The sequence below is a fragment of the Bradyrhizobium sp. MI1.11 genome, from assembly GCF_055811255.1.
On record NZ_JBVVPM010000034.1, the window covers coordinates 1 to 55,884 of the forward strand.

A 55,884-nucleotide genomic window follows, 5' to 3' on the forward strand; every position below is an offset into this window, starting at 1 on the left:
GGCGAGCCTGCCGCGTTCGGCGAGGTAGGCGAGCCAGGTGCGCAGATCGGCGGGCGAGCTCACACCCTTGCTCGCAACATTTTCCATTCGCATACGGGTCTTTCCTCAGGTCCTCAGGGCGCGATCTTGTGCAGCGACGGCGAGCGGCGCTTGAGCGCCTCGTCCTCGCCCCAGCGGCGCACGATTCCGATATCGATGTCGAACAGGTCGAGCACGCGGCCCACGGTGTGCTCGACCATGTCATCAAGATTCTCGGGCTTGGCGTAGAAGGCGGGCACGGGCGGCGCGATGATCGCGCCCATCTCCGAAAGTGCCGTCATCGTCCTGAGATGGCCGGTGTGCAGCGGGGTCTCGCGCACCATCAGCACCAGGCGACGGCGCTCCTTCAGCACGACGTCGGCGGCGCGGGTGAGCAAGGTCGTGGTCACGCCCGAGGCGATCTCGGACATCGAGCGCATCGAGCACGGCGCCACGATCATCCCTGCGGTCCGGAACGAGCCGCTCGAAATCGCCGAGGCCATGTCGTCGATGGCGTGGTTGACATTGGCGAGCGCCCTCATCTCCGCGATCTTCAGATCGGTCTCATAGGCAAAGGTCAGCTCGGCCGTCTTCGACATCACCAGATGGGTCTCGACGCCGGCATTGCGCAGCAGCTGCAGCAGGCGCACGCCATAGGTAACGCCGGAGGCGCCGGAAATGCCGATGATCATCCGCTTGGGCGTTGCATCCTGCATATGTCTGGTTTCGCTCCCTGGGACACGCGCCCCTTGAGTGGCAAGATTAGGCAATGCGATCCATCAGAACAAATAATCATTGATTATATCATTCATCATCTGAGATGATGGCCCAAACGAGCAAGATCGGCGAACGAAGGACTCTCCCCCGTGGAACTCAGGCAGATGCAATATTTCCTGTGCCTGGCGGAGGAGAAGAACGTCACGCGCGCCGCGCGCCAGCTCAACATCGTGCAGCCGGCACTGAGCATGCAGATCGCCAAGCTCGAGGCCGAATTCGGCCAAAAGCTGTTCGACCGCAGTGTTCAGGGCATGACGCTCACCAGCGCCGGCGAAGCGCTACTGCGGCTGACGGCGCCGATCGTGCGCGATGCCGAACATGCGCGGCAGGAGATGGCGCAACTTGGCGGCCGCATCTCGGGCCGCGTCTCAGTCGGCCTTATCACGTCAGTGGCGCAGAGCACCATGGCGAGTTCGTCGGCGACCGTGGCCAGCCGCTATCCCGAGATCACGCTGTCCGCCTGCGAGGGCTATACCGAGACCCTTGTCGATTGGGTCAACACCGGCCAGCTCGATTTCGCGCTGATCAACGTGCCGCGCCGGAAGGCGCCGCTGGCCGCGCACCACATCATGGACGAGGAGATGGTGTTCGCCTGCCGCAAGGACAGCCCGATCGGGCCGCCGGCAAAGCTGCGGTTCGATCACATCGCGAATTTCGATCTCGTGCTGCCCTCCAAGCGCCACGGCCTCCGGCTGATCCTGGACGAGCATGCCGCCGCAATCGGCATCGACCTGCGGCCCCGGCTCGAGCTCGACACCCTGCCCGCCCTCTGCGACGTGATCGCCACCACCGATTTCGCCACCGTGTTGCCGACCATCGCACTCCGGCAATCGCTCGCGAGCGGCGCTATCCGGGCGCATCGCTTCGACGAGCAGCGGATCGTGCGCTCGATCGCCTGGGTGCATCACCCGCGGCGGGCGGTGTCGGTCGCAGCCAAGGCCGTGCTCGACGTCATCAGCCACGACCTTGCGCAATCCGCCGCCGTTGCGAAAGAGTATGTGGAGCCGTCCTCCCGCACGGCGCGCAGGAAGCCGCGGCGCAAAACAATCTCCTGAATGCGGGTTTCTGCTCAGACAAGATGTCGCGCCCACCTCAAAATGAGACGGTTTGGTAAGTTCTGAGACCAGCAGGCATGACGATCGCATTCACGAGATAACTAGGGTCCAGGCGCAGAAATCGCGACCTGGCGCTCATCCCGATGACTCCTGTCCCGGACGGTCCCCAGGTCTGGCAGAACAAAACACAGTCGGGAGATTCAGTCCGCGATGACACGGTTCGATCGCAGCAAGATCGCGAGCAGCACTCAGCAGCAGAGCGAGAGATTCCGTCCGGACCGGAGGTCGCTGCTCTCGCTCGCAGGTGGCGCCCTCATCGCAGCGGGAATGCGCGCAGCGAACGCGCAAGATTATCCCGCCCGGCCGGTCCAGGTGCTCGTACCCTTTGCCGGCGGCAGCGCCAGCGACGTCATCACGCGCATCTTGCTCAACCGCATGTCAACGTCGCTCGGCCAGGCCTTCGTCGTCGACAATCGCCCTGGCGCCGGCGGCAATATCGGCACCGCCGCCGCAGCACATGCGGCCCCTGACGGCTACACGTTGCTGATGAGCACCTCCGGTCCGCTGGCTGCAAACAAGTCGCTCTACAAGGACCTCCCCTACGATCCGCTGAAGGACCTCGCCCCCATCGGGCTGTTCGCCACCTTGCCGAATGTCATCGTGATCAATTCGAAGCTACCGCCGAAATCGCTGGCCGAGCTGATCGACTATGCCAAGGCGCACCCTCGCGAGCTGAATTACGGGACGGTCGGCGTCGGCTCCTCGCAGCATCTGGCGGCGGCCTATTTCGAGCAGCTGACGGGCACCGAGCTCACGCACGTTCCCTACCGCAACATCGCCGCCTACACGCCGGACTTCATCGCAGGGCAAGTTCCGCTCGGCTTCCAGCTCCTGCCGAACGTCATCGGCCTGATCAGGAGCGGCGATGCGCGTCCGCTAGCGGTTGCCAGCGACAAGCGGATGACGGCGCTGCCTGAGGTGCCGACCGCGGCCGACGCTGGCCTGAAGGATTACGAGAGTGCCGCCTGGCTGGCCATGCTCGCGCCGGCGAATACGGACAAGGCTGTCATCGACAAGCTCTACCAAGCCATGGTTGAAGCCGTGAACGATCCGAAGGTGCGCGCCCTCTTCGTCGAGCAGGGCGCCGAGCCGCTGGTGACAGACCCCAAAGGCCTGACACACTTCATGACCTCCGAGACTACGAAATGGGCGAGGATCATAAAGAAGATCGGGATCGAGCCGATGTGACTGCGAGCTTTTGTCCAATTGCCAATATCTTCAGAAGGCGACAGGTCTCCAGCAACCCTACATACTGCGATAGCACCCAACATATGAAAGATCAGGCACTATTCCGAGCCCTGGGGCCTGGTTCAATTCAACCGTCCCTTCCCTCACATTGATGATGGGACCACAAAGCAGATCGCGCAACGGGTTGTCATTGACGTCGACCTCCAGCCAGCCGTCACCACCGACACCGGCGAGAAGATGTGCGGACGCAAGCAAGCCAAGGCCTCCGCCGAGATAGTGCGGACAGAATGTCTTGCCCGCACTCAGAATCCCGCGAGCCAGTCCGGCACAGGCGCTGAGCCCGCCCCATTTCGCGATGTCGGGTTGAACCACGCCAAGCACGTCCTCGGCCAGGGCTTTCTCGAAGCCTTCGACGCTTGAAATGTTTTCGCCGGCGGCTATCGGCATCTTCGCCAGGGCGTGCAGCCTGCGCCATTCCTCGCGCGGGCGATCGGCACGGATCGGCTCCTCCAGCCAGCGCAGATCGAATTCGGCGAGCCGCGGCAACATCTCCATCGCCTGCGCAACTGACCAGCCCTGATTGGCATCGCTGGCAAGCATGCCGGCGCCGACGATCCCGCGGAGCGCGGCCACATTGGCGAGATCGGTCTCGGTGCCGAAGCCGACCTTCAGCTTCAGCGCACGATGGCCGCGCATGAGCGCAGCTTCCGCCGTCCGCGCGGCCGCGCCGGGATTGATGCCGCTCGCATAGACCTTGATCTTGTTCGATTGGCCGCCGAGGAGTTGCCACAGCGGCACCCTCTGGCGGCGCGCGCAGATGTCCCACAAAGCGAGATCGATGCCCGCAATCGCCTGCGCGAACGGACCCGGTTCACCGCATTGAAGCGCCAGCACTTCGGTGCCCTTGGTCAACACCTCGAACGCTTGGACGGGATCATCGAATTTGCGCCCGACAAGAGCCGGCGCCAGCACCTCGTTGACGAGCCGGGCGCGATGCTCCGCGCCTGGAGCCGGAAAGTTCGACCAGGCTTCACCCCAGCCCTCGACGCCGTCTTCGTCGACCACGCGAACGAAGACTGCGGGACGGTTGAGCATCTTGCCAAACGAGGTCACCACCGGTATCGCCAGCGGATAGCGATAGCAGAACGCCTCGATCGAGCGGATGGTGAAGCCGTCAGTCATGTCTACGGATCCTGCGGTCGGGATGAAGACGCAGAGCCACTCTCTCAGTAGGCGCGCGCGAAGTCACCTTCCTGCTTGATATCGGTGAATACCGGAAAGCGTGCCTTCCACGGCGAGCCCTTGGCCGTGGTCAGCTTGTTGAGCCGTTCCAGCACGCCGAGACCATCCTTGCGCAGGCTGGCCGACACCGCCGCACGGTCCGGGAAATTCTTCAGAACGGCGTCGAGCCAGATGGTGCGACCGGCGAGGAAGCCGCTCGCGCCCGCCGCGTAGGAGTAATCGAGAACGCGCTCGAATTTTTCGGGGGCGGCGCCGCCCGACAGCAGCACCCAGGGGATGCTCCGTTCGCGGCAGATGTCGCCGATCGCATCGAACTCCTTCTGCGCCGCGTTCGCCTCCGCGCTGCCGTCGCGGGCCGGCAGGCTGCCCGCCGCAAGCGGGCTCTCCAGCTTGAGGAGATCGACGTTGTACTCCGGCTTGGCAAACTCGCGCACACTATCGATGACGAGACCTGGCAGCTTGCCCGGCGATTCCACGTAGTCGGCGGTGTGATTGGCGCTGCCGAGGAACGGATAGACCAGCAGCTCGAGGACATAGGGAATGTCGTGGCGGGCGCAGTCCTCGCCGATTTCGCGGACGAACCGCTTCTGGTGCTCGTTGACCGCGGCATCGGCATCCGGCCGGTACCAGGCCAGCACCTTGACGGCGTCGCCGCCCATCGCGCGGATCTTCTCCACGCTCCAATTGGTGATTGCGCGCGACTTGCGGCCGCCCGCGGTTTCCTCGACGCGGTGCTCCTCCAGCGTCATGATCAGGCCGCAGCGCGGCGGCAACAGATCGATCGCCGCGGGCACCGCAAAATTCGGGTCGAACAGCATCGAGCTGCAATGCGGCGCGAGGTTCTCGACAAGCAGACGCTTCGCCGCCGTGACGTCGGAATATTCGACCTGCTCCCGCGTGATGCTCTTTGCTTTGGCGATGGCGTCGAACAGTGGCGGCCGCTGGTCCAGTGCGACCATGCGAAAATGGCCATCCGCGTCGGCAAGCCGTGCCAGGCCGCGGTTCTTTCCAATCGTTCTCATGGCGTCGTCCTCATGAATGCAAGACACTCGTTGATATCAGGGATTCCGTTGCGACCGCCGGCGTGGCGGCATTTCATGGCGGCTGTCGCCGCCGAAAACGCCATGGTGGCGTCAACATCGAGACCGACGCCGATCGCAAGCGCATAGGCGCCGTGGAAGACGTCGCCTGCGCCCGTGGTGTCGACGACATCGACGGCATAGGCCGGCTGCCGGTGCAGCCCGCCGTTCTCGTACCAGCTCACGCCCCCCTCGCCGCGGGTGACGGCGATGACGCGGCAGCCGAAGCGTGAGAGCGCTGCGAGAGCTTCGTCCATGGCCGAGCCGGCGAAGGATGTGAGCGCGGGCTCGGAGAAGATCGCATGGTCCGTCAGCGGCAGCAGCCGCTCGAACACCTCGGCGTCGGCCACGTCGCCGTCGAGCACCGTCGGAATGCCGCGCGCGCGAGCTTCGCGGAACAGCGTCGCAGCGCCCTCGACCCAGCGCGGATCGGCCAGCACTGAGGATGCACGAGCAACCGCTTCGAGCGGAAGCCAGTCCGCGGCTTCGGGAAACAGTCCGCGGAAGTTCACGATCTGTCGCTCACCCGAGCTATCGACGATGATCCCGGAAACGGACGAGCGGCCGTCGGGAAACAGGCGGAAATTCTCGACATCGATGCCTTCGGCCATGAACGCCGATCTCATCTCCTGGCCCGCGGCGTCATTCCCTGCCCGCCCCCAGAACGCGACGGACGCACCGAGCTTTGCCACCGCGACGCTCCCATTGGCGGCCATGCCGCCGCCAAGCGTGCCATAGCCGGTCGCCTTGATCTTCTCGCTGTGGCCCGCGAACAGGCGATCGACGCGCCAGACCTGGTCGAGCGCGGACAGCCCCAGACAGATCACGTGCGCGGGCCTGGCTTTGGACGCCACGTCCGCCAGCGCCGACAAATCACCGATGTTGGTTGCCGAGCTCACCGCAAGACCTGCCCGTTGGTAGCATCGAACAAATGCGTCTTGCCCGGCTGCGGCCGCAGGCTGATGCGATCGCCGACCTTCGGCCGCAGCGACGGATCGACCCTGGCGATCGCCGAGACGCCAGCCAGATCAAAATGGATCAGCGTATCCGAACCGAGCGGCTCGACCAGCCTGACATTGATGGCGATGGCGCCGTCAGCATCAGCCGCCACGGCAAAATGCTCCGGGCGAATGCCGAGCACGGCATTGCCGGCCTGACGCAAGCGGCCTGCGGCTTCGCCGTCGAGAGCTAACGCCGTTCCGCCTTGTGAGAGGATCGCACGCTCTTGCCGCCACTCGATCGGGAAGAAGTTCATCGCGGGTGAGCCGATGAAGCCGGCGACGAACTGGTTGGCCGGCCGCTCGTAGACGGTCTCGGGCGTGTCGTATTGCTGGATCGTGCCGCTCTGGAGCACGACGATCCGATCGGCCATGGTCATGGCCTCAATCTGGTCGTGCGTGACGAAGACCATCGTGGTCTTCAGTTCCTGCGACAGTGCCTTGATCTCGGCCCTCACCTGCGCGCGCAGTTTTGCGTCGAGGTTGGACAGCGGCTCGTCGAACAGGAATGCCTTGGGATTGCGCACGATGGCCCGGCCCATCGCGACGCGCTGGCGCTGGCCGCCGGAGAGCTCCTTCGGCTTGCGGTCGAGATAAGGCTCGATGTGCAGAAGCGCAGCGGCGCGCCTCACGCGCGCGTCGATTTCCGCCTTCGGGACGCCACGCAGCTCCAGCGCAAACGACATGTTGTCGTAGACCTTCATATGCGGATAGAGCGCGTAGTCCTGGAACACCATCGCGATGTCGCGTTGCGCGGCCTGCACACCGTTGACGCGCTTGTCGCCTATGTAGAGATCGCCCGACGAAATCGGCTCAAGGCCCGCAATGATGCGCAGCAAGGTCGACTTGCCGCAGCCGGACGGGCCGACGAACACGACGAATTCGTGGTCCGCGATCTCCAGATCGAGATCGGGGATGACGGTGAAATTGCCGTAGCGCTTGACGAGCTTGCGGATCGAGATCGAGGCCATGATCGCTCAGTCCAGCGCCAGCACAGGCTTGATCAGCTCGCCCCTGGCGAAGCGGGCGAAATTCTCGGGCAGAACCGCCAGGCCGAACTCGCCGTCGACGAGGACGCGGTATTCGTCCTTGTACTTGCGCAGCAGCTCGACATTCGGCTCGAAATCCGAGACCGGGAAGTAGAAGGTCCGGATCATGTAGAAGTCCTTGCGGCGGAAGACCTTGCCTTCCTCGATGGTCCAGGGCGCGGCGTTCTCGCCGACCAGCACCAGCGCGCCGCGCGGCAGAACCAGCTCGATGCCGAGATTGCGCGCCGCATGCGTGCCGGAGCATTCCATGATGAGGGCGAAACGCATCGAGGCATCGCCGACGGGGTGCGCCTTCGCGCCGAACGACTGCGCGATCCTCAGCCGCGCCGGGTTGGGATCGGAGACATGGATGTGGTCATAGCCGAGCGCGCGGAGTGCCAGCACGACACCGAGGCCGACGGGCCCCGCCCCCATCACAAGAACCGGTCCGGCGTCGCTTGGCGGCACCACGCGGCTGACGAAGCGCACGGCATGGCCTGACGTGCCGATGGTGTCGAGCAGCAGCGGCGCGAGGCTGTCCTCGATGTCGTCGGGCACCGGCAGAAGGCAGTTTTCCGGCACCGGCACGTATTCGGCATAGCCGCCCGGCCTGTTCCAGCCGATCAGGCTGGAGACTTCCAGGCACATCTGCGTGTCGCCGCGCTTGCAGGCCCCGCAGTGGCCGCAGTGCAGAGGAATATAGACGGCGCAACGGCGGCCGTGCAGGCGGTGACCGGGCTGCTCGACGACGCCAAAGATCTCGTGACCGGCGGTGAACTCGGCGCCCTTGTGCCAGAGCTTGAAGTCGGAGCCGCACAGCGCTGTGCGTGAGACGCGCACGAGCACCTCGCCGGGGCCGATTTCGGGCATCGCCACGCGCTCGATGGTGATGCGGTCCTCACCGTGGAAGACGGCGGCCTGCATGATCGAGTTCGGACGGGATGATGCATTCATCAGATACCTAGCCTTTCACCGCGCCGAGCGTCAGTCCGGACACCAGCCAGCGTTGAACCAGGGCGGCCAGCACCAGCGGCGGCAACGCGATCAGCGTCGCCGCGGCCATGAGGGCGCCCCATTGCGTCGAGCCTTCGCCGATGAAGTTGAAGGCTGCCGCGATCAGCGTCTTGGTGTCGCCGTTGGAGAGCACCAGCGCAAACAGGAAGTAGTTCCACGAGAAGACAAAGGCGAGGATCGCCGACACGGCGACGCCGGACGCCACCAGCGGCAGCGCGATGCGCCAGAGGATGCGCGTGACGCTGCATCCGTCGACTTGCGCGGCCTCGAAGACACTGCGCGGAATACCGTCGAAGGACGGCAGCAGAACCCAGATCACGATCGGCAGCGTGATCACCGCGTGGCTGAGGATCAACGCAGTGTAGGAGCCGATCATGCCGATTTGCCGGAACATGACGTACCAAGGCAGCAGGAACAGCGTACCGGGTGCCATGCGAGCCGCAAGCGTCAGGATCGCCGGCCAGGAGATGCGCGTCCAGGAGACGGCGAACGCGGCGGGAATCCCGAACAGCAATCCGAGCGCGGTCGAGCCGACGGTGACGATCAGGCTGTTGAGCGCATAACCCAGGAATGGCGTGGTCCTGGTTAGCTCGACATAGTTCTCCAGCCTCGGCGAGAAGATCAGCGTCGGGGGATAGGCGGTGACCTCGAAGGACGGCTTGAACGAGGACAGCACCATCCACACCGTCGGCACCATGATGATGATTCCAGCGAGGACGAGCTGCACCGTGTTGAGCCAGCGGATCCAGCGGTCGGTGTTGGCTGCATCGTTCATGACATCACCACGCCACCGCGCCGCGCAGGCGGTTGAAGGCGAGCACGGCGCCGAACACGATCGCCGTCAGCGTCAGCATCAGCGCGCTGGCGTAGCCGATGTTGAAGAATTCGAAGCCGACCCGGAACCCGTAGATGTTGAGGGTATTCGAAGCGTTGCCCGGGCCGCCCTGGGTGGTGATGTAGATGATGTCGAAGAAGCGCAGCAGATCGACGCTGCGCAGGATCGCCGCGGTGACGATGGTCGGCAGCAGCAGCGGCAGCGTGATGCGCTGGAAGGTTTTGAACGGGGATGCGCCATCGATCTGCGCGGCCTCATAGACGCTCGGCGGTAAGGACTGCAGGCCGCCCAGCACGATCAAGGCGACGTAAGGTGTCCACTGCCAGCTGTCGATCAGCGCCACCGTCGGAATGACCCAGGTCGGCGAGGCCAGCCAGTCCGACGGCGGCAGGCCGAACGACTGGAGGATATAGTTGGCCGCGCCCAGTGACGGATCGAGGATCACGAGCCACATCATGCCGGCCACCACCGGCGGCATCATGAAGGGGGAGATGAAGAGAGAGCGCACGATCCCCGGCAACCGCTTGGCATGAAACAGCACAAGGGCCAGCCAGACGCCAAAGACGAGTTGAAGCACCAGCGACAGCACGAACAGCGCAATGGTAATCCACAGCCCGTGCCAGAACTCGTAGTCGGAGACCAGCTTGGAATAATTGGCGAGACCCGCAAAGGATTGCTTGCCGGTCGAGGAGAACGTCTGGAAACCCAGCCAGATCGTATAGACGACCGGAAACGCGATCATCGCGACTGTGAAGATCACGGCCGGCGCCGCAAGCGCCGCCATTTCCAGCTTCTGCCGGTCCCGCGTCAATGTCGCAGCCGTGTCCGACATGCGTCCGCTTCCTCAGATCATGGGGGATGCCGGCTCGCACGAGGCCAGCCGGCACTGAGCCGCTACTTCTGCGCAATCAACGCATCGAGCGCCTTGTCGGCATCGGCGCAAGCCTGATCGAGCGGCTTCTGCTTCAGGATCAGGTCTTGCACCGCCTGGCCGATGAACTCGCGCGATTCCGGATTGGCGACGATGGGATAGCCGACCTCGGAGGAGCCCTTCGTCGCAAGAATGTCGAGCGCGGCCTGCCACTCCTTGCGGACCGGCTCCTCGTCGATCCACTTCCGATACTCGGGATCCTTGGCGACCGACGGGCGCGGCGGGGCAATGCCCTGGAGCGCCATCTTCTTCTGCACCTCCGGGCTGGTCGCCCATTGCACGAAGTACCAGGCCATATCCGGCTGCTTGCTGTGCGAGGACACCGCCATGCCCCAGCCAATCGTGGTCGGCACCTGGCCGGCTTCGCCCGCCGGGAACGGCAGCAGGCCGGTGTCCTTGAGGCGGGCGCCGCCTTCCATCACCGTACGCAATTCATTGGAGGACTCGAACGCCATCGCGGCGCGGCCGCTGCGATAGAGCGCGGAAATCTGCTGGAAGCTGTAGTTGACAACGCCGGGCGGACCGAAATCGCGCAGCAGCCGGCTATAGGTATCTAGCGCCTCCTTGCCCTTGGCCGAGCAGAGGTTCGATTTTCCGCCTGCGATGTAGCTGCCGCCGATATTGTGCAACATATTGGAGAAGGTGTAGGCGACGGCGGGCTTGAGGCCGCGCGAGACGAACGGCGTGACCGCGCTGTCGCACGCTTTGATTTTCTCGGCGGCGGCCTCGACGTCCTTGATGGTCTTCGGCGCCTCGAGGCCGCATTTCTTGAAGATGTCGGTGCGGTAGTAGAAAATCGGCCCTTCGATGTTCATGGGCATGCTGGTCAGCTTGCCATTGAAGGTCGCAGCCTTGAGCAAGGCCTGGCTCAGCCCGTTGGGGTCGTAGTCCTTAGCCACCTCGTTCTTGGCCATCGCGGTGAGATCGCCGTACCAGCCGGCGGCGGCGAACTGCTCCCCCTCGCGCGAGGGCAGCGTCATGAACACGTCCACTTCGTCGCTGTTCGCGTTCATGACGGTCACCAGACGCTGACGCATCTGCTGTTCTTGGTAGCCGTCGACCTTCAGGGTCATCCCGGTCAACTTCTCGAAATCGGCCTTGTAGGTCAGGAGCGCCTGCGCGACCGGATTGTTGTTGGCGAGAAAGGTGACGGTCTTGCCCTTGAACTTCATCCAGTCGAAATCGGCCGCATGAGCCTGCGCGCTGGCGGCGGCAATCGCGAGAACGGGCAACGCGACATGCGTCGCGAGTATCCTGGCCTTCATGAACTCTCCTCCCGGCTGGCCGCCTTAAGCTGACGGACCATTTTGAAGTCGTTTAGCAGCCTTTGAAAACGGTTACAATCTAGACCTCGCATCCACGGTGTCAAGCGATGGACGGGCGTCACAATCTGCTGCAAGCTAGCCACGTCTTCCTTACTTCACTGTGCGCCGCGCATGATGTAACGTTACATTCATGAGACTGAGCAACGCCAAGTTCGTGAAACAGGGCATCCGCGCCGTGGCGGCCCGCGCCGGCGTTTCGACGGCGTCGGTCTCGCGCGCTCTCAACAATCCCGATGCGGTGAGCCCATCCCTGCGCGCGCGTATCGAACAGGCCATCGACGTGCTCGGCTACATCCCGCATGCGCCGGCACGCATCCTGTCGTCGCGGCGTTCGCGCACCCTGGGCGCGATCGTACCGACGATCGACAACACGATGTTCGCGCGCGGCATTGCCTCGCTTCAGCAGTACCTCTCCTCGGTCGGATATATGCTGTTTCTCACCACGAGCGGCTATGATCTTGACGTCGAATTGCAGCAAGCCCGTAACCTGATCAGCCGCGGCGTCGACGGCCTCGTACTGCGGGGCGATTGCCATCACGATGGATTGCGCAAGCTGCTGGCAGACAATGCGGTGCCCTTCATCAATGTCGGCATCTACCAGCCCGATCGGCCCTACCCTTGCGTCGGCACGGACAATGAGGCGGCCGCTTATCGCGCCGCCGCACATATCATCGAGCTCGGTCATCGTCGCGTCGGGATCGTCTCGGCACTCCAGCGAAATAACGATCGCGCCAGCGCCCGCGTCGCCGGCTTTCGCCGCGCGCTAAACGAGAACGGCATCGAGTTTCCGCCACAATGGCACGTCGAGGTGCCCTATACGTTGGACGATGCACGGGAGGCGGCCCGCTATCTTCTTAATCTCAAGGACCGTCCGACGGCCGTTGTGTGCGGGAACGACGTCATCGCCTATGGCGTGTTGCTCGAGGCGGAGCGCGACGGGTTCTCCGTGCCCCGCGATCTGTCGGTGGTCGGCTTCGACGATCTCGACTGGAGCCGCCATTTGCGGCCCAGCCTGACCACGATCCACGTTCCAACCGGTGAGACTTGGCAGCGCGCGGGAGAATATCTGGTGCGGCGCCTCGCCGGCGAGCAGACCATAATGCATCGCGAGATAGACTTCTCGCTGGTGGTTCGTGAATCGACCGCCCCGCCTCCAAAATCCCTGAAGTGAGACCTTCCGATGAGTTCGCCTTTTTCCCTCAAACCGGGCTTTCATGCCGTCGTGATCGGCGGCGCTGGCGACATTGGCGCCGCGATCAGCAATCAATTTTGCGATCTCGGTGCAACGGTGACGGCGACAGGCGCCAATGACGCCGATCTCGCCCGCACTCTCCTTAAGCCACGTGCCGGGCTCTCGCTCGCCGCGCTCGATGTCACCGACGACAACGCCGTCACGTCCTGTGCCCGGCAGCACAAGCGCGTGGACGCGCTGGTCAACTGCGCCGGAATTCTCGCGCGCGACAAGGAATTCGAGATCGAAACCTTCATGAAGGTGCTCGACGTCAATCTCGCCGGCACGTTCCGGACCTGCATGGCGTTCCATCCCCTGCTCGCGGAGACGAAGGGCTCGATTGTCAACATCGCCTCGATGAACGCCACGCTGGCGCTGCCGCGGATCCCCGCCTATTGCGCCAGCAAAGGTGGCGTCGTGATGCTGACCAAGGCGCTGGCATTGAAGTGGGCCGAAGAAGGCATCCGCGTCAATGCGGTGGCGCCCGGCTATATCGAAACGGCCATCAACGCCGCGGGCCGCACCGATGGTGCACACTATCAGCGCATTGCTGATCGCATTGCGTTCAAGCGGTGGGGAAAGCCGGAAGACATTGCAGGTGCGGTCGCCTTCCTCTGCATGCCGGCCTCCCAATACGCCACCGGCACTGTTCTTGCCGTAGATGGCGGCTTCCTTGCGGGATGACCTAATAAGGTCGGCTTCGCAGTCATTCCAACTTGCCGTGTGGATTTCTCTTGACCTCCCGGTGCACACGTCATGCACACGCCACGATCTAACCGACTGAAAGGCCTGAGGTCTCGCTCCAGTCCATCATGGGTAAGTTTGGAGCTAGGTCTACCAATGAAAGCCCGCGAAATCTAAATCGCAGATCCAACGACCACTTCGCGCCAACAGCTCCCGCTTCTCCCATGCAAGGATCCCAAGCAGACCGAGCCTTTCTGCACGCTGCAACTCGCTGCTCGCCATCAGCGAAAACGCTATGGACTGCCGACTTTCATCGAGGTTAAGTCGAGGCCCATAGGTCCCTGCCGGCATGTCGAAGCAAATGAGACTTCCTAAAGGCTACGCCAAGACGCGCAACACCACCCGATAGCACTACTCCCACTCAATCGTCCCCGGCGGCTTGCTCGTCACGTCGTACACCACCCTATTCACGCCCTTCACCTCGTTGATGATGCGCGTGGCGGTCTCGCCCAAGAACTTCATATCGAACTGGTAGAAATCCGCGGTCATGCCGTCGGTTGAGGTGACGGCGCGCAGGCCCACGACGAAGTCGTAGGTGCGGCCGTCGCCCATGACGCCGACTGTCTTGACCGGGAGCAGCACCGCAAAAGCCTGCCAGATGTCGTCGTAGAGGCCGTGCTTCCGGATCTGGTCGATGTAGACGGCGTCGGCCTTGCGCAGGATATCGAGTTTTTCGCGCGTGATGTCGCCGGGGCAGCGGATGGCGAGGCCGGGGCCTGGGAACGGGTGGCGGCCGACGAAGATTTCGGGCAGGCCGAGCTCGCGACCGAGCTTGCGCACCTCGTCCTTGAACAGCTCGCGCAGGGGCTCGACGAGCTTCATGTTCATGCGTTCGGGGAGACCGCCGACATTGTGGTGCGACTTGATCGTCACCGAGGGGCCGCCGGTGAAGGAGACGCTCTCGATCACATCAGGATAGAGCGTGCCTTGCGCGAGGAAGTCGGCGCCGCCGATCTTCTTGGCCTCCGCCTCGAATACCTCGATGAAGAGGCGGCCGATGGTCTTGCGCTTCACTTCCGGGTCGGTGACGCCTTCGAGCTCGCCCAAAAACTGCTTCGAGGCATCCACGTGCACGAGCGGGATGTTGTAGTGGTGGCGGAACAGATCGACCACGGTCTTGGCTTCGTCGAGGCGCAGCATGCCGTGGTCGACAAACACGCAAGTGAGCTGCTCGCCGATCGCTTCGTGGATCAGCACGGCCGCGACCGCGGAATCGACGCCCCCGGAGAGGCCGCAGAGCACCCTGCCCTTGCCGACCTGGGCGCGGATCTTGGCGATCTCCTCCTCGCGGAAGGCGCGCATCGTCCAGTCGCCGGAAAGGCCGGCGATCTTGCGGACAAAATTGCGGATCAGCTTGGCGCCGTCGGGCGTGTGCACCACTTCGGGGTGGAACATCAGGCCGTAATATTTGCGCGTCTCGTCCTGGATGATCGCGAACGGCGCGTTCGGCGAGGTGCCGGCCACCGAGAAGCCCGGCGGCATCTTGGTGATGCGGTCGCCGTGGCTCATCCAGACCTGGTTCTTGCCGCCTGGTGACCAGACGTCCTCGAACAGCTTGCTCGGCGCCTTCACCTCGACATCGGCGCGGCCGAATTCGCGGTGATGGCCGCCCTCGACGGTGCCCCCGAGCTGCTCCGCCATGGCCATCTGGCCGTAGCAGATGCCCATCACGGGCACGCCGGAATCGAAGATCGCTTGCGGCGCGCGGGGCGAGCCGGCCTCATGCACCGATTCAGGGCCGCCGGAGAGAATCACCGCCTTCGGCTTCATCTCGTTGAAGGCCTGTTCGGCCTTGTTGAACGGGACGATCTCGCAATAGACGCCGTCCTCGCGCACGCGACGCGCGATCAGCTGCGTCACCTGGCTGCCGAAGTCGACGATGAGAATCTTGTCGTGCGCCGAGGCCACCGAGGGCGTCGACGCGGAGCGGTCGGTCTGTGCTGCTGTCATGGCAAGCAGATACGCGACGGGGGCTTTTCCCGCAACCGCGCGGGCCGCGCGCCCACATTCTTCTTTGGGCATGGACAAATCGATATAGGTAAGTATTATTGACCTAATATGGCCCGCCACTCACCAAGGGCCGATCAGGGAGAACGTCATGCCACACCATCATCAGCCGTCGAATCTCGCCGCGCTCGGCCGCACCTGGGTCGAGGCCTGGAACGCACGCGATCTCGAGCGCGTGCTCACGCTCTATGCCGAGGACGTCGTGATGACCTCGGACCGCATCCCCGCGATGGGATTCGATGAAAGCGGCACCGTCCGCGGCAAGGATTCGTTGCGGGCCTATTGGAGCAAGGCGCTCGCCCTGTTGCCGGAGCTGCATTTCTCGCTCATCGAATTGTTCGTCAGCCCAGATAGCGTGGTGGTGTTCTACGAGAACGAGCGGGGAAAGCGGATCTGCGAATATCTGCGGGTGAATGCGGGCGGAAAGATCGTGCAGGGATCGGCGAATCATTTGGTGGGCTGACGCTCACCCACCGCTGTCATTCCCCGCGAAGGCGGGGAATCCAGTACGCTACGGCCTCTCGATTCAATTAGTGCGGCCTCTGGAATACTGGATCGCCCGCCTTCGCGGGCGATGACAGCGCGTGTCAGGCGTGAGCATGCCCCAAGCGCGATAGTGCGGGCGCCGCAATGACGGAGACTGTGGCGAGCGCATACGCTAACAACACCGGCGCCGGCACCGAGACAGGACCCTCCCCATGAAGCTCCCCACCTCCCCCTTCACCGTCACCGACTGGAGCAAGGTCGAGCCGACCATCCATCCCGGCGAGACCGGGCAAGCCCAGTGGCGCACGCTCAACATCGGCGATCTCCGGGTGCGGATGGTCGAATATACGCCGGGCTATCTCGCCGACCATTGGTGCCACCGCGGCCACGTGCTCTACGTGCTGCAGGGCGAGCTCGACAGCGAGCTGCGCGACGGCCGCAAGTTCAAGCTCACGGCGGGGATGAGCTATCAGGTCTCGGATTTCGGCGACGCAGCGCACCGGTCCTCGACCGCGACGGGGGCGACGCTGTTTATCGTCGATTGAGCGCCCGGGAAGGGTTAATTTGCACCGCAAAATAGCAAAATGCGGCGACATTCCGAGCGACGGGTGGTGCCTTGAAGTGGCCCCAAAATCTCGCTATATTGTGATCATCGATACTTGGCCGAACGACTGGGCCGCTTCGCTTCGTTGCTGACGGGCGCGCACGCTTCAGATGATTTCTCCAACATCGACTGATCAGGATTATGGGCGCAATAGTGCGTACCGGTCCGCGTGTTAACTTCTTAAGCAAAGGAAATTCCCATGGCTATGGGCACCGTGAAGTGGTTCAACAATCAAAAGGGTTTTGGTTTCATTCAGCCGGATGACGGCGACAAGGACGTGTTCGTGCACATCAGCGCCGTCGAGCGCGCCGGCCTGTCGACCCTCAATGAGGGCCAGAAGGTCTCGTTCGACATCGTCGCCGATCGTCGCAGCGGCAAGTCCTCGGCTGACAATCTCCGCGTCGGCTAACGCCAGCGCACCTTTCTGACCACGGACGTACCGGCAGAACGTCAAGTTAGAAAACCCCGCGACCGGGTTCCGGTTTGCGGGGTTTTTGTTTTGGGGGCCGCCGCAACCCGCGGTGACGGGGAGGGCTATGCCTTCTTGAAGACCGAGACGAAGAACCCGTCCGTCCCGGTCCGCCGCGGCGTCATCAGCCAGCCTTCCGGCGATTGCAGCGCGGCTTGCGCAAACTCCTCCGCCTTGTCCCAGAGCACGCTCGCGGTCTGCTCTGGCGGCACCACCGCGAACTCAGGATGGCGGCCAGTGAACGCCCTCACCTGCTCGCCGTTCTCCTCCGAAAGCACCGAGCAGGTGATGTAGGCGATGCGGCCGCCGGCCTTGACCAGCGGAACCGCGCGATCGAGCACCTCGGTCTGGTCCCGCAGGCGAATCTCCAGGGCGCCCGGGCGCATGCGCCATTTGGCATCGGGGTTGCGGCGCCAGGTTCCAGTTCCCGTGCAGGGCGCGTCGATCACGACGAGGTCGGCGGTGGCGCTGATCTCGGCCAGCGGATCGGCGTCGCCCTTGGGCGTGCGCACATCGGCATTGTGGACGCCGGCGCGCGACAGGCGGTCGTGGATCGGCGCAAGCTGCCGCTTGTCGCTGTCGGTCGCGATCAGGCGGCCCTTGCCCTGCATCATCGCGGCGAGCGCCAACGTCTTGCCGCCGGCCCCCGCACAGAGATCGATCACCTGCTCGCCGGGTTTTGCCGCGGTCAAGGCAGCCGCAAGCTGCGACCCCTCATCCTGCACTTCGATGGCGCCCTTGATGAAATCCTCTTCGGCCTGGATGCCGGGGTTGCGCGCATCGGCCGAAAGCTCGATGCGCAGGCCGGTTGCGGACCACTGCGTCGGTTTCGCATGAAGATGAGCAAGCGCCCCCAGCACCTTGTCGCGATTGGATTTTAGCGTGTTGACGCGCAGGTCGAGCGGCGCCCGGCTCGCCATCGCGGCCGCCTCCGCGACGCGCTCGTCGCCGAAGGCTTTTGCCAAATACGGATCCAGCCATTCCGGATAGTCGCCGGCGATCGCGGCCGGGGCACCTTCCAGCGACCGCGAGGCGAGCGCGGCCTGCTCGGCCTCAGTCAACGGCGCCGGGGCAAAGCGGTTGCCGTCGAACAGCGCAGCCATCGTGGCCGTATCCATGTTGCGCTCGAGGCGAAGCATGCCGATCAGCCGCGACCGCGCGGTGTCCGAATCCATCAGGTAGGCGCTCGAGGCGTAGCGGCGCAGCACGTCCCAGACGAGGCCGGCAATGGCGGCGCGGTCGCCGGAGCCGGCGAAGCGGTGCGCGGTGCCCCACTCCTTCAGCGCCTTGGCCGCAGGCACGCGGTCTTTCTCGATGGTGTCGATCAGTTCGATGGCTGCGGACAGCCGGGCAGCGGGAGTCATTTGAATCTTTCAGATCAGGATCGGCGAGTAGCGCCTAGATCAGCAACAGCATTTTCAACGCGAAGTAGATCCACATCGCGAGCAGGACAAGCACGCCGGCGAGCCAGATCGTGGAGCGGCGGCCGAGATTGTTGGAGGAGACGAAGATTCCGGCATGGACGAAGCGCGTCACCACGAACACCCAGGACATCAGCACGATGAACAGATCGGCATGGCGCAACGGGAGCGCCAGCGCGATCAGGGCGTAGAACAGCACCGGCAGCTCGAACTGGTTGCGGTAGCAATTGGCGATTTGTGTGGCGCCCTTGGGCCAGTTGGGCTCGCCGAGCGCAATGTCGCGGCTCTTGGTCTCGCCGGAGACGAGCGCGCGCCGGCGTCCCATCGCCATGGCGATCAGGAGCGCGAAGGTGAGACCGACCTGCACGAAGACCGGCAGCAAAACCATTTGAATGGACATCGGAATTTCCCGGGATTTTCCCATCCGGCGGAAGGCATAGCTAGCGTCCCTTAGCGGTCACCGCTGGTCCTGACAATCAACGAGTTGAACCGGCGTTCCCGATGAGGCGACCAACGGTCGACAGTTAAAGCGATTTTGCCCCTCGGGGCGCGCAAGGCGAGAGACCGCCATGAACACCCTCTTCAGCCTGATCGCCAGCCTGACCGGCGCTTTGACCGAGTCCGCCGACGGGCAGTTCGGCATCCTGATGTCGGCGCTGGCCGGCATCGCGACGGCGCTTGCGGTGGCGCTGGCGATGACGGTCTACTTCCGAATGAGCTATCGGACCTGGCGAGATGTCCTCAGGCACGGCGTCGCTGCGCTCGCCGCCCTCGCGCTGTTCGCGTTTGCCGCCTACGACATGCGCCATGCCGCGCTGGCCTATCTCGGCCTCAATCCATCGAAACCCGCGGTCGAGTTCGAGATCAGCATGCCCAGGGAGACCTTGGCGGCGGCGACCGACACCCAGATCGAGCTGCATACCGACCGCAACCAGACGCTGGCGCTGGTCGAGGGCGTGCAGGAGCTCGGTGATGGCCGCTCCGTGCTGCGCGGCGCGGTGGCGCTCAACCACCGCACCGCGGACCGCGTGCTGGTCGTGAACCTGCCCGGCAAGGGCACCTTCGAATTCCGCCTTCGCCTGCCGGTCGAGCCGCATCGCTCCGAGCAGTTCGGCCCTCAGTTCGGTCCTCAGTTCGGTCCTTGGCACCTCGCCGACCGCATCGCCTCGCCGCTGGCAAGCCCGGTCGCGCCGCAGGACGCCTACACGATCCGCTATCGCGTGCTTTAAACTTTGTTCGATCGCTGACCGCGGACCCGCCGTCATCGTTCCGACGTCGGGCGTGGCCTATGATCGATACATGTCCGAATTTCGCCTGACGCAGATCTCCGACACCCATCTTGGCCGGCGCTTCCCCGGCCTGATCGCAAACTTCCAGGCGCTCAGTGAGCATATCGACACCGATAGGCCCGATCTCGTCGTCAACACCGGCGATGTCTCGTTCGACGGGCCGACCAGCCGCGACGATGTCGAATTCGCCAAGGCCCTGCACGATGCCCTGCCCGTCGCCTGCCGCTACATCCCCGGCAATCACGACATCGGCGACAATCCGACCGCGATCGGCCCTGCGCCGAAGCCGCCGGTCGCGGAAGCGCATCGCCAGCAATTCCGCGAGATCATCGGCGAGGACCATTGGTCGTTCGAGGCCGCGGGCTGGTGCTTCATCGGCGTCAATTCGCTGGTGATGAACTCAGGGCTCGCCTTCGAGGCCGAGCAGTTCGACTGGCTCGCCTCGGAAGTTTCGCGCACGAACGGCAGGCCGGTCGCGCTGTTCGTACACAAGCCGCTGTTTCTCAACCTGCCCGACGACCCCGAGACGCCGGAGACCTCGATCCGCTACGTGCCGCAGCCGGCACGCGCGCGGCTGATCGAGATGTTTGCGCATGTCGACCTGCGCCTCATCGCCAGCGGTCACGTGCACCAGCGGCGCGACTTCACCTGGCGCCACACCCGCCACGTCTGGGCGCCCTCGGCCGGCTTCAAGATCAACGACAAGCGCCAGGACCGGATCGCGATCAAGGAGGTCGGGCTCGTGGAGTACCGCTTCCAGCCCGACAGCTTTGAGGTACGCCACGTCAGGGCCGCGGGCCAGGTCGACGTCGACATCGAGGAGCTGTTGGCCCAGATGGGTGGCGAGCACTAGCCCAATTGGCGGGCACGATTCCTTATCCTGATACCTCATTGCACCGAATTCGATCCAAAATGGCTAGAAGATACTAATGACAACGTTGTCATTCCGAAATATCGTTCTCCAAGCGGGCAAGGGCCGCGGGCGGAGTGACGATGCATTTCTTGTCCCGGTGGGATAGCCAACGTCTTTCAACGACCACGCGGGGTATTCCCCTGGTCGCCGGTCTGTCGATCGATGAGATCGCCGATCAGCATTGGCGGCCCTCTCGTGGCGACCTCGCCCTCCCCGCGCTCACGTTCGATGAGACCGCCTTCGCCGCCAATCGCGACCTTTTCCTGCGCTGGTGCAAGGGCGCCGGCGTCACTGTCGCGCCGCACGCCAAGACACCGATGTCGCCGGAGCTGGCCCGCTCGCTGCGCGAGGCCGGCGCCTGGGGCACGACGGTCGCCAACATCCAGCAGGCCGCGGTGCTGCTTGCGCATGGCGAGCGGCGGTTGTTGCTGGCCAACGAAATCGGCGGGCTCGCAGCCGGCCGGCGGCTCGGCGCTGTCCTCGGCGCGTATCCCGAGACGGAGTTTTACGCCTTCGCGGATTCACCGGCCGCGGTCGCGGCACTGGCGGAGGCTGCGCTGATCGCGGACCGGCGCGAGTTGTCCGTGCTGGTGGAACTCGGCGCCGGCCGCGCCGGCGCGCGCGATCGCGCCGCGGTCGAAGCAACAATTGCCGCGGTGCTCGCGGCCGACCGGCTCGTGCTGGGCGGCGTCGCGACTTACGAAGGCGCGGTCGCAACGTCCGATTCCAATGAGACGATGCGCGCGATCGCAGCGCTGATGGAGCGCACCATCGAGACCTTCGCGCTGGTGCGCGCTGCGGCCCCGCGCCTGCCGCTGATCATCAGCGCGGGCGGCTCCGCCTATTTCGACATCGTGGCACGCGCGCTCGCACCCGTCGCCCATGGCGACGGCAACGCCATCGTTCTCCTGCGCTCGGGCGCGCTGTTCTTCGCCGATCACGGCATCTATGCCCGCGCCCTCGCCGAGCTCGACCGGCGCGGCGGTCTACTCGTCGACGGCGCGCAACGCTCCGCCGCCGAAGGTTTTCGCCCGGCGCTCACGCTGTGGGCCGAGGTGCTGTCGCGGCCGGAAGCAGGCCTTGCCATCGGGGGCTTCGGCATGCGCGATGCCTCGTTCGACCAGGGACTGCCGGTGCCGCTGCGCGTCTTCCGCGACGGCGTCGCCCAGCAAGGGCTCGCCGCGACCTTGTCGGTCACACGTCTCAACGACCAGCATGCGTTCCTGTCGCTCGCGCCCGATAGCACGCTTGCGGTCGGCGACGTCATCGCCTTCGGCATCTCGCATCCCTGCACCTGTCTCGACCGCTGGCGTGTCATCTTCGCCCTCGATGCCGATGGCGTGGTGACGCGCGCCCTCCCCACCCAGTTCGGCTGAGAGCGGGCACGATGAATTTCCTGCCGCTCTGGCGCTATCAGAACCAGCTCATCGACGGGGCCATCGTCACGCTGGAGCTGACCGTGATCGCAGCGGTGGCAGGGCTTCTGATCGGCGTCGCCGGCGCGGTCGCGCTGAAGGGCCGCGTCACGCCGCTGCGCTGGCTCGTGCGCGCCTATATCGAGCTGTTCCGCAACACGCCGTCGCTGATCCAGATCTTCATCGTCTTCTTCGTGCTGCCGAATTTCGGCCTGAAGCTGCCGGCGTTCGAAGCCGCCTGTGTGGCACTGTCGCTCTATTTCGGCGCCTATTCGGTCGAGATCATCCGCGCGGGCCTCGACTCCGTGCCGAAGAACCAGATCGAGGCCGGCCAGTGCCTCGGTCTCTCCACCTGGCAGGTCTTCCGTCACATCCTGCTGCCACCGGCTCTGCGCAATGCCTATCCTGCCGTGACCAGCCAGTTCGTGCTCCTGCTGCTCGGCACCTCGCTTGCCTCGCAGGTTGCCACCGACGAGCTCTTCCACGTCGCAGGCTTCATCGAAAGCCGTACCTATCGCAGCTTCGAAGTCTACGCGGTGATCTGCGCGGTCTATTTCGCCATGGCGATGTCGTTCAAGGCGCTGTTTGCCGTCATTGGCGCGGCGGCCTTCCGCTGGCCGCGACGGCGCTGAGGGATCGGGCGATGCGTTCCTTCTCCCTCATCGATCTCGTCTCGCTCGTCGAAGCCCTGCGCTGGACTGTCGCGCTCGTCGTGCTCGCGCTCGCCGTCGGTACGCCGCTGGCGCTCGGGCTCGCCGTCGGCCGCATCAGCCGGTCCGCCGCCCTGCGCTGGACGATGGCGGCGTCCATCCAAATCATCCAAAGCGTGCCGCTGCTCGGCCTGCTGTTCTTCTTCTATTTCGGCATGCCGGTGTTCCTGGGCATCCAGGTGCCCGCGACCGTCGCGGTGACGGTGGCCTACACGCTCTACACGGCCGCCTTTCTCGGCGAGATCTGGCGCGGCGGCCTGGAGGCCGTGAAGCAGGCGCAGTGGGAGGCTGGCGCCTGCCTCGGCCTCTCCGCCTGGCAGCAGTTTTGCCACATCATCGCGCCGCAGGCGCTGCGGCTGTCGCTGCCGCCGACCGTCGGCTTCCTGGTGCAGCTCATCAAGGGCACCTCGCTCGCCTCGATCCTCGGCTTCGTCGAGCTCGCGCGCGCCGGCCAGGTGGTGAGCGCGGCGACATTCCAGCCGCTGCTCACCTACGCACTGGTCGCCGCGATCTATTTCGCGCTGTGCCTGCCGCTCACGCTCTGGTCCCGCTCCCTGGAGGCCCGCCTCGATGGCTCTCGTTGAAATCCGCGACGTGCACAAGACATTCGGCCGGGTCGAGGTCCTCAAGGGCGTCTCGCTCGACGTCGAGGAAGGCGAGATCGTCACGATCATCGGCCGCTCCGGCTCGGGCAAGTCGACGCTGCTCCGCTGCATCAATGCGCTCGAGAGCGTCGATTCCGGCGATATCCGCGTCGAGGGCTTGAAGGTCCATGCCGAAATGCGCGACCTCAAGAAATTCCGTCAGCGCGTCGGCATCGTGTTCCAGGCCTTCAACCTGTTTCCGCATCTGAAGGTCGAGCGCAATATCACGCTCGCCCCGCTCCTCACCGGCCGCATCGACAAGGCCCGCGCGCGGGCGCTGGCCGAGGATGTGCTGACCCGCGTCGGTCTCGCCGACAAGATCGACGCCTGGCCGGAGCAGCTCTCCGGCGGCCAGCAGCAGCGCGTCGCGATCGCGCGGTGCCTGGCCATGGCGCCTCAGCTCATGCTGTTCGACGAGGTGACCTCCGCGCTCGACCCCGAACTCGTCGGCGAAGTGCTGAAGGTGATGGAAGCGATGGCAAAACAGGGCATGACGATGATCCTGGTCACCCACGAGATGGGCTTTGCCCGCAATGTCGCGGACCGCATCGTCTTCATGCACCAGGGCCGAGTCTGGGAACAGGGGCCGCCGGCAAAGCTGTTCGCCAGTCCTGACACGCCCGAGCTCGCAAGCTTCATCGCGTCGTCGAGATGACCATCGTTCACCAAATCCGCCACCAGGAGAGAGCCATGAGAAAACTGAAGTCACTCTTCACCATCGCAGCCGCGGCGCTTGCCGTTCTCGCAGCGCCGAACCTCGCGAACGCCGACAAGCTCCAGGACGTGCTCGGCTCAGGCAAGCTGCGCATCGGAATCCTCACCGATGCGGCGCCATGGGGCTTCAAGGACGACAAGGGCGAGATCGCAGGTCTCGACGCCGATCTCGCCAGGCTGATTGCTGCCGACATGGGCGTGAAGCTCGAACTCGTCCCGGTAACCGGCGCCGCGCGCATCCCGAGCCTGCTGTCGGACAAGATCGACATGCTGATCGCGGGCCTCGGCGCAACGCCCGAGCGCGCCCAGCAGGTGATGTTCTCGCAGCCTTATGCGGTGGTGAATCTCGGCGTCTACGGCGCCAAATCGTTTCCCGCCGCGACCGGCAAGAAGCCGGACAATCTCGACGGCCGCAGCGTTGCAGTGGCCAAGGGCTCGACGCTGGATGTCTGGCTCACCGACAATGCACCGAAGGTGAAGCTTGTGCGCTTCGAGGACACGCCCGCCGCACTCGCCGCGTTTCTCGCCGGCCAGGCCGAGACCTTCGCCGAGAACAGCGCGATCGCACTCAAGGTGCAGGAGCAGAACCCCGCCAAGGAAGTCGAGCTCAAATTCCTGATCCGCCAGTCGCCGGCCCATGTCGGCGTGCGCCAGGGCGAGCAGAACCTGCTCAACTGGATCAACACCGACATCTTCACCAACAAGCTCAACGGCAAGCTCGGCGCGCTGCAGTTGAAGTGGTTCAAGGAAGAGCAGTCGCTGCCGACGCTGTGAGCCAGCACGCGCTCCCGCGACCCCGCGGGAGCCACTGTCACGAGGAGGTATTTCAGATGATCAAACGTTACGTCGTGGGCTCGCGCATGAGCCAGGCCGTCGCCGCCGGCGGCATGGTGCATATCGCCGGCCAGGTCGCGGACGACCGCAAGGCCGGAATCGTATCCCAGACCCAGCAGGTGCTCGCCAAGATCGACGCGCTGTTGAAGGAAGCCGGCTCCGATTGCTCCAGGTTGATCGCGGTCAACGTCTTCCTGCCGCACATCATCGACTTCGACACCATGAACTCGGTCTACGATTCCTGGATCGATCCGGTCAATCCGCCGGCGCGCGCCTGCGTCGAAGCCCGCCTCGCCGATCCCGACCTGCGGGTCGAGATGACCGCGGTTGCCCTGCTGTAGCGGCGCCGCCCTTTCATTCAACCTTCGGCCGGCGTCGGCGACGACGCGGCCCCGAGGCAAGCCATGCATACCGGACTTTTCCACGACATCGATTTCGAGAAGGACCAGAAATGGTCCGGACATCTCGGCATTCCCTTCTCGATCGACCGCTCTCCTTACTACCAGCTCAAGATCCCGATCTTCCGGATCAAGAACGGTGCCGGCCCAAAACTCCTTTTGATGGCCGGCAATCACGGCGACGAATATGAGGGCGAGATCACGCTGACGCGGCTGTATCGCCGGCTCGATGACGCCGCCGTGAAGGGCGAGATCACCATCCTGCCCTTCGCCAACCTGCCGGCGGTGATGGCAGCACGGCGCCGCTCGCCGCTCGACGAGGGCAATCTCAACCGCGCCTTTCCGGGCGATTCCGGAGGCACGCCGACGTTCCGCCTCGCGCACTTCCTCGAGCACGAGCTATTTCCGCGGCACGATGTCGTCTTCGACATCCACTCCGGCGGCACCTCGATGGCGCATGTGCCTTGCGCGCTGATCGAGCGCCAGGGACCGCCCGAGATGTTCGGCCGCGCGCTGCGCCTGATGGAAGGGCTGGGGATGCCCTTCGCCTTCGTCGCCGAGAACGGCGCCACTGCGCCGACCTCGATGGCGGCCGCCGCACGTGCCGGCGCGATCGGACTCTCCGGCGAGTTCGGCGGCGGCGGCACCGTCACGCCGCAGACGATGGCCCTGACCGCGCGCGCCGTCGATCGCCTGTTGCTCGCGCTCGGCCTGGTCCAGGCCCCGGTGCTGGGGCCACATGCGCCGGTCGAGCGCGCCACCGAGCTGTTGGCATTGCAAAGCCATGCGCAAGCGGTGTTCGCCACGCGGCGCGGCTGGTTCGAGCCTGCCGTCACGGTCGGCGCGCGGGTTGCGGCCGGCGACGTCGCGGGCTGGTATCATGATTTCGAGCGCCCGGAGCTGGCCGAAGAGATACTGCGCTTTCCAGCCGACGGCATCGTTATCTCGCAAAGGCTGCACACCGACAGCCAGAGCGGCGACTGCCTCGTCCAGGTCGGCCGCGCGCTGGCACGCGATGAGGTGGGGACGCACTGAGCTTTGGAGACGGTACCGACTTCGATTAAAGCGCGATGAGATTGGGATGAATCGTCATCGCGCTTTAGGTTGTTATTTGAGCATGATCTTTTCGGAAAACCGCTTCACACTTTTCCGGATCATGCTCTAGCCTCGGGATTCGATGACCGATCCGGCAAAGCCGACCTATGACGACGTGGTGCGCATTCCGGCGCCGCCCGGCCGCAGCAGCGCGACCGGACGGCCGCCGCGCATCGCGGAGGTGGCGGAGCGCGCGGGCGTTGCGCCGATCACGGTGTCGCGGGTGCTGCGCCATCCCGAGAAGGTCAATCGCGAGACCCGCGAGCGTATCCTCGAAGTGATCGAGGCGACCGGCTATGCGTCCAACCCGCACGCGCGCGCGCTGCGCTCGGGCCGATCAAACGTGGTCATGGCTTTCGTCTCCAACATCCTCAGCCAGCAGTTTGGGCTGGCGGTGCGCAGCTTCGCCGCGACGCTGGAGCCGGAAGGCTTTGAAGTGCTGATCGGCCAGACCTCCTACTCCTATGCCAAGGAGGTCGCGATGATCCAGTCGCTGCGCGGCATCCGGCCTGCGGCCGTGATGTTCACCGGCGTGATCGAACTCGAGGAGAATCGCGCCGCGCTCGAAGAGCTCGGCATTCCCGTGATCGAGACCTGGGCGTTTCCGCGCGATCCCATCGACATGCTGGTCGGCCTTCCCAACGCCGATGCCGGTGCGATGGCGGCGCGAAGGCTGGCTGAGGCCGGGCATCGCCGCGTCGGTTTCATCGGACGCAGCGTTGGGCGCGGTGCGCTGCGCCGCGACGGTTTTCGCGCGGCCGCGGCACAGCTCGGGCTCGAGATCATCCATGAGATCGGTGTCGGCGAAATCACGGGGCTCGTCGACGGCCGCGCCGCCTTCACCGCCCTGCTCGACCGCGGCGACCGCATCGATGCCGTGTTCTGCGCCAACGATCTGCTCGCGACCGGCGCACTGATCGAGGCGCGCGGCCGGGGCCTGTCGGTGCCGCGCGATCTGGCTGTGCTCGGCTTCGGCGACAACGACGTCGCCGATCAGATCACGCCCGGCCTCACCACGATCTCGTTCGATGCCGCGGCTGTGGGGCGTATCGCAGGCGAACTGCTTCTGGCGCGCCTGACCGGCGCGCCACGGCCCGAGCAGCGACTTGCGGTCGAGCTGTTCATGGTCGAGCGCGGCAGCGTCTGAACGCGCGGATCAAGCGACGCTCTTGAGATCCTGCTGGATCGCGGCAAGCAGGGACTGCAGCGCCTCGCTACTCACCGGCTTGGCCCCGGTATTGGCAGGCTGAACATTGGCAGGCCGCGCGGCTTTGACGGGACGCCGGGGGAATGGCGGCGTGGGTGTCGGCATCGCGGATTGCGCGAACGCGTCGGCGTCCTCGGTGTGAACGAACTTGCCATGGATGACGTCGTCGCGACGGCCCATGACAAACATGGTCGCCCAATAACCGGCAGCCAGCAGGATTACGCAGAAAACAACAAGCTCTAACATCATCGCACCTGAAATATGCGCAATGATTCAATGCCTTCGCGGGCCCGTCAATGAACCGACGGTCACACCTGCGGCTTTTGCGGGCGGGTGTGGCCGATCGGTCACTGTTTGTTAACCATACCCGGCCCCCGAGGGGGGCCGAGGCGGCCGATCAAGCTTTGTCCGGCCCGACCCGCACCAGCTGCTTGCCGAAATTGGCCCCCTTCAGAAGGCCCATGAAGGCCTCAGGCGCGCTCTCCAGGCCCTCGGTGACGAACTCCTTGTACTTGACCTTGCCCTCGCGGACCCATCCGGACATGTCGCGCAGGAAGTCGCCATGGCGGGAGGCGAAGTCGGAGACGATGAAGCCGCGGAAGGTCAGCCGCTTGGTCAGGGTCGCGCGCATCATGCTGGCGGCCCATTTCGGCGGCTTCGCTTCAGTGTCGTTGTAATGGGCGATGAGGCCGCAGACCGGCACGCGCGCGAACGCATTGAGCAGCGGGAAGACCGCCTCGAACACGGCGCCGCCGACATTCTCGAAATAGACGTCGATGCCTTTCGGGCAGGCCTCCTTCAGCTTCGCCGCCAGATCAGGATCGCGGTGATCGAGGCAGGCATCGAAGCCGAGCTCCTTCACGACGTAATCGCATTTGTCCTTGCCGCCGGCGATTCCAACCGCGCGTGCGCCCTTGATCTTCGCGATCTGTCCCACGGCCGAACCGACCGCACCGGAGGCACCGGCGACGACGACGGTCTCGCCCGCTTGCGGCTTGCCGATATCGAGCAGGCCCGTGTAGGCGGTCATGCCGGGCATGCCCAGCACGCCGACGGCCGTCGAGATCGGCGCGAGCTTCGGGTCGATCTTGTTCAGCCCCTTGCCGTCGGAGATTGCGTGCGTCTGCCAGCCCGCGCGCGAGAGTACGATGTCGCCCTTGGCGAAGTTCGGATTGTTGGAGGCTGCGACCTCGCAGACCGTACCGGCTTCCATCACGCCGCCGACCGGCACCGGGGTCGCGTAGGACGGACCGTCGCTCATGCGCCCGCGCATATAGGGATCGAGCGAGAGCCAGATCGTGCGCAGCAGGACTTCGCCTGCGGCGGGCGTCGGTACAGCGAATTCCTCGATGCGGAAATCGGACGGCTTTGGCTCGCCGACGGGACGCGCCGCGAGAACGATGCGTTTGCCTTGGGACATGTTGGCTTCCTCCTGATTATGCTTCGGCGCGAACGGAAGCGGAGGGAGCGGAGCACGTCAATACAAAAGCGACGGAGCGTAGTTGCAGGACAGCGCCGCAAATGGAGTTTGGTACACACCAACCGCGCCCTCGCTGTCATCGCCCGACTTGATCGGGCGATCCAGTATTCCAGAGGCGGTCGTGGTTGAGCCGAGAGGCCGCGGCGTACTGGATGCCCCGGTCAAGCCGGGGCATGACAGCGGAATGTGGAGCGCCTAACCCCCGCCCGGATAGTTCGGCGCCTCGCGCGTAATGGTGACGTCGTGGACGTGGCTCTCGCGCAGGCCCGCGCCGGTGATACGCACGAACTGCGCCTTCTTGTGCAAGTCCTGGAGCGTGCCTGCACCGACATAGCCCATCGCGGCGCGCAGGCCGCCGGCGAGCTGGTGCATGACGTTGCCGACCGGGCCCTTGTAAGGCACCTGGCCTTCTATGCCTTCGGGCACGAGCTTGAGCGTGTCCTTGATGTCCTGCTGGAAGTAGCGGTCGGCCGAGCCGCGCGCCATCGCGCCGACCGAACCCATGCCGCGATAGGCCTTATAGGAGCGGCCCTGCCACAAGAACACCTCACCGGGCGTCTCATCGGTGCCGGCGAGCAACGAGCCGACCATCGCGATGTCGGCACCGGCAGCAAGCGCCTTGGCAAGGTCGCCGGAGAACTTGATGCCGCCGTCGGCGATCACGGGGATGTCGGACTTCTTCGCCGCTTCCACCGCATCCATGATCGCGGTGAGCTGGGGCACACCGACGCCGGCGACGATGCGCGTGGTGCAGATCGAGCCCGGGCCGATGCCGACCTTGATGCAGTCCGCGCCAGCATCGATCAGCGCCTGCGCACCCTCCGAGGTCGCGACGTTGCCGGCAACGACCTGCACGAAATTGGACAGGCGCTTGATGCGGTTGACCGCATGGAGCACGTGACGGGAATGACCGTGCGCGGTGTCGACCACGACGAGATCGACGCCCGCATCGATCAGCCGCTCGGTGCGCTCGAAGCCGCTATCACCGACCGTGGTGGCGGCGGCGACGCGCAGGCGGCCCTGCGCGTCCTTGCAGGCCAGCGGATGGGCGACCGCCTTCTCCATGTCCTTCACGGTGACAAGACCGACGCAGCGATACTGCTCGTCGACCACGAGCAGCTTCTCGATGCGGTGCTGATGCAGCATCCGCCGTGCCTCGTCCTGGCTGACATTCTCGCGCACCGTGACGAGACCTTCATGCGTCATCAGCTCGGAGATTTTTTGCTGGCGGTCGGTGGCGAAGCGGACGTCGCGGTTGGTGAGGATGCCGACCAGCTTGCCCGGCGTGGACTTGCCGGCACCGGTGACGACGGGAATGCCGGAGATACCGTGATCGCTCATCAGCTTGAGCGCGTCGTCCAGCGTGGCGTCGGGGCTGATGGTGAGCGGGTTCACCACCATGCCCGACTCGTAGCGCTTGACCTGTCGCACCTGGGCGGCCTGCCCTTCGGGATCGAAATTGCGGTGGATGACGCCGATGCCGCCGGCCTGCGCCATGGCGATCGCCATGCGGGCTTCGGTGACCGTGTCCATGGCGGAGGCCATGATCGGGATGTTGAGCGGAATGGCGCGGGTGACGCGAGAGCGGATGTCGACCTCGCCCGGCATGACGTCCGACAGGCCCGGCTTCAGCAGCACGTCGTCGAACGTGAGGGCTTCGCGAATGCCTTGTTGCACGGTGGCCATGTGCCAACTCCTTCCGCGGCCCTGCCGCAAATAGCTATGGATGAGCGCCGCCCTCGGCGTACCTTGCGGCAACGCCGGAGAATCGGAGCCCATCGGTGGGGTTGACGCGGGTCGATAGCACGGGTGGACGACGAATCAAAGCAAATCGGACCGCCGGCCAGCCATGCACAGGCTTTTTAGGCAAATTCAGCGGGGGATAGCCTCGCGGCGCCTCGTACTGGCGAACGGCGTCCCCGTGCCGGCCGATCATCACGGTCTCCGGCGCGGGCGCACTCACCTCGGGTCACGCAGGATTTAGGTGCTATGCGTCGATCCGCAATGGTCGCGGCCCAATGCCGGTGATAAGCCGCAATTCTCGCCCTTCCTTCCGATTTCCATTACCAATCCGTTATGGTCGACAAGCAACGCGTCATTCCGCTGATCGTGGCCACTGCTCTCTTCATGGAGAACATGGACTCGACGGTGATCGCCACGTCGCTGCCCGCGATCGCAGCCGACATCGGCACCAGCCCATTGACGCTCAAGCTCGCGATCACCTCCTATCTGCTGTCGCTTGCGGTGTTCATCCCGGCGAGCGGCTGGACCGCCGACCGGTTCGGCGCGCGCATGGTGTTTGCGATTGCCGTCGGCGTGTTCATGGTCGGCTCGGTCGGCTGCGCGCTCTCGACATCGGTCACCGATTTCGTGTTCGCGCGCATCCTGCAAGGCATGGGCGGGGCGATGATGACGCCGGTCGGGCGCCTCGTGCTGTTGCGGTCGGTCGACAAGAGCGCGCTGGTCAATGCCATGGCGTGGGTGACGGTTCCTGCCCTGATCGGCCCCGTGATCGGGCCGCCGCTCGGCGGCTTCATCACGACCTATGCGTCCTGGCACTGGATCTTCCTGATCAACATCCCGATCGGGTTGCTCGGCATCTTCATGGCCTTGCGCTTCATCGATCCCATCAAAAGCGAGGAACGAGAGCCGTTCGACCTCTACGGCATGGTGCTCGCGGGCCTCGGGCTCGCCGGCATCGCCTTCGGGCTGTCGGTTGCCGGACTCAATCTGCTGCCATGGAGCACAGTTGCCGCCCTGGTCGTCGGCGGATCAATCTCGATGACACTGTATGTCCTTCACGCGCGGCGAACGGGGTCGCCGGTGCTGGACTTCACGCTGCTGAGGCTGCCGACGCTACGCGCCGCCGTTCTCGGCGGATTCATGTTCCGGCTCGGCATCGGCGCGCTGCCGTTCCTGTTGCCGCTGCTGATGCAGATCGGCTTCGGCCTCTCGCCGTTCAAGTCCGGCCTCGTCACGTTTGGCTCCTCGCTCGGCGCCATGGGCATGAAGGCGCTGGCCGCACGCATCATCCGCGCCTTCGGCTTCCGCAACCTGATGACGGTGAACGCGATCATCAGTGCCGTCTTTCTCGCCGCCTGCGCCCTCTTCACCGTGACGACGCCGCTGCTGATCATCATGATCATCCTGGTGGTCGGCGGCTTCTTCCGTTCGCTCGAGTTCACCGCGATCAACACGGTTGCCTATGCCGAGGTCGAGCAGGCGCAGATGAGCCGCGCCACCACGCTCGTCAGCGTCAACCAGCAGCTCGCGGTCTCGGCCGGCGTCGCCGTCGGCGCCGCGTCCGTGGAGACGACGATGTGGCTCAGCCACGTCAGCGAGCTCAACGCCACCGTGTTCGCGCCGGCCTTCGTCGTGGTCGCGCTCACCTCGGCGGCATCGAGCTGGTTCTTCTGGCAGATGCCCGCCGATGCCGGCCACGAAGTCTCCGGCCGCAAGGCCGTGGAGATCGCGAGCCGCAAGGGTGCCGGCAAGGGCGCGGCCAAGGCGGCCGTCAAGGCGGCGACCGAGGATACGCAGGACGTGCGGGATCAGCGGCTAGGGTAGCCTATCTCGTCATTGCGAGCGAAGCGAAGCAATCCAGAATCCCTCCGCGGAGACAGTCTAGATTGCTTCGTCGCAAGAGCTCCTCGCAATGACGGAGTTTGTTGCTATTCCGTCGCCCCGCCGCGAAATCCCGTCGCCAGCACGTAGCGCTCCGAGGAATCTGCACGGCTTGCGGCCGGCTTGACGTGACGCACTGTTGCGAAATCGCGTTTGAGCTGGGCGAGCAACTCGGCGTCGGCGCCGCTCTGGAACGCCTTCGCCAGGAAGGTCCCGCCCGGCTTCAGCACATCGCAGGCGAACGCGGCGGCGGTCTCGATCAGGCCGACGATGCGAAGCTGGTCGGTCTTGCGGTGGCCGGTGGTGTTGGCGGCCATGTCGGACATTACGATGTCGGCGCCGCCGTCGAGCATGGCCTTGAGCTTGTCCGGCGCGTCATTGTCCATGAAGTCGAGCTGCGCGAACTCGACGCCGGCGATTTCGGGGATTTCCAGCAGGTCGATTGCGATGACCTTGCCCTTGCCGTCGACCGAGCCGACGCGCTTGGCGGCGATCTGGCTCCAGCCACCCGGCGCCGCACCGAGATCGACCACCGCCATGCCGTGCTTGAGTAGCCGGTATTTGTCGTCGATCTCCAGCAGCTTGAAAGCGGCGCGCGAGCGATAACCCAGCGCCTTCGCCTTCACCACATAGGGATCGTTGAGCTGCCGCTCCAGCCAGAGCTTCGACGACAATTTTCGCTTGCCGTGGGTCTTGACCTGAACGTGCAAGCGGCCGGTGGTGTCCTTGGCCATCTCACCAGCTCCTGAGCGCGCCGTCTTCGCGCATCATCTCGACCAGCATGCCTTCGCGGAGGCCCCGGTCGGCGACGCGCAGGCGCGGCAGCGGAAAGGCGCGGCGGATCGCGTCGAGGATGGCGCAGCCGGCCAGCACGAGATCGGCGCGCTCGATACTGATGCAGCTGTTGGCGGCGCGCTCCTCGTAGCTCATGCCGAGCAGCTTGTTGATAGTCGCGGTGACGTCGGTATCGTTCATCCAGACGCTATCGATGCGGCGGCGGTCGTAGCGCGCGAGGTTGAGATGGATGCCGGCGAGCGTCGTCACAGTGCCTGACGTGCCGAGCAGATGCATGTCGGCGAGATCGCCGCCATGCTGTTCGGCGAACGGCCTGATGTGATGGGCGACCTCGCGCTCCATCGCGGCGTAGATCTCCGGCGTCACGTCGCGTCCGCCGAACTGCTCGGCAAGCGTGACCACGCCGAATGGGATCGACATCCAGGCTTTGATGCGCGGCTCCGGATTTGCGGCGTCGCGCTCGATCCGCACCAGCTCGGTCGAGCCGCCGCCGATGTCGAACAGGATCGCGCCGCGCCCCCTGGGATCGACCAGCGGCGAGCAGCCCAGCACGGCGAGCGCCGCCTCGGTCTCGCGGTCGATTACCTCGAGCTCGATTCCGGTCTCGGCAGCGACGCGGCTGCGAAAGCCTTCGGCGTTCGAGGCGGCGCGGCAGGCTTCGGTGGCGATCAGCCGCAACCGCCGCGCTTTGCGCAGGTTGATCTTGTCGCGGCAGATGCCGAGCGCCACGATGGCGCGCTCGATCGCGGCCTCGCTGATGCACCCCGTTGCCGAGACGCCCTCGCCGAGCCGGATGATGCGCGAGAAGGAATCGACCACGCGGAAGCCGTCGTGGGTCGGACAGGCGATCAGGAGCCTGCAATTGTTGGTGCCGAGGTCGAGCGCCGCGTAGACGCCGGTTCCCGGCGCTTGCGCGCCGACGGCCGGTTCAGTGGCGAACGCCGCCGCCATCGACCCCAGCTCACCGTGCGGCGCAAGGCCGTCGCGGAGCCGCGTGTGGTCATTCATACAAACTGTCTTTCCGCGGCCGGTTAGGCCGAGCTGGAATTGCTTTTTCGCCTGAAACATTAGCAGCGCGCCAATCCTGCGCAACAACGCATCACATGGGACCATGCCCATTCGTGCGTTGTCGTGAACGGGCCGGTGGGTTATTTTTGAGGGGTCCGGTCCCCCAGGCGCCCCCCAAAACCGCGCAATTGCCGGCTTTTCAGGTCAATTCCATGCAAGAACACACCAAATCCTCCACGCTCGAAAACGCTATTGCACTGCAAAAATATGGTGTCGGGCAGCCGGTCCGCCGCAAGGAGGACGATACGCTGGTGCGCGGCAAGGGCCGCTACACCGACGATTTCAACCTGCCCGGCCAGGCCTATGCCGTGATCGTCCGCTCGACCCATGCCCACGGCGTCATTCGCGGCATCAACGTCGACGCAGCCAGGGCGATACCGGGCGTGCTGGGGGTCTGGACCGGCAAAGACCTCGATGCGGCCGGCTACGGCCCCTTCACCTGCGGCCTGCCGCTGAAGAGCCGCGACGGCTCGCCCCTGCTCCAGACCAACCGCCAGCCGCTCGCAACCGACAAGGTCCGTTTCGTCGGCGATCCCGTCGCCTTCGCGGTGGCGGAGACGCTGGCCCAGGCGCGCGACGCGGCCGAGGCGGTCGAGCTCGACATCGAGCCGTTGCCGGCGGTGACCGATCCCGAGCAAGCCGCAAAACCCGGCGCGCCGCAACTCTACGACCACATCCCGAACAATGTCGCGCTCGACTACCACTATGGCGACATCGAGAAGGTCAATGCGGCCTTCGCCAGCGCCGCTCACGTGACCAAGGTCGACATCGAAAACACCCGTGTCGCCGTGGTCTCGATGGAGCCGCGCGTCGGCCTTGCCTCCTACGACAAGAAGACCGAGCGTTACACCATCCAGATGCCGACGCAGGGCGTCGCCGGCAACCGCGCCAACCTCGCCAAGAACCTGAAGGTGCCGAACGAAAAGGTGCGCATCCTCACCGCCAATGTCGGCGGGTCCTTCGGCATGAAGAACGTCAACTATCCCGAGTACATGTGCATCCTTTACGCGGCCAAGGAATTGGGGCGGCCGGTGAAATGGCTGGACGAACGCTCGACCAGCTTCTTGTCCGACAGCCACGGCCGTGCGCAGAAGATTCACGCCGAGCTCGCGCTGGACGCCGAGGGGCATTTCCTCGCCGCCAAGCTCTCGGGCTACGGCAATCTCGGAGCCTACATCACTGGCGTTGCTCCCAGTCCGCTCTCGCTCAACACCAGCAAGAACTTTTCCAGCGTTTATCGCACGCCGCTGATGGCCGTCGATATCAAGACGGTGCTGACCAACACCACGCTGATGGGCGCCTATCGCGGCGCCGGACGGCCCGAGGCCAACTACTACATGGAACGGTTGATCGACCGCGCCGCCGACGAGATGGGCATCAACCGCCTGACGATGCGCAAGCGCAACTTCATCAAGCAAAACCAGATGCCCTTCGCCGCGTCCTCCGGTGTCACCTATGACAGCGGCGACTTCCAGGCTGTCTTCAACAAGGCGCTCGAAATCTCCGACCACGAGAACTTTGCCAAGCGCAAGAAGGAGAGCAAGAAGTCCGGCAAGCTGCGTGGCATCGCTGTCGGTTCCTATCTGGAGGTGACCGCACCTCCCGGCGTCGAGCTCGGCAAGATCGTGTTCGATCCCGATGGCTCGGTGCAGCTCATCACCGGTACGCTCGATTACGGTCAGGGCCACGCCACGCCGTTCGCGCAGGTGCTGTGCGAGCAGCTCGGCGTCCCCTTCGACAGCGTCAAGCTGGTGCAGGGCGACAGCGACATCGTGCACACCGGCAATGGCACCGGCGGCTCGCGCTCGATCACCGCGACCGGCATGGCGATCGTGGGCGCCGCCAAGCTCGTGATTGAAAAGGGCAAGCGCGCCGCCGCGCACATGCTGGAGGCATCCGAAGCCGACATCGAATTCGAAGGCGGCAGTTTCACGATCGCCGGCACGGATCGCAGCATCGACATCATGGAGCTCGCCAAACGCCTGCATGACAGCAAGATGCCTGAGGGGGTGCCCGACAGCCTCGACGTCGATCACACCAGCGAACCGGTGCCGTCGGCCTTCCCGAACGGCTGCCATGTCGCCGAGGTCGAGATCGACCCCGAGACCGGCGTGGTGCAGATCGTGCGCTACAGCGCGGTCAACGATTTCGGAACGGTGATCAACCCGCTGCTGGTCGCGGGCCAGCTCCATGGCGGCGTGGTCCAGGGCATCGGCCAGGCGCTGATGGAGCACGTCCGCTACGACGAGAACGGCCAGCCGATCACGGGCTCGCTGATGGACTACGCACTGCCGCGCGCCGAGGACGTTCCGAACATGACGGTCGGCGACCACCCGGTGCCGGCCACGACCAATCCGCTCGGCAGCAAGGGCTGCGGCGAAGCCGGCTGCGCCGGCAGCCTGTCCACGGTCGTGAACGCAGTGATCGACGCGCTCTCCGACTACGGCATCAAGCACATCGACATGCCGCTGACGCCGGAGCGTGTGTGGCGCGCGATCCAGGACGCGAAGGGGAAAGCGGCGTAGCGGGCGTCGCCAGAAACACCGCTGTCATCGTCCGCCTTGTGCGCACTTGCGCACTGGGGCGGACGATCCAGTATTCCAGAGACGGTCGTGGGATACGGAGAAGCCCCGGCGTACTGGATTCCCCGCCTTCGCGGGGAATGACTGCGAGGGTGAGGACGCGCTGTGCTCCTTCCCTACGCCGCCGCCTGCTCGCGCGGCTGGTAGATCGCGGTGTGCTGGCAGTGCGCCAGCGGCGTCGTGCCGTTTGCGACCACCAGCGCGTCGAGCTCGACGAAGCGGTGGCCTTTCTTCTCGTAATTCGCGGTGACTTTTGCCCGCGCGGTGATCTCGTCGCCGGCGCGCGCGGCTGACACCAATTGCATGCGGCTGCCGACATGGATCCACGGGCCGAGAATGGTGTTGTCCACCAGCACGCGGTTCATGACGCGCTGGATCAGGCCGGGGTGGCCGAGCCCCTCGCGCGCGAAGATCGGATCGGCCTCACGGATGTCGGCGAGATAGTCGGCGGCATCCTGCCCGACCCAGCGGCGCGGCGTCGTACCGAGCCATTTGCCGGTCTCGAATGTTGCCGGGCTGACCGGCTTGCGCTCCGCGACTGCTGGGACTGCGACATAGTCGCTCAACGACACCGCAGTCGCAATCGCCGGCAGCGACGCCGTCCCCGTCGCGCAGAGCTCGGTGCGGCTGAACACCTCGATGGTGAGCAGGCCGTTGTGCTCGGTCGCATCGATTTCGGCGGTCTCGCCGTCATAGACCGGCTTGATGAAACGCGCCTCGATCAGCCCGCGCGACAGGAAATCGCGGCCCCAGCGCGCCATCGGCACATGCATCATGTAGGCGAAGACGTCGACGCCGGGGACCAGCCCACCGGAAAACCCGAAGCGGCGCGCCACATTGTCGTCATGCATCTTGTTTTCGGACTGTTTGGCCGTGTTGTAGGCCTCGACACGATAGGTCTCGAGCCGGTTCGGCATGGCTTGGCTTTCCCCAATTTCTTGTCGTTTCGGGCCGATCGTAGGCCCTGAGGAACCGGGGTCAATCCCCTCGCCTTTGCGGGCCGAATGGGGTACCACGCGGCTGCTGCGGAACCGCTTCGCAAGCCCCATCTACGGACAATGACGAACCCTCAAAACACCACCCGCATCTATGTCGACGCCGACGCCTGTCCGGTGAAGGACGAGATCTATCGCGTCGCCGGCAGACACGGCCTGCCCGTGAGCGTGGTCGCGGGCAATTTCATCCGCGTGCCCCAGGATCCGCTGATCGAGCGGGTCGCCGCGGGGTCGGGCATGGACGCCGCCGATGACTGGATCGCCGAACGCGCCGGGCCCGGCGATATCGTCATCACCTCGGATATTCCGCTCGCGAGCCGCTGCGTGAAGGCCGGCGCCGATGTGATTGCGTCCAACGGCAAGGCGTTCACCGAGGAGTCGATCGGGATGACGCTCGCCGTCCGCAACCTGATGACCGATTTGCGCTCGGCCGGCGAAGTCACCGGCGGTCCGAAGTCGTATTCACCGCGCGACCGCTCGACGTTTCTGTCGACGCTCGACCAGACCATCCGCCGCATTCAGCGCCGCCGCGCCGACCAGGCCGCAACAAGACAGGACTGAGACACCGCATGGCGCCACCGCTGATTCAACTGCGCGATATCAAGCTGACCTTCGGCGGCACGCCGCTCCTGGCGGGCGTCGAACTGTCGGTTTCGACCGGCGAGCGCGTCTGCCTGATCGGCCGCAACGGTTCCGGTAAATCGACGCTGCTCAAGATCGCCGCCGGCCTGGTCGAACCGGATGGCGGCAGCCGTTTCGTGCAGCCCGGCGCCACCATTCGCTACCTGCCGCAGGAGCCCGATTTTTCCGGTTTCTCCACCACGCTGGCCTATGTCGAGGCAGGCCTCAATGCCGGCGACGACCATTATCAGGCGCGCTATCTGGTCGAGCAGCTCGGTCTTAGCGGTGAAGAAGATCCGGCGCATGTCTCCGGCGGCGAAGCGCGCCGCGCTGCGCTGGCACGCGTACTGGCGCCCTCGCCCGATATCCTGCTGCTGGACGAGCCGACCAACCATCTGGATCTTCCGACCATCGAATGGCTGGAGAGCGAACTGGAGAGCCGCCGCTGCGCGCTGGTGATCATCAGCCATGATCGGCGCTTCCTGGGCAATCTCTCGCGCAGCACCGCCTGGCTCGACCGCGGCCAGATCCGGCAGATCGACCGCGGCTTCAGTGCTTTCGAGGCCTGGCGTGACGAGGTGCTCGCGGAGGAAGAGCGCGACCAGCACAAGCTCGACCGCAAGATCGTCAACGAGGAGCACTGGTTGCGGTACGGCGTCTCGGGCCGTCGCAAGCGCAACGTCAAGCGGCTGGGGAACCTGCACGCGCTGCGCGACCAGCGCCGCACCCATCGCGGCGCGACGGGCAACGCCAACCTCGCGGCTGCCGAAGCCGACAAATCCGGCAAGCTCGTCATCGAGGCCAAGAATATCAGCCGGTCCTATGGCGAGCGAAAGATCGTCGACGGCTTCTCGATCCGCGTCCAGCGCGGCGATCGCATCGGCATCGTCGGCCCGAACGGCGCCGGCAAGACCACGCTGATCGAGATGCTGACCGGCGGCAGCGCACCGGACAGCGGCAGCATACGGCTCGGTGCCAACATCGAGATGGCCACGCTCGACCAGCATCGGGAAAGTCTCGATCCGAAGACGACGCTGGCCGAGGCGCTGACCGGCGGCCGCGGCGACCATGTCATGGTCGGCGGCAAGCCGAAGCACGTCGTCAGCTACATGAAGGACTTCCTGTTCGCCCAGGAACAGATGCGCACGCCGCTGGAGGTGCTGTCGGGCGGTGAACGCGGCCGGCTGATGCTGGCGCGCGCCCTGGCGAAGCCCTCGAACCTCCTGGTGCTGGACGAGCCGACCAACGACCTCGACCTGGAGACCCTCGACGTTCTCGAGGAAATGCTCAGCGACTACGAGGGCACCGTGATTCTGATCAGCCACGATCGCGATTTTCTCGACCGCGTGGTGACGTCTGTGATCGTGCCCGAGGGCAACGGACGCTGGCTCGAATATGCCGGCGGCTATACCGACATGCTCGCCCAGCGCGGCGCTGACGTGAAGCGCGCGACAGCGAAGGCCGTCGAAGAGACGAGAGAGCAGCGAACCGTCGCGCCTTCCGGCGTCGCGAAGCGACGGTTGACCTTCAACGAGCAACACGCGCTGGAGACGTTGCCCAAGACCATCGCCAAGCTGCAGGCCGAGATCGCCAAGCAGCAGCGCTTCCTTGACGACCCCGATCTCTTCCGCAAGGATCGCAAGCGCTTCGATCAGGCCTCCGACGCTCTGACGAAGGCGCAAAAGGAACTGGCCGAGGCCGAGGACAAATGGCTGGAGCTCGAAGTGCGGCGCGAAGAGATTGAACAGGCCTAGCGTGCATTTCGCAAAAGTGGGCACCGCTTTTGCAAACGGGATGCGCGCCAACTCAGAGACTTCCATGACAACGACCCTTGCCGCCAAGATCGCCCGCGAATACGGCACGCCCTGCGCCGTCATCGACATGGACAAGGTCGAGCGCAACATCGCGCGGATCCAGAAGGCCTGCGACGACGCCGGAGTTGCCAACCGTCCCCACATCAAGACGCACAAGAACCCCACGATCGCGAGGATGCAGATCGCGGCCGGCGCGAAGGGCATCACCTGCCAGAAGCTCGGTGAAGCCGAGATCATGGTCAATGCCGGGATCGACGACATCCTGATCAGCTACAATTTGCTCGGCGAAGAAAAGATGGCGCGGTTAGGGGCGCTGCAGGCGAAGGCCAACATGACGGTCGCCGCGGACAATTCGACTGTCGTTGCCGGCCTGCCCAAGGCCGCTGCGGCCTCAGGCCGACCGCTGTCGGTTGTGGTCGAATGCGATACCGGCCGCAAGCGCGCCGGCGTCGAGACGCCCGCCGAGGCCATTGCCCTGGCGCAGGAGATTGCTGCATCCAAGGGACTGCAATTCGCCGGCTTCATGATGTATCCGACCGAGACAGGCTGGGCGGACGCGCAAAAATTCTATGACGAAGCTCTGGCTGGCGTGCGCGCGCATGGACTCGATGCAAAAATCGTCTCGACCGGCGGAACGCCGAACCTGAAAAATCTCGGCAAGCTCAAGGGCGGCACCGAGCATCGCTTCGGCACCTATATCTACAACGACCGCATGCAGGTCGCGGCCGGCGTCGCCACCTGGGACGACTGCGCGCTGCACATCTATTCGACCGTGGTCAGCCGCGCCGCGCCTGAGCGCGGCATCCTCGACGCCGGCTCGAAGACTCTGACGTCGGACACCGGCGGCCTCGACGGCCACGGCCTCATCCTGGAGCACCCCGAAGCCAAGATCGCACGCTTCGCCGAGGAGCACGGCTTCCTCGACCTCTCCCGCAGCAACACCCGCCCCAATGTCGGCGACGTCGTGCGGGTCGTACCCAATCATGTCTGCGTCGTCGTCAACATGATGGACGAAGTCGTGATGGTGCGCGGCGAGGAGATCATCGGCACGCTGCCGGTGGCGGCACGGGGGAAGCTGCGGTAGCTAGCCCCCGATCAGCGCCTGGAGTTCCCGGACCAGTCCATCGCGGAAGAGCTTGATCGGCCGCTCCAGCCGACCGGCGGGGGCGCGATGCACCACCCATGCGCGCACCGCGGGTTTGAAGTCGCGCGCAGCGACCGGCTTGAGCTTGTCGCGAAATGCGCTGCGTTTCAGGGCGATCGGGGTGACCAGCCCGACGCCGAGACCACGCGACACCAGCGACAGGCGAAGCTCACTATCCAGCGCCTCGACCGCGATGTTGAACGGCAGATGCGAGGCATCGAATTTTCGCTTCAGCGTATCGCGAAATCCACAGCCATCCTGGTTGATTACCCACGACAGTTGGGACAGCCGTTCCAGGTCGACGGTGCGCGGGATCTTCATCTCGCGTGCGACGACGAAGACGACGGGCTGCGCGCCGAGATCGTCGGCCGCGAGATCGGCGGGCGGCACTGCACCGTCGGGGAGACAAATCGCGGCCGCATCGAGCTCGTTGCGGCAGACGCGCTCGAGCTGGTTCGGCGACCAACCGGAGACCACCCGCACGGCCAGCGCGGGAAATTCGGCACGCACTGCATCGAGTGGTGCGGTCAAGCCCGCTTCGGAGAGAAACGGCGTCAGACCGAGCCTGAACTCGCCGCGGACCATTCCGTCGTTGGCCACGCCCGACTTGAGGTCGTCCAGCATCCTGAGCAGGCGCCTGCCCTGCTCGTAGGCTTCATGGCCCGCCGCCGTCGGCTTCAGGGGCTTCGAGAGCCGATCCAGAAGCTGCGCCCCCAGCATCTCCTCGAGATTCTGGATACGTCGGGTCACGCCAGGCTGGGTGAGATTGAGACGCGCCGAGGCTGCGACAATCGATCCGGTCTCGACGACGGCGACGAAAGCGACGAGGTCATGGGTATTCATAACAAACCCGCATATTCTTTATCGGCTTATTTGAATTGTAGCATATTGCTCGGTCCGCTTAAAGGGTCCCGCGCCACAGCTGCGAGGTCCCATGACTATCTCCGAAACCACCAGGCCCGCGCCCCGAAACCAGCTCGCCGAGCGGCCGCTGATCTGGCTCGGCGCGATCACCGCCGGTGTCGTCGTCACCAATCTGTTCGCGCCGCAGATCCTGCTCGGCCTGATCGGCCGGTCAATGTCCATGCCCGCGTGGCAGGCGGGCCTGATCAGCACGCTGACCTTGCTCGGCTACGCACTCGGCCTGCTGCTGCTCGTGCCTCTGGTCGATCTGGTCGAGAACCGGCTTGTCATCCTCCGCACGCTTGGCTGCGCGATCCTCGCCGCCGTGGCGACGGCGCTCGCGCCGACGCCCGCGCTCCTGCTGCTCGCCACCTTCATCCTCGGCGCCTGCTGCGCGGCGATCCAGATGATAGTTCCGCTTGTCGCATCGATGGTGGCGCCGGATCGCCGCGGCCAGGCCATCGGCGAGGTGATGGGCGGATTGATGATCGGCATCCTGTTGTCGCGACCTGCGGCGAGCCTGATCGCCGATCTCTGGAGCTGGCGCGCCTACTATGTCGTCTCGGCCATTCTGATGACCCTGCTTGCCTGCGCGCTCGCCCGCTACCTTCCAACCCTTCGACCGACGGGACGCGCGAGCTACGCCGACTTGCTCCTGTCCTTTCCAAGACTGCTCCGCGAAGAGCCCGTGCTCCGCGTGCGGGCCTGGACCGCATCGCTGGTCATGGCTTCCTTCACGGCGTTCTGGTCGGCGGTCGCGCTGCGGCTGCCGGAGGCGCCGTTCGACCTCGACGCCAAGGGAGTTGCCGCCTTCGCACTGATCGGCGTGGCGGGCGCCGCGGCGACACCGATGGCCGGCCGCTGGGGCGACAGGGGCCGGGCGCGGCCGATGTTCTTTGCCGCCCATCTGCTCATCATCGGGTCGCTTGCGCTCTGTGCCTGGGCGAGCGTGCTTGAATCCCAGATCACCGGTCTGCTGGTCCTGAGCCTCGGCACGATCCTGCTCGACGTCGGCATCACCACCGACCAGACGTTGGGCCGTCGCGCCATCAACCTGTTGCGCCCCGAGGCCCGCGGTCGCATGAACGGCCTGTTCGTCGCGCTGTTCTTCATTGGCGGTGGCGTCGGCGCGGCGGCGGCATCGCTGGCCTGGAGTTTTGGCGGCTGGACGATGGTCTGCGCAGTGGCGGCAAGCTTCGGCGTGCTCGGCCTCCTCACGGATCTCGCAACCCGGACCGGAACGTCATGACGGGATGGTCAGGGCGACAATTGGGCGAGCCGTCGCAACACACCCCTACCCGCCGCAGCCCCCGTCGCGAACGAGGCCTGGAGCAAATAGCCACCCGTCGGCGCCTCCCAGTCCAGCATCTCTCCGGCCGCGAACACGCCCGGCAGCTTGCGGATCATGAATTCCGAGTCGAGTTCATCGAAGGAAATCCCGCCGGCGCTGGAGATCGCGCGCGCGATTGGCGCGACGCCCGTGAGCTTGACCGGCACGGCGTTGATGAGCTCCACCAATCGCTCAGCCGACATCGCCGACAACGACTGGCCGGCACTGATGGCAGCTTCCTGCAACAGCCCGACCGCGACCGGAGACAGCTGTGCAGCCTTGCGCAGGAAATTGGAGAACGATTGCTTGCCGCGCGCGGCGGATAGGCGCTGGACGAGTTCGCCATGATGGACATCCGGCCGCAACGCGACGTGCAGGACCGCTTCGCCGTTCGCCGCAATCGCCTCGCGCAGTTCGGCCGACAACGCATAGATCGCCCCGCCTTCGATCCCGCCGGTTGTGATCATGGCCTCGCCGCGCGCGCGCTGTGGGCCGAAGGACAGCGCGATGGCCTTGAGCGGTTGGCCTTCGAAGCGCGTGCTGAAGATTTCGGACCAGGCGACGGTGAAGCCGCAGTTCGCCGGCCGCAGCGGCGAGATCGCAACGCCTTTGTCGGCGAGGATCGTCGTCCAGCCGCCATCGGAGCCTAGTCGCGGCCAGCTTGCGCCGCCGAGTGCCAGCACCGTGGCATCCGCGGCGATGGCGGCGCCGCCGCCGGGTGTGTCAAAGACCAGTTGTCCGTCTCTATCCCACCCCATCCAGCGCTGGCGAAAGGCAAAGCGGACGCCGGCCGCATCGAGGCGTCGCAGCCAGGCGCGCAGCAAGGGCGACGCCTTGAACGCTTTCGGAAACACACGCCCGCTGGAGCCGACAAAAGTCGGCTCGCCCAGCGCCTCGCTCCACGCGCGCAGCGCGTCCGGCGGAAACGCGTCGATCGCAGCCTGCAACCTCTGCGCCGCCTCGCGGTAGCGCGTGATGAACTGCGGCAGCGGTTCGCTGTGGGTGAGATTGAGCCCGCCGCGGCCGGCCATCAGGAATTTCCGGCCAGCGGACGGCATCGAATCGTAGACGGTGACGCGAGCACCACCCTGCACGAGCACTTCGGCCGCTATCAGCCCGGCAGGGCCGGCGCCGATGACGGCGACGGCTGTCAGAGTTTTACCCCGGCACGCGCAGCGGCTTGCGCCACATATTTCTGCGTCTGCTCGAAAGCCCCCTGCAGCGCCTTCGCCTTCGACATGTCGCTGATCTCGGCGAAATGCGCCGCGACCGCGTCCGGGGTCCACTCGGATTCCGGCAGGTTGATGCCTTCGCTCTCGACGATCTTGATTACCGCGAACGAGCCGGCGCCGGCGCCCATGATGGTGCGGGTCGGCGCGTCCTCGCTCAGCATGTACTCGACCGCGGGCGTGATCGCGTTCGGCTTCATCAACTGCAGCGCCTGCGGCGGCAGCAGCTCTTCCGTCATGCGGGTTGCCGCCGTCGGCGAGATGATGTTGACACGGATGTCGGTCTTGCGGCCCTCTTCCGCCAGCACGTTCATCAGGCCGACCATGCCGGACTTGGCCGCACCGTAATTGGCCTGGCCGAAATTGCCGTAGAGGCCGGAGGACGACGTCGTCAGGACGATGCGGCCATAGTTGCGATCGCGCATGCCGGCCCAGGCCGCCTTGCAGCAATAAAAGGTCCCGACGAGGTGCACGTCGAGCACCTTCTGGAAATCGGCCGCTTCCATCTTGCCGAACGACTTGTCGCGCAAAATGCCGGCATTGGCACACAAGAGGTCGACGCTGCCCCATTCCTTGGTGGCGCGCTCAACCATCGCCGTGACCTGCTCGAAATTGGAGACGTCGGCGCCGTCGGCCATGGCGATGCCGCCCGCTTTACGGATCTCCTCGACCACGGCTTCCGCCGGCGACAGCGAACCGCCGCTGCCGTCGCGCGCGCCGCCGAAATCGTTGACCACGACCTTGGCGCCGCGGCTTGCCAATCCCAGCGCATGCGCGCGCCCCAGACCATTGCCCGCGCCGGTGACGATGGCGACGCGTCCGTCGAACCTGATTGCCATGAGTGCAGTTCCTGCTTCTTCTTCCTTCTCCCCTTGTGGGAGAAGGTGGCGCGAAGCGCCGGATGAGGGGTCTCTCGCAACGGATGTGCTCGCGGAGAGAGACCCCTCACCCGCCTCGCGTTCCGCGAGGCACCCTCTCCCACAAGGGGAGAGGGTTCGAGCGCACCGATTTGGACAGCTTTTGAGCAGCGATGGGTTGCCGGGTCAAGCCCGGCAGCGTCAGGCGAAATAGATCAACCCGAGCCAGTCCGCGACCAGCGCGGGCTTGTCCTCGCCTTCGATTTCCACGGTGACGTTGGTGCGCGACTGCAATTCATTCGGCTTGCGCAGCTTGGCTTCCGCCAGCACGAAACGGCCGCGAACGCGTTTTCCTGAACGCACCGGCGAGATGAAACGCAGCTTGTCGAAACCGTAGTTGACGCCCATCGTGGTGCCCGCGATGACGGGCATCACCTCGTAGGACATGATCGACAGCAGCGACATCGTCAGGAAACCGTGCGCAATGGTGGTGCCGAACGCCGTCTCCTTCTTCGCACGCTCCGGGTCGACGTGAATGAACTGATGATCCTCGATCACGTCGGCATAGGTGTCGATGCGTGGCTGATCGACCAGGTGCCATGACGACACGCCGATCTCCTTGCCGACCATGGCTTGGTAGGCCTGAAGCGTAATCGGCGGCTTCTTCCAGACTTCGTTCACTTAGGTCTCACTCCGTGTTTTCGGCAGCTCCGGAAAATCCTCTTCGCGGAATTCCCGGCCGCGCAGGGGATCGTTGCGATCGTCGTCACGCTCGAGACGTCTGAGCTGGACGCGGCGGATCTTACCCGAGATCGTCTTCGGCAGCTCCGTGACGATCTCGAGGCGGCGGATGCGCTTGAACGGCGCCAGGCGCGTGTGCAGATGCTTGAAGATGGAGAGCGCGGTGTCCGGCGAGCGCTCCGCGCCGGATGTCAGCAGCACAAAGGCCTTGGGAATCGCGAGCCGGATCGGATCCGGGCTCGGCACGACTGCGGCTTCCGCGACGAGCTCGTGCTCGAGCAACACGCTCTCAAGTTCGAACGGGCTGATGCGATAGTCGGAGGATTTGAACACGTCGTCGGACCGGCCGACGAAAGTGAGATAGCCGTCATCGTCCTCGAACACGACGTCGCCGCTGCGATAGAGCTCGCCTTCGGCGCCGGACAGCCCGCCGTTGTCGCCCTGATAGCCCTGCATCAGGCCGGCGGGACGGTTTTCGCCGAGCACCAGAGCCACCTCGCCCTCCTTGGCCGGATGACCATCGGCGTCGCTGACCTGCACGCGATAGCCCGGCAGCGGCCGGCCCATCGAGCCGATCTTGATCTTTTGCCCCGGCGAGTTGCCGGCGAGCGCCGTCGTTTCAGTCTGGCCGTAACCGTCGCGAATGGTGAGGCCCCAGGCGGCCTGCACCTGGTCGATCACCTCAGGATTGAGCGGCTCGCCGGCGCCGCAGACCTCGCGCAAGGCCACCTTGAACGACGCCAAGTTCTCCTGGATGAACAGCCGCCACACCGTCGGCGGCGCGCACAGCGTAGTGACGCCGCAGCGGCCGATGGTGGCAAGCAGCCCCTTGGCGTCGAAGCGCGGCTGATTGGCCACAAAGACGGTTGCGCCCGCGTTCCACGGCGCGAAGAAGCAGCTCCAGGCATGCTTGGCCCAGCCGGGTGAGGAGATGTTGAGATGGACGTCGCCGGGCTTCAACCCGATCCAATACATGGTCGAGAGATGGCCGACGGGATAACTGCGCTGGCTGTGCCGAACCAGTTTTGGCTTTGCCGTGGTGCCCGAGGTGAAATAGAGCAGCATCGGGTCGTCAGCGTTGGTCGGACCGTCCGCTGCAAAGCTCTCCGACGCCTCTGCCGCGTCATCATAGGAAAGCCAGCCATCGGAGGCCTCGCCTACGACGATGCGGACGATATTCTCGGCGCCAAGACTGGCAAACTTCGCAACCTGGTCCTGCGCTGCCACCACCGCCTTCGCCTTGCCGCGATCGAGCCGGTCGCGGAGCTCGTCGGCGGTGAGCAGCGTCGTTGCGGGAATCACGACGACGCCGAGCTTCATCGCGGCCAGCATCGTCTCCCACAGCGGAACGACATTGCCGAGCAGCAGCAGGAGATGATCGCCGCGCTTCAAGCCCTGTGCTCGGAGGAAATTCGCGACCTGGTTGGAGCGGCGTGACAACGCCCCGAACGAGAGCTTGGTCTGCCGGTCCTGCGCGGCATCGACGATCCAAAGCGCAGGACGATCCTTGCTGTCCGCATTCGCCGCCAGCTCGGCGTCGAACCAGTCGAGTGCCCAGTTGAAGGGGACCGGATCAGGCCAGCGGAAGTCCTTGACCGCTGTCTCATAGTCCGTGCGGTTGTGAAGCAGAAGCGCGCGCGCTTCCTGAAATGTCGTCATCAAGCTTTCCCGGCTAGACTCCTAACGTGCTCGATAATTCCGGAAAAATCCACCCCGCCGTGGCCGGCTGCGTCGAATGACTGATAGATCTCCTGCGCATGCTTGCCGAGCGGGGTTGCGGCGCCCGCGGCCTTCGCCGCGTCCTGCGCCAGCGTCAGATCCTTCACCATCAGCGCCGAGGCAAAGCCCGGCTTGTAGCCGTTGTTGGCGGGCGAGGTCGGCACTGGACCGGGCACCGGGCAATAGGTCGTCAGCGACCAGCACTGGCCCGACGAGGTCGAGGCCACATCGAACAGCGCCTGGTGCGAGAGCCCGAGCTTCTCGGCCAGCGCGAACGCCTCGCTCACGGCGATCATGGAAATGCCAAGGATCATGTTGTTGCAGATTTTTGCCGCCTGGCCTGCGCCGGCCCCGCCGCAATGCACGATCTTCTTGCCCATGTTCTCCAGCACGGGCTTTGCCGCTGCAAACGCGTTGTCCTCGCCGCCGCACATGAAGGTGAGCGTCGCACCCTTGGCGCCGCCGGTGCCGCCGGAGACCGGCGCGTCGACCGAAAGCACGCCGCTTTTGGCCGCCAGCGCATGCGCCTGGCGCGCGCTCTCGACGTCGATGGTGGAGGAGTCGATGACCAACGCGCCCTTGGTCATGACAGGAACGACCTCGCCCCACACGCCGAGCACATGCTTGCCGGCCGGCAGCATGGTGACGACCACATCGGCGCCCTTCACGGCGCCCGCCGCGCTGTCGGCGATGCCGGCACCGTCGGCCTTGGCCTGGTTCCGGGAGGCCTCGGCGAGGTCGAAAGCGACGACCTTGTGGCCGGCCTTGACCAGATTGGCGGCCATGGGCCCGCCCATGTTGCCGAGACCGATGAATGCGATCGTGGCCATCTTGGTTTCCTCCGCTGAACGTTTCGTTGGTTAGTTGAACTTCAATTCGTCGGCGCCAATCTCGGCGAGATACGGCGCAAGCAGGTCCGGAGTGACATCCTCGATGCGGGGCGGCGACCAGGTCGGATTGCGATCCTTGTCGATCACGGCGGCGCGCACGCCTTCGCGAAAGTCGTCGCTGCGGAAAACTTCCAGCGCAGCGCGATATTCGCGCACCAGGCATTCTTCCAGGCTCGACGCGGTGCGCCCGAGCCGCAGCAGCTTGAGCGTCACCACCATGCCGCGCGGCGATTTTTCGTTGAGCCTCTTCAATGTCGCCAGCGCGAACTCGGAACCGTCGCGCTTCAGCGCGGCAAAAATGTCTTCCATGCGGTCGAAGCCGAACAGTGCGTCGATCGCCGGCTCCTTTGCGGCGACCGGCCCCGCGGTCTCCCCCGTCGCAAAACCGTTGATGAGCTTGCTGACATCGGCCGCGGTGACGCCCTGGCGAACCTTGGTCAGCGCGTCGCGCAACTCGGGCCATTTGGCCGCCGGTACCTCCGCATCGGCAAACCTGGCGTGGATCGCATCGGGGCCGTTCATGGTCTGGCCGGTCAGGCCAAAATAAGTGCCGATCTCGCCCGGCGAGCGTGACAACAGCCAGGTGCCGCCGACGTCGGGAAAGAAACCGAGCCCGACCTCGGGCATCGCAAGCCTGGTGCGGTCGGTGACGATGCGATGGCTCGCATGCGCCGAGAGTCCGACGCCGCCGCCCATCACAATGCCGTCCATGAAGGCGACATAGGGTTTCGGGAATTTCTTGATCCGGGCGTTGAGGATGTACTCTTCTCGCCACAGAATCTTGCCGAGATCGCCGTCGACCTTCGAGCTCTCCCAGAGCGCGCGAATGTCGCCGCCGGCACACAGGCCGCGCTCGCCGGCACCTTCCAGCACGATCACGGCAACGGCTGGATCGGCCTCAAAACGGTCGAGCGCCTTATCGATGTCGCGAAACATCTCCAGCGTCACGGCGTTGATCGCCTTCGGACGGTTGAGCCTGACAATGCCGGCCGAGCCCTCGACCCGTGCGACCAGATCGCCCTCCTCCACTCCACTCATCGTGCGCCCTCGATCAATTTGCGCGCCACGATCAGCCGCATGATTTCATTGGTGCCTTCGAGAATCTGGTGCACGCGCAAATCGCGCACGATCTTCTCGATGCCGTATTCGCTGAGATAGCCGTATCCGCCATGAAGCTGGAGCGCCTGGTTGGCGACCTCAAAGCCGACATCGGTGCCGAAGCGTTTGGCCATCGCGCAGAGCATGGTGGCGTCGGGGTCCTTGCGATCCAGCGCGGCGGCGGCACGCCACAGGAACGTGCGTGCGGCCTCGAGTTCGATCGCCATGTCGGCGAGCTTGAATTGCAGCGCCTGGAATTCGTCGAGACGCTTGCCGAACGCTTTGCGCTCTTTCATGTAGGCGCGCGCCTTGTCCAGCGCGGTCTGCGCGCCGCCGAGCGAGCAGGCCGTGATGTTCAGACGGCCGCCGTCGAGGCCGGCCATCGCGATCTTGAAGCCGACACCCTCCTCGCTCAAGCGATTGGCGACCGGCACGCGGGCGTTCTCGAAGATCACGGCGCGGGTCGGCTGCGCGTTCCAGCCCATCTTGCGCTCGTTGGCGCCGAACGAGACGCCCGGCGTCTTGCCGTCGATCACCAGCGTCGAGATGCCGCCGGGGCCATCGCCGCCGGTGCGCACCATCGCGACCAGCAGATCGGTGCCGCCAGCGCCGGAGATGAACTGTTTCTGGCCGTTGAGGACGTAATGATCGCCGTCGCGCACGGCGCGGGTGCGCAGCGCTGCCGCGTCCGAGCCGGCGCCAGGCTCGGTCAGGCAGTAGCTAGCAATCAGCTCCATGGTGCAGAGCTTGGGCAACCATGTGTGGCGCTGGGTGTCGCTGCCGTAGGCATCGATCATCCAGGACGCCATGTTGTGGATGGAGATGAAGGCCGAGGTGGTCGGACAGCCCGTCGCCAGCGCCTCGAAGATCAGCGCCGCGTCGAACCGCGACATGGCGGAGCCGCCGACATCGTCGCGGATATAGATGCCGCCCATGCCAAGCGCTGCTGCCTCGCGCATCACTTCGACGGGAAAATGCTTCTCCTCGTCCCAGCGCAGCGCGAACGGCGCGATCTTTTCCGCCGCAAACGCCAACGCCATGTCGCGAACCGCGATCTGATCCTCGTTCAGAGCGAACTGCATGATGGGCTGCTCACTGTTCTCGTCATTGCGAGGAGCGAAGCGACGAAGCAATCCAATGTGTCCGAGGAGAAAGTCTGGATTGCTTCGCTACGCTCGCAATGACGGGCTGGGCTACAGCCTTACTTCATCAGCGGGATCGAGAACTCCGCGCCTTCCTTGACACCGGACGGCCAGCGCGAGGTCACCGTCTTGGTCTTGGTGTAGAAGCGGACCGAATCCGGACCGTGCTGGTTGAGATCGCCGAAGCCGGACTTCTTCCAGCCGCCGAAGGTGTAATAGGCGATCGGCACCGGGATCGGCACGTTGATGCCGACCATGCCGACATTGACCTTGGCCGCGAAGTCGCGCGCGGCATCGCCGTCGCGGGTGAAGATCGCAACGCCGTTGCCGTAGTCATGCTCCGACGGCAGCGCCAGCGCTTCCTTGTAGTCATGCGCGCGCACGACCGAGAGCACGGGGCCAAAAATCTCTTCCTTGTAGATTCGCATGTCCTTGGTGACGTTGTCGAACAGCGAACCGCCGAGATAGAAGCCATTCTCGTAGCCCTGCATCTTGAAGCCCCGACCGTCGACGGCGAGCGTCGCGCCTTCCTTGATGCCGATGTCGATATAGCCCTTCACCTTCTCGACCGCCTCGCGCGTCACCAACGGACCGTAATCGGCCGACGGATCGATCGAGGTGCCGATCTTGAGCGACTCGACGCGCGGGACCAGCTTTTCCATCAAGCGGTCGGCAGTGGACTTGCCGACCGGGACCGCGACGGACACGGCCATACAGCGTTCGCCGGCCGAACCGTAACCGGCGCCGATCAGTGCGTCGACCGCCTGGTCCATGTCGGCGTCGGGCATGATGATGGCGTGGTTCTTGGCCCCGCCAAAACACTGGCAGCGCTTCCCGGTCTGGGCGGCGCGTTCGTAGATGTATTGCGCGATCGGCGTGGAGCCGACGAAGCCGACGGCCTTGATATCGGGATCGTCGAGGATGGCGTCGACCGCTTCCTTGTCGCCGTTGACGACATTGAGGATGCCGGCCGGCAGGCCCGCCTCGATCATCAGTTCCGCGAGCATCATCGGCACGCCGGGATCGCGCTCCGACGGCTTCAGGATGAAGGCGTTGCCGCAGGCAATCGCAGGCGCGAACTTCCACATCGGGATCATCGCCGGAAAATTGAATGGCGTGATGCCGGCGACGACACCGAGCGCCTGGCGCATCGAGTAGATGTCGATGCCGGGGCCGGCGCCTTCGGTGTATTCGCCCTTCATCAGATGCGGGATGCCGCAGGCGAATTCCGCCACTTCGAGGCCGCGCTGGATGTCGCCCTTGGCGTCAGGAACGGTCTTGCCATGCTCGCGGGCGAGCAGTTCGGCCAGTTTGTCGTAGTCGCGCTGCACCAGCTCAACGAACTTCATCATGACGCGGGCGCGGCGCTGCGGGTTGGTCGCAGCCCATTCCGGCTGAGCAGCGCGGGCGTTTTCCACGGCGGCGCGGACCTCGGCCTTGGACGCCAGCGCCACCTTGGCCTGGACGTCACCGGTCATCGGCTCGAAAACGTCGGCGGTGCGGCCCGAGGTGCCCTTGACCTCCTTGCCACCAATGAAATGTCCGACTGAACGCATGGAATCGTCTCCTTAAGGCGAGCTTGAACGCTTTGACAAATCCTATCGACCTGCATTTTATAGGATTCAAGTCTGAGATAATGCACCATAGATGTGCGAAAATGCTGGATCAAGGCGCTATCGACTGGGATGACTTCCGCTTCGTGCTGGCCATCGTGCGGGGCGGCTCGGTTTCGGCTGCGGCGAAGCAGCTCGGCGTGGACCATGCCACCGTGATCCGCCGCGTCGACCAGCTAGAAAAGCACCTCTCGGCCAAGCTGTTTGACCGGCGCAAGACCGGTTACCTGCTGACAGAGGCCGGCCAGCGCGTCGCCGACAGCGCGGAAGCGATGGAATCGACCATTGTCGCCAACCAGGAGCAGGTCGGTGGCTCCGTGGCGCGGCTGACCGGCACGGTGCGGATCGGCGCCCCCGACGGCTTCGGGACCGCCTTCCTGGCGCCGCGGCTCGCTCAGTTCGCCGACCGGTATCCCGATCTCGATTTGCAACTTGTGGCCACCGCGCGGCTGTTCAGCCTCTCCAAGCGCGAGGCCGATATCGCCATCAGCCTGACCATGCCGAAGGAAGGCCGCATCGTCGGCCGCAAGCTGCTCGACTACCGCCTCGGACTCTATGCCGCGCCCGCCTATCTCGACCGCTTCCCGAAAATCACCTCGCGCGAGGTCCTGCCGCAGCATCGCTTCGTCGGCTATATCGAGGAGCTGTTGTTCACGCCCGAGCTCGACTATCTGCCGCAGGTGTCGCCGAAGATCTCCGCACGCTTGCGTAGCGCCAATCTGATCGCGCAACTCAACGCCACGCTCGCCGGTTTCGGTATTGCGGTGCTGCCGCACTTCATGGCGGCCGACTATCCGAAGCTGATTGCGGTGCTGGCGGAAGAGGTCTCGATCACCCGCACCTTTTGGATGCTGATGCACGCCGACAGCAAGGACCTGGCGCGGATCCGCGCGGTGGCGGATTATATTTCCGAGATTGTGGAGCGCGAGCGGACGTTGTTTGCGGGGCGGACTTCGTAGGGTGGGTTACGCCTTCGGCTAGCCCACCCTACGCATTCAACGGCACCTCGGCCTAGCTCTGCTTCGGCTTCTTTGCAACCGCAGCCTTCGGCTCACGCCGCGCGCCGTCCAGCGCGCTGTCCCTGCCCGTCTTCAGCACCTCGTCCGACAGCTCACTCGACCCGGCGATGCGCGCGAGCAACATGGTGCCGGCCATCGTCGCCAGCGTCGCGATCGCCTGCTTGCGCGCAGCCTTGCGCGGCAGATTCGGGATGAAGTCCGTGATCATCTCGATCATCTCGTCGAGCTTGCCGGCAAAGGCCTTTCGCGTCTTCGGGCTCTCGCGGGCGATCTCCGCGCCGAGCGCGGGGATCGAGCAACCGTGACCGGGGTTGTCGCGATGCACCGTCGAGAGATAGGTCTCGACGATCTGAGTGAGCTGCTTCTCCGGCGCGACCTGATCGGACTGCTTGCGCCAGTGCTCCATCGAGCGATTCATGGCGTAGTCGAAGGCCTCGATCACCAGCGCCTCGCGGGAATCGAAATGGGCGTAGAAGCCGCCATGGGTCAGGCCCGCTTCCTTCATGAGGTCGGCGACACCGATGCCGTGGGCGCCCTTTTCGCGCAGCCGCACGGAGGCCTTCTTCACGATGCGGTCGTGGGTTTCCTGCTTGTGTTCCCGGGAATAGCGCATGCGGATCTCATTGGATGTCGGAGGTCATCTAATAACACGGATATCGGCAGGACGGCGCATTAATTCCCGGTAAAATTGTTGCCGATCATGGAAAAGGTCGCCGTTGCGTGCACAGCAAGCGCCCCCTTACCGTCGCGGACGGAGCCCTCGGTGTAGCTGGTCTGGCGTCCCAGCTTGATCACCTTGCCTTCGGCGGAGATCAGCCCGGACCGGACCGAGAGCGGACGCAGGAAGGTCATTTTCAGATCGAGGGTGACGGAGCCCTGCCCGGGCTCCAGCCGGGTCGAGATCGCACACCCCATGGCGGTGTCGATCAGCGCGGCGGCTGTGGCTCCGTGCAGGAGGCCGATGGTGTTCTCGAGATCCTCGCGCGGTTCGAGTTCCATGACGATCCGGCCCGGCTCGACCACGGCCATGACGAAGCCGATCAGCTTGGCAAAGGGTGGCGGCGGCAGCCTTCCGTCGCGGATGCCCAGCATCGCATCCATGCCTGACAGGCCCATCGCCACTTTCGCAACCGGCGCAGGCACCTGCCACTCCACCACCCGCTCGCGCCGCTGCGCGGGCGAAAACAGGTCGAGTTGATCGATGTTGGTCATTGCGGCCTCTTTGTATGATTTACATCATATTATGCCGCGGACTTCGCGCTGGCAACTCCCTCCCCGCCCGCTTGACAAGCAATGCGTTTCGGCCCGGAAGTGTGATCCGACCGGCGTATTCGCGCGTCCACGAACTCAGAGATCCCCTCATGGAAATGCTCAACCACCACTGCGGCGTGACGCGCGATGCGCGCGGCGTCGTTCATGTCGCGATCTGCAACGCCGGCTCGCTGAACATTTTGGGCTCGCCCATCACCGATGCGGTGCGCGAAGGCTT

At 64.9% G+C, this 55,884-nt stretch carries 54 protein-coding genes (1 of these 54 only partly in view); 25 read left to right on the forward strand and 29 right to left on the reverse strand.

Translation table 11 applies throughout. From position 1 onward, the window contains the following. Positions 1-113: 113 nt before the first annotated feature. The gene (locus AC0L30_RS28300; RefSeq protein ID WP_473405719.1) at positions 114-734 is read right to left on the reverse strand and encodes a UbiX family flavin prenyltransferase; all 621 of its coding nucleotides are present in this window, start codon (positions 732-734) and stop codon (positions 114-116) included. 165 nt (positions 735-899) lie between these two features. Between AC0L30_RS28300 and AC0L30_RS28305 the strand changes: the two genes are divergently transcribed. Then, the gene (locus AC0L30_RS28305) at positions 900-1,850 is read left to right on the forward strand and encodes a LysR family transcriptional regulator (RefSeq protein ID WP_473405740.1); all 951 of its coding nucleotides are present in this window, start codon (positions 900-902) and stop codon (positions 1,848-1,850) included. Between the two features lie 210 nt (positions 1,851-2,060). Beyond that, entirely contained in the window at positions 2,061-3,098 is a 1,038-nt protein-coding gene (locus AC0L30_RS28310) for a Bug family tripartite tricarboxylate transporter substrate binding protein (RefSeq protein WP_473405720.1), read from the forward strand. A gap of 57 nt (positions 3,099-3,155) precedes the next feature. Here the strand turns inward: AC0L30_RS28310 and AC0L30_RS28315 are convergent, their stop codons facing one another. The 8 genes from AC0L30_RS28315 to AC0L30_RS28350 form a co-directional block, all read right to left on the reverse strand. Continuing rightward, positions 3,156-4,280 carry a mandelate racemase/muconate lactonizing enzyme family protein gene (locus AC0L30_RS28315; protein WP_473405721.1) on the reverse strand — a complete coding sequence of 375 codons (1,125 nt, stop codon included), beginning with the start codon at positions 4,278-4,280 and terminating at the stop codon, positions 3,156-3,158. Positions 4,281-4,324: 44 nt separating this feature from the next. Beyond that, positions 4,325-5,362 (reverse strand): tagatose 1,6-diphosphate aldolase, encoded by a 1,038-nt coding sequence (locus tag AC0L30_RS28320; protein WP_473405722.1) that lies wholly within the window; start codon positions 5,360-5,362, stop codon positions 4,325-4,327. After that, entirely contained in the window at positions 5,359-6,318 is a 960-nt protein-coding gene (locus AC0L30_RS28325) for a sugar kinase (protein ID WP_473405723.1), read from the reverse strand. The genes AC0L30_RS28320 and AC0L30_RS28325 overlap by 4 nt, the downstream gene beginning before the upstream one ends. Continuing rightward, positions 6,315-7,388 (reverse strand): ABC transporter ATP-binding protein, encoded by a 1,074-nt coding sequence (locus AC0L30_RS28330; RefSeq protein ID WP_473405724.1) that lies wholly within the window; start codon positions 7,386-7,388, stop codon positions 6,315-6,317. The genes AC0L30_RS28325 and AC0L30_RS28330 overlap by 4 nt, the downstream gene beginning before the upstream one ends. A 6-nt stretch (positions 7,389-7,394) precedes the next feature. Then, entirely contained in the window at positions 7,395-8,399 is a 1,005-nt protein-coding gene (locus tag AC0L30_RS28335; protein WP_473405725.1) for a zinc-dependent alcohol dehydrogenase family protein, read from the reverse strand. A 7-nt stretch (positions 8,400-8,406) separates the two neighbouring features. Further along, entirely contained in the window at positions 8,407-9,234 is an 828-nt protein-coding gene (locus tag AC0L30_RS28340; protein ID WP_473405726.1) for a carbohydrate ABC transporter permease, read from the reverse strand. A 4-nt stretch (positions 9,235-9,238) separates the two neighbouring features. Then, positions 9,239-10,126 carry a carbohydrate ABC transporter permease gene (locus AC0L30_RS28345; RefSeq protein WP_473405727.1) on the reverse strand — a complete coding sequence of 296 codons (888 nt, stop codon included), beginning with the start codon at positions 10,124-10,126 and terminating at the stop codon, positions 9,239-9,241. Positions 10,127-10,188: 62 nt separating this feature from the next. Beyond that, complete coding sequence (locus AC0L30_RS28350; protein ID WP_473405728.1) at positions 10,189-11,490, reverse strand: ABC transporter substrate-binding protein; 1,302 nt, start codon at positions 11,488-11,490, stop codon at positions 10,189-10,191. A 190-nt stretch (positions 11,491-11,680) separates the two neighbouring features. Between AC0L30_RS28350 and AC0L30_RS28355 the strand changes: the two genes are divergently transcribed. Both AC0L30_RS28355 and AC0L30_RS28360 read left to right on the forward strand, forming a co-directional pair. After that, positions 11,681-12,721, forward strand: coding sequence for a LacI family DNA-binding transcriptional regulator (locus AC0L30_RS28355; protein WP_314946329.1), 1,041 nt, complete (start codon positions 11,681-11,683; stop codon positions 12,719-12,721). A 9-nt stretch (positions 12,722-12,730) separates the two neighbouring features. After that, entirely contained in the window at positions 12,731-13,465 is a 735-nt protein-coding gene (locus AC0L30_RS28360) for an SDR family NAD(P)-dependent oxidoreductase (RefSeq protein ID WP_314946327.1), read from the forward strand. Positions 13,466-13,876: 411 nt separating this feature from the next. Here AC0L30_RS28360 and guaA read toward each other — a convergent pair whose 3' ends face one another. Continuing rightward, positions 13,877-15,475 carry a glutamine-hydrolyzing GMP synthase gene (gene guaA, locus AC0L30_RS28365; protein WP_198288294.1) on the reverse strand — a complete coding sequence of 533 codons (1,599 nt, stop codon included), beginning with the start codon at positions 15,473-15,475 and terminating at the stop codon, positions 13,877-13,879. 148 nt (positions 15,476-15,623) lie between these two features. Between guaA and AC0L30_RS28370 the strand changes: the two genes are divergently transcribed. The 3 genes from AC0L30_RS28370 (at position 15,624) to AC0L30_RS28380 (ending at position 17,031) form a co-directional block, all read left to right on the forward strand. Beyond that, complete coding sequence (locus AC0L30_RS28370; RefSeq protein ID WP_473405729.1) at positions 15,624-15,995, forward strand: nuclear transport factor 2 family protein; 372 nt, start codon at positions 15,624-15,626, stop codon at positions 15,993-15,995. 235 nt (positions 15,996-16,230) lie between these two features. Next, positions 16,231-16,563: a DHCW motif cupin fold protein gene (locus tag AC0L30_RS28375; protein WP_473405730.1), complete on the forward strand. Its 333-nt coding sequence runs from the start codon at positions 16,231-16,233 to the stop codon at positions 16,561-16,563. 258 nt (positions 16,564-16,821) lie between these two features. Continuing rightward, on the forward strand, positions 16,822-17,031 hold the full coding sequence (locus AC0L30_RS28380) for a cold-shock protein (protein WP_007592195.1): 210 nt from the start codon (positions 16,822-16,824) through the stop codon (positions 17,029-17,031). A 125-nt stretch (positions 17,032-17,156) separates the two neighbouring features. On the opposite strand, the gene AC0L30_RS28385 is transcribed toward AC0L30_RS28380, so the two are convergent. Continuing rightward, positions 17,157-18,455: an RsmB/NOP family class I SAM-dependent RNA methyltransferase gene (locus AC0L30_RS28385; protein WP_007592197.1), complete on the reverse strand. Its 1,299-nt coding sequence runs from the start codon at positions 18,453-18,455 to the stop codon at positions 17,157-17,159. Between the two features lie 34 nt (positions 18,456-18,489). After that, on the reverse strand, positions 18,490-18,912 hold the full coding sequence (locus AC0L30_RS28390; protein WP_007592199.1) for an MAPEG family protein: 423 nt from the start codon (positions 18,910-18,912) through the stop codon (positions 18,490-18,492). A gap of 169 nt (positions 18,913-19,081) precedes the next feature. Between AC0L30_RS28390 and AC0L30_RS28395 the strand changes: the two genes are divergently transcribed. The 10 genes from AC0L30_RS28395 to AC0L30_RS28440 all read left to right on the forward strand — a co-directional run bounded on the left by AC0L30_RS28395 (position 19,082) and on the right by AC0L30_RS28440 (position 27,671). Then, entirely contained in the window at positions 19,082-19,741 is a 660-nt protein-coding gene (locus AC0L30_RS28395; protein ID WP_473405731.1) for an acriflavin resistance protein, read from the forward strand. 70 nt (positions 19,742-19,811) lie between these two features. Continuing rightward, complete coding sequence (locus AC0L30_RS28400) at positions 19,812-20,654, forward strand: metallophosphoesterase family protein (RefSeq protein ID WP_007592203.1); 843 nt, start codon at positions 19,812-19,814, stop codon at positions 20,652-20,654. 140 nt (positions 20,655-20,794) lie between these two features. Further along, complete coding sequence (locus AC0L30_RS28405; protein WP_007592206.1) at positions 20,795-22,090, forward strand: alanine racemase; 1,296 nt, start codon at positions 20,795-20,797, stop codon at positions 22,088-22,090. A gap of 11 nt (positions 22,091-22,101) precedes the next feature. Continuing rightward, positions 22,102-22,761, forward strand: coding sequence for an amino acid ABC transporter permease (locus tag AC0L30_RS28410; protein WP_007592208.1), 660 nt, complete (start codon positions 22,102-22,104; stop codon positions 22,759-22,761). 11 nt (positions 22,762-22,772) lie between these two features. Beyond that, entirely contained in the window at positions 22,773-23,423 is a 651-nt protein-coding gene (locus AC0L30_RS28415; RefSeq protein WP_007592210.1) for an amino acid ABC transporter permease, read from the forward strand. Beyond that, positions 23,410-24,138 (forward strand): amino acid ABC transporter ATP-binding protein, encoded by a 729-nt coding sequence (locus tag AC0L30_RS28420; protein ID WP_354127921.1) that lies wholly within the window; start codon positions 23,410-23,412, stop codon positions 24,136-24,138. The genes AC0L30_RS28415 and AC0L30_RS28420 overlap by 14 nt, the downstream gene beginning before the upstream one ends. Positions 24,139-24,173: 35 nt before the next feature. Then, entirely contained in the window at positions 24,174-24,971 is a 798-nt protein-coding gene (locus tag AC0L30_RS28425) for a transporter substrate-binding domain-containing protein (RefSeq protein WP_007592214.1), read from the forward strand. Between the two features lie 56 nt (positions 24,972-25,027). Beyond that, positions 25,028-25,372, forward strand: coding sequence for a RidA family protein (locus AC0L30_RS28430; protein ID WP_354127920.1), 345 nt, complete (start codon positions 25,028-25,030; stop codon positions 25,370-25,372). A gap of 63 nt (positions 25,373-25,435) precedes the next feature. Continuing rightward, positions 25,436-26,464, forward strand: a complete 1,029-nt coding sequence (locus tag AC0L30_RS28435) for a succinylglutamate desuccinylase/aspartoacylase family protein (protein ID WP_007592216.1) — start codon at positions 25,436-25,438, stop codon at positions 26,462-26,464. 142 nt (positions 26,465-26,606) lie between these two features. Further along, positions 26,607-27,671: a LacI family DNA-binding transcriptional regulator gene (locus tag AC0L30_RS28440; RefSeq protein ID WP_007592219.1), complete on the forward strand. Its 1,065-nt coding sequence runs from the start codon at positions 26,607-26,609 to the stop codon at positions 27,669-27,671. A gap of 9 nt (positions 27,672-27,680) precedes the next feature. Here the strand turns inward: AC0L30_RS28440 and AC0L30_RS28445 are convergent, their stop codons facing one another. The 3 genes from AC0L30_RS28445 to guaB form a co-directional block, all read right to left on the reverse strand. Next, the gene (locus tag AC0L30_RS28445) at positions 27,681-27,977 is read right to left on the reverse strand and encodes a hypothetical protein (protein ID WP_354127964.1); all 297 of its coding nucleotides are present in this window, start codon (positions 27,975-27,977) and stop codon (positions 27,681-27,683) included. Between the two features lie 151 nt (positions 27,978-28,128). After that, complete coding sequence (locus AC0L30_RS28450) at positions 28,129-29,151, reverse strand: NADP-dependent oxidoreductase (protein ID WP_473405732.1); 1,023 nt, start codon at positions 29,149-29,151, stop codon at positions 28,129-28,131. A gap of 255 nt (positions 29,152-29,406) precedes the next feature. Then, complete coding sequence (guaB, locus tag AC0L30_RS28455; RefSeq protein ID WP_473405733.1) at positions 29,407-30,897, reverse strand: IMP dehydrogenase; 1,491 nt, start codon at positions 30,895-30,897, stop codon at positions 29,407-29,409. 390 nt (positions 30,898-31,287) lie between these two features. On the opposite strand from guaB, the gene AC0L30_RS28460 reads away from it, so the two are divergent. Further along, positions 31,288-32,778, forward strand: a complete 1,491-nt coding sequence (locus AC0L30_RS28460; RefSeq protein ID WP_007592228.1) for an MFS transporter — start codon at positions 31,288-31,290, stop codon at positions 32,776-32,778. Positions 32,779-32,882: 104 nt separating this feature from the next. Here AC0L30_RS28460 and AC0L30_RS28465 read toward each other — a convergent pair whose 3' ends face one another. Together AC0L30_RS28465 and AC0L30_RS28470 are read right to left on the reverse strand one after the other, a co-directional pair. Beyond that, positions 32,883-33,569 carry an RlmE family RNA methyltransferase gene (locus AC0L30_RS28465; RefSeq protein ID WP_007592230.1) on the reverse strand — a complete coding sequence of 229 codons (687 nt, stop codon included), beginning with the start codon at positions 33,567-33,569 and terminating at the stop codon, positions 32,883-32,885. A gap of 1 nt (position 33,570) precedes the next feature. After that, complete coding sequence (locus AC0L30_RS28470) at positions 33,571-34,638, reverse strand: Ppx/GppA phosphatase family protein (RefSeq protein ID WP_219683305.1); 1,068 nt, start codon at positions 34,636-34,638, stop codon at positions 33,571-33,573. Between the two features lie 212 nt (positions 34,639-34,850). Here AC0L30_RS28470 and AC0L30_RS28475 point away from each other — a divergent pair, with 212 nt between their 5' ends. After that, a complete protein-coding gene (locus tag AC0L30_RS28475; protein ID WP_473405734.1) occupies positions 34,851-37,223 on the forward strand; it encodes a xanthine dehydrogenase family protein molybdopterin-binding subunit in 2,373 nt (790 codons plus the stop codon). 173 nt (positions 37,224-37,396) lie between these two features. Here the strand turns inward: AC0L30_RS28475 and AC0L30_RS28480 are convergent, their stop codons facing one another. After that, positions 37,397-38,197 (reverse strand): hypothetical protein, encoded by an 801-nt coding sequence (locus AC0L30_RS28480; protein ID WP_473405735.1) that lies wholly within the window; start codon positions 38,195-38,197, stop codon positions 37,397-37,399. A gap of 141 nt (positions 38,198-38,338) precedes the next feature. Here AC0L30_RS28480 and AC0L30_RS28485 point away from each other — a divergent pair, with 141 nt between their 5' ends. The 3 genes from AC0L30_RS28485 to AC0L30_RS28495 all read left to right on the forward strand — a co-directional run bounded on the left by AC0L30_RS28485 (position 38,339) and on the right by AC0L30_RS28495 (position 41,794). Next, positions 38,339-38,836, forward strand: coding sequence for a YaiI/YqxD family protein (locus AC0L30_RS28485; protein ID WP_007592237.1), 498 nt, complete (start codon positions 38,339-38,341; stop codon positions 38,834-38,836). An 8-nt stretch (positions 38,837-38,844) separates the two neighbouring features. Continuing rightward, on the forward strand, positions 38,845-40,650 hold the full coding sequence (locus AC0L30_RS28490; RefSeq protein WP_007592239.1) for an ABC-F family ATP-binding cassette domain-containing protein: 1,806 nt from the start codon (positions 38,845-38,847) through the stop codon (positions 40,648-40,650). 64 nt (positions 40,651-40,714) lie between these two features. Next, positions 40,715-41,794: an alanine racemase gene (locus AC0L30_RS28495; protein ID WP_473405736.1), complete on the forward strand. Its 1,080-nt coding sequence runs from the start codon at positions 40,715-40,717 to the stop codon at positions 41,792-41,794. Here the strand turns inward: AC0L30_RS28495 and AC0L30_RS28500 are convergent, their stop codons facing one another. Continuing rightward, a complete protein-coding gene (locus AC0L30_RS28500; protein ID WP_007592243.1) occupies positions 41,795-42,697 on the reverse strand; it encodes a LysR family transcriptional regulator in 903 nt (300 codons plus the stop codon). A 91-nt stretch (positions 42,698-42,788) separates the two neighbouring features. Between AC0L30_RS28500 and AC0L30_RS28505 the strand changes: the two genes are divergently transcribed. Next, on the forward strand, positions 42,789-44,006 hold the full coding sequence (locus tag AC0L30_RS28505) for an MFS transporter (protein ID WP_473405737.1): 1,218 nt from the start codon (positions 42,789-42,791) through the stop codon (positions 44,004-44,006). Positions 44,007-44,014: 8 nt separating this feature from the next. Here AC0L30_RS28505 and AC0L30_RS28510 read toward each other — a convergent pair whose 3' ends face one another. The 8 genes from AC0L30_RS28510 to AC0L30_RS28545 form a co-directional block, all read right to left on the reverse strand. Further along, positions 44,015-45,241 (reverse strand): BaiN/RdsA family NAD(P)/FAD-dependent oxidoreductase, encoded by a 1,227-nt coding sequence (locus AC0L30_RS28510; protein ID WP_007592246.1) that lies wholly within the window; start codon positions 45,239-45,241, stop codon positions 44,015-44,017. Further along, positions 45,238-46,155 (reverse strand): SDR family NAD(P)-dependent oxidoreductase, encoded by a 918-nt coding sequence (locus AC0L30_RS28515; protein ID WP_007592248.1) that lies wholly within the window; start codon positions 46,153-46,155, stop codon positions 45,238-45,240. Before AC0L30_RS28515 ends, AC0L30_RS28510 begins: the two co-directional genes overlap by 4 nt. A gap of 219 nt (positions 46,156-46,374) precedes the next feature. Continuing rightward, positions 46,375-46,854, reverse strand: a complete 480-nt coding sequence (locus AC0L30_RS28520; protein WP_027517414.1) for a MaoC family dehydratase — start codon at positions 46,852-46,854, stop codon at positions 46,375-46,377. Then, positions 46,855-48,573 (reverse strand): AMP-binding protein, encoded by a 1,719-nt coding sequence (locus AC0L30_RS28525; RefSeq protein WP_007592255.1) that lies wholly within the window; start codon positions 48,571-48,573, stop codon positions 46,855-46,857. Beyond that, on the reverse strand, positions 48,573-49,463 hold the full coding sequence (mmsB, locus tag AC0L30_RS28530) for a 3-hydroxyisobutyrate dehydrogenase (protein WP_473367141.1): 891 nt from the start codon (positions 49,461-49,463) through the stop codon (positions 48,573-48,575). Before mmsB ends, AC0L30_RS28525 begins: the two co-directional genes overlap by 1 nt. Positions 49,464-49,493: 30 nt before the next feature. After that, complete coding sequence (locus AC0L30_RS28535) at positions 49,494-50,561, reverse strand: enoyl-CoA hydratase/isomerase family protein (protein ID WP_219683316.1); 1,068 nt, start codon at positions 50,559-50,561, stop codon at positions 49,494-49,496. Continuing rightward, on the reverse strand, positions 50,558-51,703 hold the full coding sequence (locus AC0L30_RS28540) for an isobutyryl-CoA dehydrogenase (RefSeq protein ID WP_007592260.1): 1,146 nt from the start codon (positions 51,701-51,703) through the stop codon (positions 50,558-50,560). The genes AC0L30_RS28535 and AC0L30_RS28540 overlap by 4 nt, the downstream gene beginning before the upstream one ends. A gap of 119 nt (positions 51,704-51,822) precedes the next feature. Further along, complete coding sequence (locus AC0L30_RS28545) at positions 51,823-53,319, reverse strand: CoA-acylating methylmalonate-semialdehyde dehydrogenase (protein ID WP_007592262.1); 1,497 nt, start codon at positions 53,317-53,319, stop codon at positions 51,823-51,825. A gap of 101 nt (positions 53,320-53,420) precedes the next feature. On the opposite strand from AC0L30_RS28545, the gene AC0L30_RS28550 reads away from it, so the two are divergent. Then, positions 53,421-54,335 carry a LysR family transcriptional regulator gene (locus AC0L30_RS28550; protein WP_473405738.1) on the forward strand — a complete coding sequence of 305 codons (915 nt, stop codon included), beginning with the start codon at positions 53,421-53,423 and terminating at the stop codon, positions 54,333-54,335. 52 nt (positions 54,336-54,387) lie between these two features. Here the strand turns inward: AC0L30_RS28550 and AC0L30_RS28555 are convergent, their stop codons facing one another. Both AC0L30_RS28555 and AC0L30_RS28560 read right to left on the reverse strand, forming a co-directional pair. After that, on the reverse strand, positions 54,388-55,008 hold the full coding sequence (locus tag AC0L30_RS28555) for a TetR/AcrR family transcriptional regulator (RefSeq protein ID WP_007592265.1): 621 nt from the start codon (positions 55,006-55,008) through the stop codon (positions 54,388-54,390). Between the two features lie 59 nt (positions 55,009-55,067). Continuing rightward, positions 55,068-55,607: a PaaI family thioesterase gene (locus AC0L30_RS28560; RefSeq protein ID WP_007592266.1), complete on the reverse strand. Its 540-nt coding sequence runs from the start codon at positions 55,605-55,607 to the stop codon at positions 55,068-55,070. 149 nt (positions 55,608-55,756) lie between these two features. Between AC0L30_RS28560 and AC0L30_RS28565 the strand changes: the two genes are divergently transcribed. After that, positions 55,757-55,884, forward strand: the 5' portion of a protein-coding gene (locus tag AC0L30_RS28565; RefSeq protein ID WP_007592268.1) for an enoyl-CoA hydratase. The gene runs 643 nt beyond the window's last position; 128 of the gene's 771 nt are visible here — the first part of the coding sequence; it begins with the start codon at positions 55,757-55,759; the stop codon falls past the right edge of the window.

What these genes read in the sequence shown, in the direction of transcription:
- AC0L30_RS28435 (WP_007592216.1), top strand. Translation starts at nt 25,436, where the DNA reads ATGCATACCGGACTTTTCCACGACATCGATTTCGAGAAGGACCAGAAA.
- AC0L30_RS28525 (WP_007592255.1), bottom strand. Translation starts at nt 48,573, where the DNA reads ATGACGACATTTCAGGAAGCGCGCGCGCTTCTGCTTCACAACCGCACG.
- AC0L30_RS28545 (WP_007592262.1), bottom strand. Translation starts at nt 53,319, where the DNA reads ATGCGTTCAGTCGGACATTTCATTGGTGGCAAGGAGGTCAAGGGCACC.
- AC0L30_RS28360 (WP_314946327.1), top strand. Translation starts at nt 12,731, where the DNA reads ATGAGTTCGCCTTTTTCCCTCAAACCGGGCTTTCATGCCGTCGTGATC.
- AC0L30_RS28450 (WP_473405732.1), bottom strand. Translation starts at nt 29,151, where the DNA reads ATGTCCCAAGGCAAACGCATCGTTCTCGCGGCGCGTCCCGTCGGCGAG.
- AC0L30_RS28405 (WP_007592206.1), top strand. Translation starts at nt 20,795, where the DNA reads ATGCATTTCTTGTCCCGGTGGGATAGCCAACGTCTTTCAACGACCACG.
- AC0L30_RS28430 (WP_354127920.1), top strand. Translation starts at nt 25,028, where the DNA reads ATGATCAAACGTTACGTCGTGGGCTCGCGCATGAGCCAGGCCGTCGCC.
- AC0L30_RS28560 (WP_007592266.1), bottom strand. Translation starts at nt 55,607, where the DNA reads ATGACCAACATCGATCAACTCGACCTGTTTTCGCCCGCGCAGCGGCGC.
- AC0L30_RS28515 (WP_007592248.1), bottom strand. Translation starts at nt 46,155, where the DNA reads ATGGCAATCAGGTTCGACGGACGCGTCGCCATCGTCACCGGCGCGGGC.
- guaB (WP_473405733.1), bottom strand. Translation starts at nt 30,897, where the DNA reads ATGGCCACCGTGCAACAAGGCATTCGCGAAGCCCTCACGTTCGACGAC.
- AC0L30_RS28355 (WP_314946329.1), top strand. Translation starts at nt 11,681, where the DNA reads ATGAGACTGAGCAACGCCAAGTTCGTGAAACAGGGCATCCGCGCCGTG.
- AC0L30_RS28460 (WP_007592228.1), top strand. Translation starts at nt 31,288, where the DNA reads ATGGTCGACAAGCAACGCGTCATTCCGCTGATCGTGGCCACTGCTCTC.
- AC0L30_RS28495 (WP_473405736.1), top strand. Translation starts at nt 40,715, where the DNA reads ATGACAACGACCCTTGCCGCCAAGATCGCCCGCGAATACGGCACGCCC.
- AC0L30_RS28465 (WP_007592230.1), bottom strand. Translation starts at nt 33,569, where the DNA reads ATGGCCAAGGACACCACCGGCCGCTTGCACGTTCAGGTCAAGACCCAC.
- AC0L30_RS28550 (WP_473405738.1), top strand. Translation starts at nt 53,421, where the DNA reads ATGCTGGATCAAGGCGCTATCGACTGGGATGACTTCCGCTTCGTGCTG.
- AC0L30_RS28345 (WP_473405727.1), bottom strand. Translation starts at nt 10,126, where the DNA reads ATGTCGGACACGGCTGCGACATTGACGCGGGACCGGCAGAAGCTGGAA.
- AC0L30_RS28415 (WP_007592210.1), top strand. Translation starts at nt 22,773, where the DNA reads ATGCGTTCCTTCTCCCTCATCGATCTCGTCTCGCTCGTCGAAGCCCTG.
- AC0L30_RS28555 (WP_007592265.1), bottom strand. Translation starts at nt 55,008, where the DNA reads ATGCGCTATTCCCGGGAACACAAGCAGGAAACCCACGACCGCATCGTG.
- AC0L30_RS28385 (WP_007592197.1), bottom strand. Translation starts at nt 18,455, where the DNA reads ATGACTCCCGCTGCCCGGCTGTCCGCAGCCATCGAACTGATCGACACC.
- mmsB (WP_473367141.1), bottom strand. Translation starts at nt 49,463, where the DNA reads ATGGCCACGATCGCATTCATCGGTCTCGGCAACATGGGCGGGCCCATG.
- AC0L30_RS28370 (WP_473405729.1), top strand. Translation starts at nt 15,624, where the DNA reads ATGCCACACCATCATCAGCCGTCGAATCTCGCCGCGCTCGGCCGCACC.
- AC0L30_RS28410 (WP_007592208.1), top strand. Translation starts at nt 22,102, where the DNA reads ATGAATTTCCTGCCGCTCTGGCGCTATCAGAACCAGCTCATCGACGGG.
- AC0L30_RS28330 (WP_473405724.1), bottom strand. Translation starts at nt 7,388, where the DNA reads ATGGCCTCGATCTCGATCCGCAAGCTCGTCAAGCGCTACGGCAATTTC.
- AC0L30_RS28320 (WP_473405722.1), bottom strand. Translation starts at nt 5,362, where the DNA reads ATGAGAACGATTGGAAAGAACCGCGGCCTGGCACGGCTTGCCGACGCG.
- AC0L30_RS28380 (WP_007592195.1), top strand. Translation starts at nt 16,822, where the DNA reads ATGGCTATGGGCACCGTGAAGTGGTTCAACAATCAAAAGGGTTTTGGT.
- AC0L30_RS28480 (WP_473405735.1), bottom strand. Translation starts at nt 38,197, where the DNA reads ATGCCGAACCGGCTCGAGACCTATCGTGTCGAGGCCTACAACACGGCC.
- AC0L30_RS28500 (WP_007592243.1), bottom strand. Translation starts at nt 42,697, where the DNA reads ATGAATACCCATGACCTCGTCGCTTTCGTCGCCGTCGTCGAGACCGGA.
- AC0L30_RS28485 (WP_007592237.1), top strand. Translation starts at nt 38,339, where the DNA reads ATGACGAACCCTCAAAACACCACCCGCATCTATGTCGACGCCGACGCC.
- AC0L30_RS28400 (WP_007592203.1), top strand. Translation starts at nt 19,812, where the DNA reads ATGTCCGAATTTCGCCTGACGCAGATCTCCGACACCCATCTTGGCCGG.
- AC0L30_RS28310 (WP_473405720.1), top strand. Translation starts at nt 2,061, where the DNA reads ATGACACGGTTCGATCGCAGCAAGATCGCGAGCAGCACTCAGCAGCAG.
- AC0L30_RS28445 (WP_354127964.1), bottom strand. Translation starts at nt 27,977, where the DNA reads ATGTTAGAGCTTGTTGTTTTCTGCGTAATCCTGCTGGCTGCCGGTTAT.
- AC0L30_RS28335 (WP_473405725.1), bottom strand. Translation starts at nt 8,399, where the DNA reads ATGAATGCATCATCCCGTCCGAACTCGATCATGCAGGCCGCCGTCTTC.
- AC0L30_RS28315 (WP_473405721.1), bottom strand. Translation starts at nt 4,280, where the DNA reads ATGACTGACGGCTTCACCATCCGCTCGATCGAGGCGTTCTGCTATCGC.
- AC0L30_RS28505 (WP_473405737.1), top strand. Translation starts at nt 42,789, where the DNA reads ATGACTATCTCCGAAACCACCAGGCCCGCGCCCCGAAACCAGCTCGCC.
- AC0L30_RS28425 (WP_007592214.1), top strand. Translation starts at nt 24,174, where the DNA reads ATGAGAAAACTGAAGTCACTCTTCACCATCGCAGCCGCGGCGCTTGCC.
- AC0L30_RS28305 (WP_473405740.1), top strand. Translation starts at nt 900, where the DNA reads ATGCAATATTTCCTGTGCCTGGCGGAGGAGAAGAACGTCACGCGCGCC.
- AC0L30_RS28490 (WP_007592239.1), top strand. Translation starts at nt 38,845, where the DNA reads ATGGCGCCACCGCTGATTCAACTGCGCGATATCAAGCTGACCTTCGGC.
- AC0L30_RS28350 (WP_473405728.1), bottom strand. Translation starts at nt 11,490, where the DNA reads ATGAAGGCCAGGATACTCGCGACGCATGTCGCGTTGCCCGTTCTCGCG.
- AC0L30_RS28535 (WP_219683316.1), bottom strand. Translation starts at nt 50,561, where the DNA reads ATGAGTGGAGTGGAGGAGGGCGATCTGGTCGCACGGGTCGAGGGCTCG.
- AC0L30_RS28340 (WP_473405726.1), bottom strand. Translation starts at nt 9,234, where the DNA reads ATGAACGATGCAGCCAACACCGACCGCTGGATCCGCTGGCTCAACACG.
- AC0L30_RS28420 (WP_354127921.1), top strand. Translation starts at nt 23,410, where the DNA reads ATGGCTCTCGTTGAAATCCGCGACGTGCACAAGACATTCGGCCGGGTC.
- AC0L30_RS28470 (WP_219683305.1), bottom strand. Translation starts at nt 34,638, where the DNA reads ATGAATGACCACACGCGGCTCCGCGACGGCCTTGCGCCGCACGGTGAG.
- AC0L30_RS28390 (WP_007592199.1), bottom strand. Translation starts at nt 18,912, where the DNA reads ATGTCCATTCAAATGGTTTTGCTGCCGGTCTTCGTGCAGGTCGGTCTC.
- AC0L30_RS28395 (WP_473405731.1), top strand. Translation starts at nt 19,082, where the DNA reads ATGAACACCCTCTTCAGCCTGATCGCCAGCCTGACCGGCGCTTTGACC.
- AC0L30_RS28440 (WP_007592219.1), top strand. Translation starts at nt 26,607, where the DNA reads ATGACCGATCCGGCAAAGCCGACCTATGACGACGTGGTGCGCATTCCG.
- AC0L30_RS28540 (WP_007592260.1), bottom strand. Translation starts at nt 51,703, where the DNA reads ATGCAGTTCGCTCTGAACGAGGATCAGATCGCGGTTCGCGACATGGCG.
- guaA (WP_198288294.1), bottom strand. Translation starts at nt 15,475, where the DNA reads ATGACAGCAGCACAGACCGACCGCTCCGCGTCGACGCCCTCGGTGGCC.
- AC0L30_RS28375 (WP_473405730.1), top strand. Translation starts at nt 16,231, where the DNA reads ATGAAGCTCCCCACCTCCCCCTTCACCGTCACCGACTGGAGCAAGGTC.
- AC0L30_RS28300 (WP_473405719.1), bottom strand. Translation starts at nt 734, where the DNA reads ATGCAGGATGCAACGCCCAAGCGGATGATCATCGGCATTTCCGGCGCC.
- AC0L30_RS28475 (WP_473405734.1), top strand. Translation starts at nt 34,851, where the DNA reads ATGCAAGAACACACCAAATCCTCCACGCTCGAAAACGCTATTGCACTG.